The sequence below is a fragment of the Bradyrhizobium sp. 134 genome, assembly GCF_023074155.1.
GTDB lineage: Bacteria > Pseudomonadota > Alphaproteobacteria > Rhizobiales > Xanthobacteraceae > Bradyrhizobium.
This window is the reverse complement of record NZ_JADPKX010000016.1, coordinates 1-55,077: the sequence shown is the minus strand read 5'-3', so window position 1 is coordinate 55,077 and position 55,077 is coordinate 1. Positions and strand designations below refer to the sequence as shown.

General features: G+C 64.4%; 56 protein-coding genes. 17 read left to right on the top strand and 39 right to left on the bottom strand.

Annotated elements, in window-relative coordinates:
• Positions 1–149: 149 nt before the first annotated feature.
• From IVA75_RS05850 to IVA75_RS05835, 4 genes are all read right to left on the bottom strand, one after another.
• Entirely contained in the window at positions 150–629 is a 480-nt protein-coding gene (locus tag IVA75_RS05850) for a cyclic nucleotide-binding domain-containing protein (RefSeq protein WP_247285851.1), read from the bottom strand.
• A 178-nt stretch (positions 630–807) separates the two neighbouring features.
• The gene (locus IVA75_RS05845; RefSeq protein ID WP_247285685.1) at positions 808–1,428 is read right to left on the bottom strand and encodes a ferric reductase-like transmembrane domain-containing protein; all 621 of its coding nucleotides are present in this window, start codon (positions 1,426–1,428) and stop codon (positions 808–810) included.
• A gap of 11 nt (positions 1,429–1,439) precedes the next feature.
• Positions 1,440–1,943: a Twin-arginine translocation pathway signal gene (locus tag IVA75_RS05840; protein WP_247285683.1), complete on the bottom strand. Its 504-nt coding sequence runs from the start codon at positions 1,941–1,943 to the stop codon at positions 1,440–1,442.
• A gap of 136 nt (positions 1,944–2,079) precedes the next feature.
• The gene (locus IVA75_RS05835) at positions 2,080–2,502 is read right to left on the bottom strand and encodes an MgtC/SapB family protein (protein WP_247285681.1); all 423 of its coding nucleotides are present in this window, start codon (positions 2,500–2,502) and stop codon (positions 2,080–2,082) included.
• 235 nt (positions 2,503–2,737) lie between these two features.
• On the opposite strand from IVA75_RS05835, the gene IVA75_RS05830 reads away from it, so the two are divergent.
• Positions 2,738–3,733, top strand: coding sequence for an LLM class flavin-dependent oxidoreductase (locus IVA75_RS05830; protein ID WP_247285679.1), 996 nt, complete (start codon positions 2,738–2,740; stop codon positions 3,731–3,733).
• Positions 3,734–3,861: 128 nt separating this feature from the next.
• Here IVA75_RS05830 and IVA75_RS05825 read toward each other — a convergent pair whose 3' ends face one another.
• From IVA75_RS05825 to IVA75_RS05800, 6 genes are read right to left on the bottom strand one after another with little or no spacing between them, the layout of a single operon-like run.
• On the bottom strand, positions 3,862–4,737 hold the full coding sequence (locus tag IVA75_RS05825; RefSeq protein ID WP_247285677.1) for an amidohydrolase family protein: 876 nt from the start codon (positions 4,735–4,737) through the stop codon (positions 3,862–3,864).
• Between the two features lie 13 nt (positions 4,738–4,750).
• Positions 4,751–5,143 (bottom strand): RidA family protein, encoded by a 393-nt coding sequence (locus tag IVA75_RS05820; protein ID WP_247285675.1) that lies wholly within the window; start codon positions 5,141–5,143, stop codon positions 4,751–4,753.
• 23 nt (positions 5,144–5,166) lie between these two features.
• Positions 5,167–5,970, bottom strand: coding sequence for a 2-oxo-hept-4-ene-1,7-dioate hydratase (gene hpaH / locus IVA75_RS05815; RefSeq protein WP_247285674.1), 804 nt, complete (start codon positions 5,968–5,970; stop codon positions 5,167–5,169).
• A 3-nt stretch (positions 5,971–5,973) separates the two neighbouring features.
• A complete protein-coding gene (locus IVA75_RS05810) occupies positions 5,974–6,834 on the bottom strand; it encodes a fumarylacetoacetate hydrolase family protein (RefSeq protein WP_247285673.1) in 861 nt (286 codons plus the stop codon).
• 43 nt (positions 6,835–6,877) lie between these two features.
• Positions 6,878–7,495, bottom strand: coding sequence for a flavin reductase family protein (locus IVA75_RS05805; RefSeq protein ID WP_247285672.1), 618 nt, complete (start codon positions 7,493–7,495; stop codon positions 6,878–6,880).
• A gap of 3 nt (positions 7,496–7,498) precedes the next feature.
• Positions 7,499–8,464: a tripartite tricarboxylate transporter substrate binding protein gene (locus IVA75_RS05800; RefSeq protein WP_247285671.1), complete on the bottom strand. Its 966-nt coding sequence runs from the start codon at positions 8,462–8,464 to the stop codon at positions 7,499–7,501.
• 132 nt (positions 8,465–8,596) lie between these two features.
• Here IVA75_RS05800 and IVA75_RS05795 point away from each other — a divergent pair, with 132 nt between their 5' ends.
• The 4 genes from IVA75_RS05795 (at position 8,597) to IVA75_RS05780 (ending at position 12,132) form a co-directional block, all read left to right on the top strand.
• Entirely contained in the window at positions 8,597–9,397 is an 801-nt protein-coding gene (locus IVA75_RS05795; RefSeq protein ID WP_247285670.1) for an IclR family transcriptional regulator, read from the top strand.
• A gap of 81 nt (positions 9,398–9,478) precedes the next feature.
• Entirely contained in the window at positions 9,479–10,774 is a 1,296-nt protein-coding gene (locus tag IVA75_RS05790) for an O-acetylhomoserine aminocarboxypropyltransferase (protein ID WP_247285669.1), read from the top strand.
• A 4-nt stretch (positions 10,775–10,778) separates the two neighbouring features.
• Entirely contained in the window at positions 10,779–11,561 is a 783-nt protein-coding gene (locus IVA75_RS05785; protein WP_247285668.1) for an alpha/beta hydrolase, read from the top strand.
• A 67-nt stretch (positions 11,562–11,628) separates the two neighbouring features.
• Positions 11,629–12,132 (top strand): DUF6496 domain-containing protein, encoded by a 504-nt coding sequence (locus IVA75_RS05780; protein ID WP_247285667.1) that lies wholly within the window; start codon positions 11,629–11,631, stop codon positions 12,130–12,132.
• On the opposite strand, the gene IVA75_RS05775 is transcribed toward IVA75_RS05780, so the two are convergent.
• From IVA75_RS05775 to phnG, 10 genes are all read right to left on the bottom strand, one after another.
• Complete coding sequence (locus tag IVA75_RS05775) at positions 12,133–12,336, bottom strand: hypothetical protein (RefSeq protein ID WP_247285665.1); 204 nt, start codon at positions 12,334–12,336, stop codon at positions 12,133–12,135.
• Between the two features lie 354 nt (positions 12,337–12,690).
• Positions 12,691–13,302, bottom strand: coding sequence for a pyridoxamine 5'-phosphate oxidase family protein (locus tag IVA75_RS05770; protein WP_247285664.1), 612 nt, complete (start codon positions 13,300–13,302; stop codon positions 12,691–12,693).
• 22 nt (positions 13,303–13,324) lie between these two features.
• Positions 13,325–13,921, bottom strand: coding sequence for a phosphonate metabolism protein/1,5-bisphosphokinase (PRPP-forming) PhnN (phnN, locus tag IVA75_RS05765; RefSeq protein ID WP_247285663.1), 597 nt, complete (start codon positions 13,919–13,921; stop codon positions 13,325–13,327).
• A complete protein-coding gene (locus IVA75_RS05760; RefSeq protein WP_247285662.1) occupies positions 13,918–15,072 on the bottom strand; it encodes an alpha-D-ribose 1-methylphosphonate 5-triphosphate diphosphatase in 1,155 nt (384 codons plus the stop codon). Before IVA75_RS05760 ends, phnN begins: the two co-directional genes overlap by 4 nt.
• 11 nt (positions 15,073–15,083) lie before the next feature.
• On the bottom strand, positions 15,084–15,782 hold the full coding sequence (gene phnL / locus IVA75_RS05755; RefSeq protein WP_247285661.1) for a phosphonate C-P lyase system protein PhnL: 699 nt from the start codon (positions 15,780–15,782) through the stop codon (positions 15,084–15,086).
• A gap of 38 nt (positions 15,783–15,820) precedes the next feature.
• Positions 15,821–16,618, bottom strand: a complete 798-nt coding sequence (gene phnK / locus IVA75_RS05750) for a phosphonate C-P lyase system protein PhnK (protein ID WP_247285660.1) — start codon at positions 16,616–16,618, stop codon at positions 15,821–15,823.
• Positions 16,611–17,507: an alpha-D-ribose 1-methylphosphonate 5-phosphate C-P-lyase PhnJ gene (locus IVA75_RS05745; protein ID WP_247285659.1), complete on the bottom strand. Its 897-nt coding sequence runs from the start codon at positions 17,505–17,507 to the stop codon at positions 16,611–16,613. The genes phnK and IVA75_RS05745 overlap by 8 nt, the downstream gene beginning before the upstream one ends.
• Entirely contained in the window at positions 17,504–18,607 is a 1,104-nt protein-coding gene (locus IVA75_RS05740) for a carbon-phosphorus lyase complex subunit PhnI (protein WP_247285658.1), read from the bottom strand. Before IVA75_RS05740 ends, IVA75_RS05745 begins: the two co-directional genes overlap by 4 nt.
• Before the next feature lie 2 nt (positions 18,608–18,609).
• Entirely contained in the window at positions 18,610–19,218 is a 609-nt protein-coding gene (phnH, locus tag IVA75_RS05735) for a phosphonate C-P lyase system protein PhnH (protein WP_247285657.1), read from the bottom strand.
• A gap of 4 nt (positions 19,219–19,222) precedes the next feature.
• Positions 19,223–19,687, bottom strand: a complete 465-nt coding sequence (phnG, locus tag IVA75_RS05730) for a phosphonate C-P lyase system protein PhnG (protein ID WP_247285656.1) — start codon at positions 19,685–19,687, stop codon at positions 19,223–19,225.
• 118 nt (positions 19,688–19,805) lie between these two features.
• Here phnG and phnF point away from each other — a divergent pair, with 118 nt between their 5' ends.
• Complete coding sequence (gene phnF, locus IVA75_RS05725; RefSeq protein WP_247285655.1) at positions 19,806–20,534, top strand: phosphonate metabolism transcriptional regulator PhnF; 729 nt, start codon at positions 19,806–19,808, stop codon at positions 20,532–20,534.
• 98 nt (positions 20,535–20,632) lie between these two features.
• Here phnF and phnE (IVA75_RS05720) read toward each other — a convergent pair whose 3' ends face one another.
• The 4 genes from phnE (IVA75_RS05720) to phnC all read right to left on the bottom strand — a co-directional run bounded on the left by phnE (IVA75_RS05720) (position 20,633) and on the right by phnC (position 24,248).
• Positions 20,633–21,394 carry a phosphonate ABC transporter, permease protein PhnE gene (gene phnE, locus IVA75_RS05720; protein ID WP_247285850.1) on the bottom strand — a complete coding sequence of 254 codons (762 nt, stop codon included), beginning with the start codon at positions 21,392–21,394 and terminating at the stop codon, positions 20,633–20,635.
• 83 nt (positions 21,395–21,477) lie between these two features.
• The gene (gene phnE, locus IVA75_RS05715) at positions 21,478–22,362 is read right to left on the bottom strand and encodes a phosphonate ABC transporter, permease protein PhnE (protein WP_247285654.1); all 885 of its coding nucleotides are present in this window, start codon (positions 22,360–22,362) and stop codon (positions 21,478–21,480) included.
• A 77-nt stretch (positions 22,363–22,439) separates the two neighbouring features.
• The gene (gene phnD / locus IVA75_RS05710) at positions 22,440–23,375 is read right to left on the bottom strand and encodes a phosphonate ABC transporter substrate-binding protein (protein ID WP_027565753.1); all 936 of its coding nucleotides are present in this window, start codon (positions 23,373–23,375) and stop codon (positions 22,440–22,442) included.
• 63 nt (positions 23,376–23,438) lie between these two features.
• Complete coding sequence (gene phnC, locus IVA75_RS05705) at positions 23,439–24,248, bottom strand: phosphonate ABC transporter ATP-binding protein (RefSeq protein WP_247285653.1); 810 nt, start codon at positions 24,246–24,248, stop codon at positions 23,439–23,441.
• Positions 24,249–24,431: 183 nt separating this feature from the next.
• Here phnC and IVA75_RS05700 point away from each other — a divergent pair, with 183 nt between their 5' ends.
• Genes IVA75_RS05700 through IVA75_RS05690 form a run of 3 tightly spaced genes read left to right on the top strand, consistent with a single transcriptional unit; the run spans position 24,432 to position 27,010 of the window.
• Positions 24,432–25,103, top strand: a complete 672-nt coding sequence (locus IVA75_RS05700; protein WP_247285652.1) for a chloramphenicol acetyltransferase — start codon at positions 24,432–24,434, stop codon at positions 25,101–25,103.
• Positions 25,100–26,293: an alpha-D-ribose 1-methylphosphonate 5-triphosphate diphosphatase gene (locus IVA75_RS05695; protein WP_247285651.1), complete on the top strand. Its 1,194-nt coding sequence runs from the start codon at positions 25,100–25,102 to the stop codon at positions 26,291–26,293. The genes IVA75_RS05700 and IVA75_RS05695 overlap by 4 nt, the downstream gene beginning before the upstream one ends.
• Positions 26,294–26,311: 18 nt before the next feature.
• Positions 26,312–27,010 carry a DUF1045 domain-containing protein gene (locus IVA75_RS05690; RefSeq protein WP_247285650.1) on the top strand — a complete coding sequence of 233 codons (699 nt, stop codon included), beginning with the start codon at positions 26,312–26,314 and terminating at the stop codon, positions 27,008–27,010.
• Positions 27,011–27,118: 108 nt separating this feature from the next.
• Here the strand turns inward: IVA75_RS05690 and IVA75_RS05685 are convergent, their stop codons facing one another.
• From IVA75_RS05685 to IVA75_RS05670, 4 genes are all read right to left on the bottom strand, one after another.
• Positions 27,119–28,060, bottom strand: coding sequence for a dihydrodipicolinate synthase family protein (locus IVA75_RS05685; protein WP_027565758.1), 942 nt, complete (start codon positions 28,058–28,060; stop codon positions 27,119–27,121).
• 124 nt (positions 28,061–28,184) lie between these two features.
• Positions 28,185–30,266, bottom strand: coding sequence for a methyl-accepting chemotaxis protein (locus IVA75_RS05680; RefSeq protein WP_027565759.1), 2,082 nt, complete (start codon positions 30,264–30,266; stop codon positions 28,185–28,187).
• A gap of 130 nt (positions 30,267–30,396) precedes the next feature.
• The gene (locus tag IVA75_RS05675) at positions 30,397–31,167 is read right to left on the bottom strand and encodes an enoyl-CoA hydratase (protein ID WP_247285648.1); all 771 of its coding nucleotides are present in this window, start codon (positions 31,165–31,167) and stop codon (positions 30,397–30,399) included.
• On the bottom strand, positions 31,164–31,613 hold the full coding sequence (locus IVA75_RS05670; RefSeq protein WP_247285646.1) for a MarR family winged helix-turn-helix transcriptional regulator: 450 nt from the start codon (positions 31,611–31,613) through the stop codon (positions 31,164–31,166). The genes IVA75_RS05675 and IVA75_RS05670 overlap by 4 nt, the downstream gene beginning before the upstream one ends.
• A 349-nt stretch (positions 31,614–31,962) precedes the next feature.
• Between IVA75_RS05670 and IVA75_RS05665 the strand changes: the two genes are divergently transcribed.
• On the top strand, positions 31,963–32,808 hold the full coding sequence (locus IVA75_RS05665) for an ATP-binding protein (RefSeq protein ID WP_247285644.1): 846 nt from the start codon (positions 31,963–31,965) through the stop codon (positions 32,806–32,808).
• Here the strand turns inward: IVA75_RS05665 and IVA75_RS05660 are convergent.
• From IVA75_RS05660 to IVA75_RS05650, 3 genes are all read right to left on the bottom strand, one after another.
• A complete protein-coding gene (locus tag IVA75_RS05660; protein WP_247285642.1) occupies positions 32,792–34,453 on the bottom strand; it encodes a tannase/feruloyl esterase family alpha/beta hydrolase in 1,662 nt (553 codons plus the stop codon). The genes IVA75_RS05665 and IVA75_RS05660 overlap by 17 nt on opposite strands.
• Positions 34,454–34,535: 82 nt before the next feature.
• Positions 34,536–35,780 (bottom strand): phosphoglycerate dehydrogenase, encoded by a 1,245-nt coding sequence (gene serA / locus IVA75_RS05655; protein ID WP_247285640.1) that lies wholly within the window; start codon positions 35,778–35,780, stop codon positions 34,536–34,538.
• A gap of 98 nt (positions 35,781–35,878) precedes the next feature.
• Positions 35,879–37,111, bottom strand: coding sequence for a rhodanese-like domain-containing protein (locus IVA75_RS05650; RefSeq protein WP_247285638.1), 1,233 nt, complete (start codon positions 37,109–37,111; stop codon positions 35,879–35,881).
• Between the two features lie 188 nt (positions 37,112–37,299).
• Between IVA75_RS05650 and IVA75_RS05645 the strand changes: the two genes are divergently transcribed.
• Positions 37,300–37,968 (top strand): hypothetical protein, encoded by a 669-nt coding sequence (locus IVA75_RS05645; RefSeq protein WP_247285637.1) that lies wholly within the window; start codon positions 37,300–37,302, stop codon positions 37,966–37,968.
• A gap of 57 nt (positions 37,969–38,025) precedes the next feature.
• Here IVA75_RS05645 and IVA75_RS05640 read toward each other — a convergent pair whose 3' ends face one another.
• From IVA75_RS05640 to IVA75_RS05630, 3 genes are all read right to left on the bottom strand, one after another.
• A complete protein-coding gene (locus IVA75_RS05640; protein WP_247285636.1) occupies positions 38,026–39,219 on the bottom strand; it encodes a PepSY-associated TM helix domain-containing protein in 1,194 nt (397 codons plus the stop codon).
• A 62-nt stretch (positions 39,220–39,281) separates the two neighbouring features.
• A complete protein-coding gene (locus IVA75_RS05635) occupies positions 39,282–41,606 on the bottom strand; it encodes a TonB-dependent siderophore receptor (RefSeq protein WP_247285635.1) in 2,325 nt (774 codons plus the stop codon).
• 206 nt (positions 41,607–41,812) lie between these two features.
• Positions 41,813–42,697, bottom strand: coding sequence for a dihydrodipicolinate synthase family protein (locus tag IVA75_RS05630; protein ID WP_247285634.1), 885 nt, complete (start codon positions 42,695–42,697; stop codon positions 41,813–41,815).
• 118 nt (positions 42,698–42,815) lie between these two features.
• Here IVA75_RS05630 and IVA75_RS05625 point away from each other — a divergent pair, with 118 nt between their 5' ends.
• Both IVA75_RS05625 and IVA75_RS05620 read left to right on the top strand, forming a co-directional pair.
• Entirely contained in the window at positions 42,816–44,228 is a 1,413-nt protein-coding gene (locus IVA75_RS05625; RefSeq protein WP_247285633.1) for an FAD-binding oxidoreductase, read from the top strand.
• Between the two features lie 8 nt (positions 44,229–44,236).
• Complete coding sequence (locus IVA75_RS05620; RefSeq protein ID WP_247285632.1) at positions 44,237–44,902, top strand: GntR family transcriptional regulator; 666 nt, start codon at positions 44,237–44,239, stop codon at positions 44,900–44,902.
• A 6-nt stretch (positions 44,903–44,908) separates the two neighbouring features.
• Here IVA75_RS05620 and IVA75_RS05615 read toward each other — a convergent pair whose 3' ends face one another.
• Entirely contained in the window at positions 44,909–45,073 is a 165-nt protein-coding gene (locus IVA75_RS05615) for a hypothetical protein (protein ID WP_007597654.1), read from the bottom strand.
• Positions 45,074–45,337: 264 nt separating this feature from the next.
• On the opposite strand from IVA75_RS05615, the gene IVA75_RS05610 reads away from it, so the two are divergent.
• Positions 45,338–47,359, top strand: a complete 2,022-nt coding sequence (locus IVA75_RS05610; RefSeq protein WP_247285631.1) for a YgiQ family radical SAM protein — start codon at positions 45,338–45,340, stop codon at positions 47,357–47,359.
• 505 nt (positions 47,360–47,864) lie between these two features.
• Here the strand turns inward: IVA75_RS05610 and IVA75_RS05605 are convergent.
• Both IVA75_RS05605 and IVA75_RS05600 read right to left on the bottom strand, forming a co-directional pair.
• The gene (locus IVA75_RS05605) at positions 47,865–48,353 is read right to left on the bottom strand and encodes a hypothetical protein (protein ID WP_247285630.1); all 489 of its coding nucleotides are present in this window, start codon (positions 48,351–48,353) and stop codon (positions 47,865–47,867) included.
• A 127-nt stretch (positions 48,354–48,480) separates the two neighbouring features.
• Positions 48,481–49,737 (bottom strand): serine hydrolase, encoded by a 1,257-nt coding sequence (locus tag IVA75_RS05600; RefSeq protein WP_247285628.1) that lies wholly within the window; start codon positions 49,735–49,737, stop codon positions 48,481–48,483.
• A 467-nt stretch (positions 49,738–50,204) separates the two neighbouring features.
• Here IVA75_RS05600 and IVA75_RS05595 point away from each other — a divergent pair, with 467 nt between their 5' ends.
• Positions 50,205–51,791 (top strand): hypothetical protein, encoded by a 1,587-nt coding sequence (locus IVA75_RS05595; protein WP_247285626.1) that lies wholly within the window; start codon positions 50,205–50,207, stop codon positions 51,789–51,791.
• Between the two features lie 225 nt (positions 51,792–52,016).
• Here the strand turns inward: IVA75_RS05595 and IVA75_RS05590 are convergent, their stop codons facing one another.
• Positions 52,017–52,586 carry an Ada metal-binding domain-containing protein gene (locus IVA75_RS05590; RefSeq protein WP_247285625.1) on the bottom strand — a complete coding sequence of 190 codons (570 nt, stop codon included), beginning with the start codon at positions 52,584–52,586 and terminating at the stop codon, positions 52,017–52,019.
• Between the two features lie 131 nt (positions 52,587–52,717).
• Here IVA75_RS05590 and IVA75_RS05585 point away from each other — a divergent pair, with 131 nt between their 5' ends.
• Positions 52,718–53,137, top strand: a complete 420-nt coding sequence (locus IVA75_RS05585; RefSeq protein WP_247285623.1) for a nuclear transport factor 2 family protein — start codon at positions 52,718–52,720, stop codon at positions 53,135–53,137.
• 70 nt (positions 53,138–53,207) lie between these two features.
• Here IVA75_RS05585 and IVA75_RS05580 read toward each other — a convergent pair whose 3' ends face one another.
• Entirely contained in the window at positions 53,208–53,726 is a 519-nt protein-coding gene (locus IVA75_RS05580) for an AAA family ATPase (protein ID WP_247285621.1), read from the bottom strand.
• Positions 53,727–54,089: 363 nt separating this feature from the next.
• Here IVA75_RS05580 and IVA75_RS05575 point away from each other — a divergent pair, with 363 nt between their 5' ends.
• Positions 54,090–54,788 carry an outer membrane beta-barrel protein gene (locus IVA75_RS05575; protein WP_247285619.1) on the top strand — a complete coding sequence of 233 codons (699 nt, stop codon included), beginning with the start codon at positions 54,090–54,092 and terminating at the stop codon, positions 54,786–54,788.
• Positions 54,789–55,077: the final 289 nt, after the last annotated feature.

The window sequence follows — 55,077 nt, the reverse complement described above, 5'->3', positions numbered from 1 at the left end:
GCCTCGTCAAGTCCTGGCGCAGCTAAGGAATTGTTCGGTGGCCAAGCATGCTTGATCGCAAACTCGTAGGATGGGTAGAGCGAAGCGAAACCCATCGAAGTATCGTGCGGTGGCGAAACATGATGGGTTTCGCAAGTGCTCTACCCATCCTACGCACTGTCCTCACCCAATTTCTGTCCGGTGAAGCGATCGTCGGAACGGCGAAGCCGCCGGCAGAGTTCGCGATTGATGTTCTGCAGGACGATCACATAGGCGTGGATGTCCGCCTTGTAGCAGGCGTAGAGCTTCTGGGCGGTCAGCTCGTAGAGTACGGTCGGACTCTCCGCGATCACCGTGGCAGAACGATTCTGCATTTCGATCAGCGTCATTTCACCGAAGAAATCGCCGGGCTCCAGAACTGAAATCGGAATGATGCTCCCAGAATTCGCCCGCTTGCTGACCGCAAGGCGACCGGATTTGACGATGAACAGCGAGCGTCCAGGCTCGCCCTCCGTCACGACGGTTACTCCGGTATCAAATCGGCACTCGACCAGCATCGACATCAGGAGGTCGAGACTTTGATCCGGAATACCGCCAAAGAACGGTGTGGCGAGCAGGAATGCCTTCACGTCGGGGACACTGACGGCCATCTCGTGAGGATAATCTTCATGGCCATCTGCGGCAAGCAGAGCAGATCGGCGCTGACGACGCCGAACGTATTGGAACAAGGCGGTCAGCGAAATTTCGTAGGATGGGTAGAGCACTTGCGAAACCCATCATGCTTCCGCCTAGACCAAGTGCGATGGGTTTCGCTTCGCTCTACCCATCCTACGCACTCTCGCCGCGGAGCGTTCGCCTTCTCCAGAGGTCAACCAGCACCTTGACGGTCGCCGCAAGCACAGCTGCGCACAGCGCCGCCTTCGAGATCGTCTCCATCGTTCCCTCGATCAGCAGGCAATGGACCACACTGCCTGCGACGATGACGATCGCGAGCGGAAGATGGACGATGCGCCAGGTGCGCAGCCGCAATCCCAAGCGCCGCCGGAGCAGCGCCAGAAGCGCGACGGTGAAGATGGCCCACATGGCGGTCACGCCGTAGGGGGAGAACGGCGTCGGTGACGTATAGGTCAGGGCGTCGATCATGTCGGGCGGGCTGGTGATCCAGAGGCCTGCGACGTGAACCATGACGGCCAGAACCAGCGTGCCACCGATCCAGTGATGGGCGCGCCGGCCACGATAGGCCGACAGTCCCGGCAGGTCTCCGCCGATCAGCAGGGGCTGAACGAGCACGAGACCGAGCGCGACGATGCCAGCGAAGCCCGCGAGGATGTAGACCGGACCGCGCCATGCGAGTTGTTCGCTTCCCGCAGCGAGCGCGATCGGCACGCAAATGGCCAAGGCAAGGGCGAGCCAGATCAGGGGCGCCCGGGCCGATCTTCGCCCCTTCATCTCCAATGCGATCAGGCCGACTGCAGGACGAAGTGCGCCTCGAGGCTGGTTTCCTTTGCGCTCCGCATGATCGGCCGCAGAAAGACCGTCTTGAACTCACCGCTGTCATAGGCGAGGTGGCCATGCGGCTGGCCGAAGATGGGAATGATCTGCGGCATCTCGAGCCGGAACTTGCCGTCCTTGTCAGCCAGCGTGGCGCCATGGCTCTGCGGCTCGTGCTCCTGCCCTTCGGTGGTGTGTGCCCAGATCTGGATGCGCTGACCTGCGAGCGGCGCCCCGTCGCCGGCGCGGCGCACGGTGCCGCTCATCCAGAAGCCGCCCTTGCCGATCCGCTCCACGATCGCCGCGCCCTTGCGGTAGTTGTTCGCGCCGCCAGACATTGTCTCGGTCGGTGCAAGGCCGTCCGCGCGGGCAGGCAACAGCAGGCCGGGAACGCCGGTTGCCAAAAGGCCGGTTGCGACGATCGAGCTGCCCGCGGCGAGGAGGCTCCGGCGATTGAGTACGACCGTGGTCATGTCGGTTCCTCCTGGCGAGCGTCCAATGGCTCAGCGAGTGTACAACAACAGGGGCCCGACGCCCAGTTGGGCCGGGGGGCGCAACGGGCCGCAATGACGGTGTTGTGAACGGGGGTGCAGACCGCTCGCACCTGCATCAGTGATCGTCGTCTTCCTTGACCAACGTCAACAAGCGAAGGGTCAGGAACGTGAACACGGCGACAGTCACCGCGACATCAAAAGCGCCGAGCCCGACGGAAACGCCGATGGCGCCGGTCGCCCAGAGGCTCGCGGCCGTTGCAGTGCCCTGCACCGAATTCCCCTGCTTGAGAATCGCGCCACCGCCGATGAAGCCGATGCCGGTGATGAGGCCCTCGATCACCTTTGCCATCCCGTCAGGCGAATGCACGAGCAGGCTTTCGCTGGCCTGCACGAAGCCGCAGCTTGCCATTGCGACCAGCGGAAAGGTGCGCAAGCCCGCGCTTCGAGCCCGCTTCTCACGGTCCCAGCCAATGGGAACGGCGAGCGCGAAGGCCGCAGCCAGCGCGACGACATGAACGCCGATGTTGAATCTGTCCAAAGAAAGCCCCCGAAATGAAAATCGTAGCCATTGATCAAACCGGCCGGCAACGCCGCAATGCGGCCCGCGGTTTCCATGCAGGCGAATTTGCCGCATGCCTCAGCGCAGCGATGGCTTCGCCTCCACGCAATGGAGTCGCCGGCGCAGCACCATGATCGTTTCGGCTGGTATTCCCGGGGCCGGCTCCTACATGTCGAGTCCACGTTTCCATCGCATGCTCCATCCGGACCCGCCCATGATCCCCTTCTCCGTGCTCGACCTCGCCCCCATCCGACAGGGCGGCGACGCATCACAAGCGTTCCGTAACTCGCTCGATCTCGCGCAGCATTCGGAAGCCTGGGGCTACAAGCGCTTTTGGCTGGCCGAGCATCACAACATGACGGGCATCGCGAGTGCGGCGACGTCGGTGGTGATCGGGCATGTCGCGGGCGGCACCAAGACGATCCGGGTCGGATCCGGGGGGATCATGCTGCCGAACCATTCGCCGCTGGTCATCGCCGAGCAGTTCGGCACGCTGGCCTCGCTCTATCCCGGACGGATCGATCTCGGGCTCGGCCGGGCGCCCGGCACCGACCAGTTCACCGCGCGGGCGCTGCGGCGCGATCTCGCCACCAGCTCCGAGAATTTTCCGCAGGACGTGCTGGAGCTGCAGGCGTTGCTCGGCGACGTGCAGCCGAACCAGGCCATCCGGGCCGTGCCGGGCATGGGGACGAAGGTGCCGCTGTGGATCCTGGGATCCAGCACCTTTGGCGCGCAGCTCGCAGGCATGCTCGGCCTGCCGTTCGCGTTCGCCTCGCATTTCGCACCGCAAATGATGATGCCGGCGCTGCGGGAGTATCGCGCGCGCTTCGAACCCTCGGCGCAGCTCGACAAGCCCTACGCGATGGTTGGCGTCAACGTGTTTGCCGCCGACAGCGAGGCGGACGCGCAGAGGATGTTCTCATCGCTGCAGCAGCAGTTCATCAATCTGCGCCGCGGCACGCCCGGCCCGCTGCCGCCGCCGGTCGACGACATGGACGCGCTGTGGTCGCCGGCCGAAAAGGCGATGGTCGGCCAGTCGCTGTCGTGCTCGGCGGTCGGCTCGCCTGAAACGATCGAACAGAAGCTGAAGGCGCTGATCGCTGAGACAAGCGCTGACGAATTGATGACCACGGGGCAGATCTACGACCACGCCGCGAGGCTGCGCTCGTTCGAGATTGCAGCCGGGGTAAGGGATCGGCTGGCGGGGTGAGGCCAGAGTCTGGCGCGGTCGACTTGCGATGGCGCGTCCGTCAGAGCGCAGCGAAGCAATCCAGAGTGCTTCTGCGGAAGCAAGTCTGGATTGCTTCGTCGCTCCGCTCCTCGCAATGACGGGTCGCCCTAATCCGGAAAGCCGAACAGCCTTGCCGGATTGTGCACCAATATCTTTTCCAGCTCCGCCTGGTCGGGCGCGTAGCGATACATCAGCTCGAGCAGATCGGCGTCGTTGGGCGGCTGCTTCACCGAGACCGGATGCGGCCAGTCGCTGGCCCAGACGCAGCGGTCGACGGCCGCCTCGATATAGGCGCGCGCGATCGGAATGACGTCGTCGTAGGGCGGCCCAAGCTTCGAGGTCTTCTCGCCGAGCGACAGCATCACCCAGAAATTGCCCTTGGCGAGGAGCTCCAGCATCTTGCGCAGGTTCGGATCGTTTCTGCCGGCTTCCGGATCGGGCCGTGCCATGTGGTCGATCAGCACGGGCACGTCGAGATTCTCGTATTTGGCGACGCTCGACATGATGCCGTCCTTCTCGGGCTGGATCTTGACGTACCAGCCGAGCTCGCGGATGCGCGCAATGGCTCGGGCGAAATCGGCATCCGACAGCACGGCGCCGAGCTCCTGGCGGAAGCTGAAGCGCGCGCCGCGGACCCCAGCATCATGCAGCTTGGCGAGATACGAATCGTTCGCCTCGGCAAACACCAGCGCGTTGGCGCAGCCGCGATAGTTCGGGCCCATCGCGGCGAGACCGTCGAGCACGACGGCATGGTCGGCGCCATAGGTGGTGGTCTGCACGATGACGCCGCGCTCGATGCCGAGCGTCTTGTGCACGCGCAGCGCCGCTTCCCAGGTCGCGGTCGGCATCCGATAGGCCGCACCGGGTCGTTCCGGATATTTGTCGATGGGGCCGAGCACGTGAAACTGGCTGTCGACGGTTTTGGGCGGCGGCGCCTTGACCGGGCGGCGCGGGTTCGGGTCGAACGGCAGATAGGTCGGCATACGCGAAACTCCCTCAGTCGATCATTGCGGTGAAGTCACACTGCACCAGCGCGCCGCCATCCATGTTGTCCATCGGCAGCGCGTGGCGCGCCGGGCGTGAATGCTCGTCCGGAAACATCTTCAACCATTCGACATTCACGGGCCCGCGCTGCGTACGGTCTTTCAGCCACACCGTCATCTTGATGATGTCGTCGGTGGTGCCGCCGGCGGCCTCAACCGTCGCCTTCATATGCGCGAACATATTGGCGCATTGTGCCTCCAGGCTCTCGGGCATTGCGCCAGCCGCATCGCGGCCGAGGATGACGCCCGACATCACGAGATTGCCGATGCGGCAGGCGTTCGGAATCGGGTTGGCGTGCTTGAAGCCGCCGATATGGATGCTCTTGCGCCGCGTGTGACCGGTCATGATGCGCTCCCTCTTGCTTTGGTTCAGACGAACTGGCACGACACCGAGCCGAACGCGCCATAGTCGGCATGAAACGTGTCGCCGCGGCGGATGTCGACCGGCCGCGTGAACGATCCCGCCAGCACCACCTCGCCGGCGGCGAGATGCTCGTCATGCGGCGCGAGGCGATTGGCGAGCCAGGCGATGCCGTTGGCGGGATGGTTGAGCACGCCGGCGGCTAGCCCGGTTTCCTCGACCTCGCCGTTGCGGAACAGCAGCGCGCCGATCCAGCGCATGTCCGCGTCCATCGGACGGAACGGCCGGCCGCCAAGCACCAGCGCGGCGTTCGCCGCGTTGTCCGAGATCGTGTCCATGACTTTTCGCGCCTTGCCGGTCTGGGGATCGACGCGGTGCATACGCGTCTCCAGGATCTCCAGTGCGGGCGTGACGTAGTCGGTGGCGTTGAGCACATCGAAGATGGTGCAATCGGGCCCACGCAGCGGCGCCTTCAGCACGAAGGCGAGCTCGACCTCGATGCGCGGCGCGTGGAAGCGGTCGAACGGAATGGGCGTGGCATCGGCATAGAACATGTCGGCGAACAGCACGCCGTAGTCCGGCTCCGAAATGCCGACCGCGTTCTGCATCGCCTTCGAGGTCAGGCCGATCTTGTGGCCCTTGATGACCCGGCCGCGACCGAGCTGGAGTTTTGTCCAGGCGCGCTGAACGGCATAGGCATCCTCGATGCTGAAATCGGGATAGTCTTTGGTGAACATCGTGATCAGCGTCTTGGTGCGCTCGGCCTCGTCGAGGCGCGCGGCAAGGCGTTCGATCGTGGCAGTATCCAGCATGGCCTAACTCTCCGCGGCCACGGTATTGCGCAGCACGCCGATGCGACTGGATTCGACCTCGACAACATCACCGACTTTGAGCCAGCGCGGCGGGTCGAAGCGGGCGCCCGCCCCGGTCGGCGTGCCCGTCACGATCATGTCGCCGGGCTTCAGGGTGGCGAAGGTGGAGAGATAGGAGATCAAAAAATCGAACGGGAACATCAGCCGCTCGGTGGTGTCCTGCTGCCGCACCTCGCCGTTGACGCGGGTGACGATGTCATGGGGGCCGCGCGGGTCGAGCTCGTCCGATGTGACGATCCACGGACCGATGCTGCCGGAGCGATCAAAATTCTTGCCCTGCGTGACGTTAAACTTGCCGTGGCGCAGCCAGTCGCGGATCGTGCCCTCGTTGCACAGCGTCATGCCGAAGATGTGGGACCAGGCCTTTTCGCGCGGAATGTGGCGGCCACCTTGGCCGATCACGATGACGAGCTCGCCTTCGTAGTCGAGCTGATCGGAGACGTGAGGCTTTTCCAGCGGCTGGCCTGAGCCCGTCATCGAGGACATGCTGCGCACGAACAGGCTGGGATATTTGGGCAGGTCGGAGCTGTCTTTATACTCCGCATTGCGCTCGGCGTAGTTGACGCCGATGCACCAGAGCTTTTCCGGCGCCAGCAGCGGCGGCAGCAGCACGAGATTGTCGAGCGCGCAGTCCGGCTTTTGTCCGGCGACGGCCTCCTGCGCGTCAGCCAGCGCATTGGCCGCGATCAGCGCCCTCACATCGGAGAAGTCGCGGCCAATCCGCCGGGTCAGATCGACGACACCGCCTTCGATGGCGGCACCATAGCGCGGCTCTCCCTCCAGGAGATAGCTTATGAGTCGCATGGTCGTTCTCCAATGGTCTTGAGGTGCGGCCGGGGCAGCGCGTTCAGTCTTTCGATTTGGGAGTCTGGAACACGCCACGCAGCGTCACGATCTCGCCGAGCCGGGCGTAACGCGGGCCGCCGATGCGCGCGATCGGATCGAGCGCCGCGGTCTCGACCTTGCCGTCGTTCACGAGTCCGTCGCGGAGGTGGAACATCACGACTTCGCCCACGATGAGACGGCTGCGGGCGTCGCCGAATTCGAGGCACTGCTGGAAGCGGCATTCCATCGCAACGGGTGCAATGCGAAGACGCGGCACCTTGATGCGCTCGCTCGGGATCGTCTCAAGGCCAAGCTCCGCGACCTCGCTGATCTCAGGCGGATGCTCAACCGATGAGTCGTGCACGGCCTGCATCAGCGGGGTGTCGGCGATGTGGATGACGTATTCCTCGGTGTCGAGGATGTTATGCGCAGTGTCCTTGTAGTCCGCGCCCTTGCGGCCGACGCTGATGGCGAGCATCGGCGGCTTCTGCGAGACGAAGGTGAAGGCGCTGAACGGCGCGAGGTTGAGCACGCCCGCGCGCGACAGGCTCGTCACCCAGGCGATCGGACGCGGCACCACGATGCCGGTCATCAGCCGGTAGATGCGCTCGGCGCCGAGCTCGGTGGGGTCGATCCGCATCGATCAATCCGCCTTGATGTTGGCCTTGCGCACGATCGGAATCCATTTGGCGTCCTCACGCTCGAGATAGGCCTTGAATTCGTCGGGCGTCATCGCGACGGCTTCGCCGCCGAGCTTCTCGAACTTGTCGACTACGGCGGGATCCTTCAGGATCGCGGTCAGCGCCTCGTGCAGCTTGTCGATCACGGGCGCCGGCGTGCCTGCCGGCGCGAACAGGCCGGTGAAGGTCTGGCCGTCAAAATCCTTGTAACCAAGCTCGGCGAAGGTCGGCACGTCGGGCAGCGACTTCAGGCGGTGCGGGCTGGTGACGGCCAGCGCCCGGAACAGGCCGGCCTTGATGTGCTGCAGGCTGACCGTGAGCTGGTCGAACGCGAACTGCACCTGCCCGCCCAGGAGATCGTTGACTGCGGGCGCATTGCCACGATAGTGCGCGGTCACCCATTGCAGGTCGAGGCTGGACTGCATCAGCTCGCTGAGCAGATGGTTGGTGGTGCCGGGACCGGGCGAGGCCATCGTCAGCTTGCCGGGCTCGCGCTTGGCGAGATCGATGAATTCCTTGAAATTCGTCGCCTGCACCGACGGATGCACCTCGAGCACCAGCGGCGTCATCGAGATCGTCGTGATCGGCAGGAAGTCCTTCTTCCAATTGTAGGCGTCGCGCTTGTTGATTTCGGTCGCGAACAGCACCGGGCCGTTGGCGCCGACGAACAGCGTGTAGCCATCGGGCGCGGACTTCGCGAACGCCTCGCCCGCGATCATGCCGCCGGCACCCGCCTTGTTCTCGATGATGAAGGGCTGGCCGAGCTTTTCCTGAAGCTTGTCGGCGATGATGCGCGCGGCGCTGTCGACATTGCCGCCGGCCGGATAAGGCACGATCAGCTTGACGTTGCGCGCCGGCCATTGCTGGCCCGACGCCGGTCCCGTCAACATCGCCACTGCGGCAGCTATGGCAATCCAGATTAATCTCATGTTAACCTCCCGACGGCGCTTCCAATTTTAAGTCGAGTGCCCCGAACGTCGTACACGGCATCTCGATTCGGAGCGCAATCTCCAGATGCGCGCTTTACCTGTCGAGTGAATTGTGGCGTTCTTGTCCATATTATGGACAAGAACGCTTCTGCGAAATCCGCCCGCCGCATGACTGAACCGCGACAGGGCGCGCAGGCAATCCGGCGCGCGCTCGCGGTGCTGCGCATTCTGGCCGCGGGCCGCGAAGACGGCGTGCCGCTGGCCGAGGTGGTGCGGGCGACCGGCCTCACTCGCCCGACCGTGCATCGCATCGTCCACGTGCTGATCGAGGAGGGCATCGTCGAACGGCATGACACGACCGGCCGCTACGCGATCGGCAACCAGGTGCCGGAGCTCGCGCTCGCACGGACCCGGCCGTCGCGGCTGCTGATCGCCGCCAATCCGTCGCTGCAACGTGCGTCGACCGAGATCGGCGACACGCTGTTCCTGACGGTGCGGACCGGCAATGATACTCTGTGCGTCGATCGCAGGATCGGCGTTTATCCGATCCAGGTGCTGTCGATCGAGGTCGGCGCGCGCCGACCGCTCGGCGTCTCCAGCGCAGGCGTTGCCATCCTCGCCGCGATGCCGGCCCAGGACGCCCGGAAAATCGTCGCAGCCAACGAGAAGAGACTGGAGGCCTACCGGACCGACGCTGCGACGGTGCTGGGCCAGGTCACCGCCGCAAGACGGCTGGGATACGGCATGAGGGAAATTGGTCTCGTGCAGGGCACGAAATCGATCTCGACCTGGATCAAGACGCCCGACGGCCGCCCCGCTGCCGCGATGACCGTCTCCGCCGTTCGGACGAGGCTCGGCCCGCGCCGCGAACAGGAGGTCGCAGAGATCTTGCTGCGGGAAGCGCGCATCATCGAGCAGGCCATTCGGGGCTAGGCGCCGCTGTCAATGGGCTGACGCAGCGCGCCTTTTTGTGGCACAAGAGCCGCCTCCGCCGACCGAGCAACGAGGCCACGCATGCCCGCGCCAAAACCGCCCGCCTTCGAGACCCTGAGCCTGCATGCGGGCCAGCATCCGGATCCCACGACCGGCGCCCGCGCCGTGCCGATCTACCAGACCACGTCCTACGTATTCCAGGATTCCGATCACGCCGCCGCGCTGTTCAACCTCGAGCGCGCCGGCCACATCTATACGCGCATCTCCAATCCGACTACGGGCGTGCTCGAGGAACGGCTCGCGGCGCTGGAGGGCGGCGTCGGCGCGATCTGCACCGCGAGCGGCATGGCCGCGCTGCATCTCGCCATCGCGACGCTTCTGAACGCCGGCGACCATATCGTCGCGTCGAGCTCGCTCTATGGCGGCACCATCAACCTTCTGGCGCACACGCTGCCGCGCTTCGGCATCACCACCAGCTTCGTCAAGCCGCGCGATCTCGCCGCGTTCCGCGCGGCGATCAAGCCGAACACGAAGTTGGTGATCGGCGAGACCATCGGCAATCCCGGGCTCGAGGTGCTGGACATTCCGAAGGTCGCGCAGATCGCGCATGACGCGAAGATCCCGCTGCTGATCGACAACACCTTTGCCACGCCCTATCTCAGCCGTCCGATCGAGCTCGGCGCCGACATCGTCATGCATTCGGCAACCAAATGGATCGGCGGCCACGGCATCGCGATCGGCGGCGCCATCGTCGACGGCGGCCGTTTCGACTGGCGCGCGTCGGGGAAGTTCGGCGTGCTGACCGAGCCCTATGGCGGCTATCACGGCATCGTCTTCGACGAGCAGTTCGGCACCGCCGCCTTCATCATGCGCGCGCGAACCGAAGGCCTGCGCGATTTCGGCGCTTGTCTATCCCCGACAAACGCGTTCCAGCTGTTGCAGGGCGTGGAGACGCTCGGCGTGCGCATGGACCGCCACATCCAGAACACGCATCTCGTGCTGGAAGCGCTGAAAGCCAACAAGGCCGTGGATTGGGTGCTGCATCCCTCGCTCGAGGACCACACGGACTACCAGCTTGCAAAGCAATTGCTGCCGCGCGGCGCCGGCTCGATCGTCTCCTTCGGCATCAAGGGCGGGCGGCCCGCGGGGCGCAAGTTCATCGAATCGCTGCGCATGATCAGTCATCTCGCCAATGTCGGTGACGCCAAGACGCTGGTGATCCACCCGGCCTCGACCACGCACCAGCAAATGAACGCCGAGCAGCTCAAGGCCTCCGGCATCGGCGAGGAGCTGGTGCGGCTCTCGGTCGGCATCGAGACTGCAAGCGACATCATCGACGATCTCGCGCAGGCGCTGCGCATCTCGCAAAAGGTCTGACAACATGAGACTCTCCGTCAACGGCGCCGAGGTGCTGGTCGCAACCGGCGGCCGCGACTTCGACAAGGCCCTGCCCGCGGTCGTCTTCCTCCATGGCGCCGGCTTCGACCATTCGACCTGGGCGCTGCACACGCGCTGGTTCGCCCATCACGGCTTTGGCGTGCTGGCCCCTGATCTGCCCGGTCACGGCCGCTCGCCCGGACCTTCGCTCGGCAGCATCGCCGAGATGGCCGACTGGACGGCGGCCCTGCTCGATGCGGCCGGAGTTACGAAAGCGCATCTGATCGGCCATTCCATGGGATCGCTGATCTCGCTGGAGACGGCCGCACGTCACCCCGACAAGGTCTCCGCGCTCAGCCTAATCGGCACCGCCGCGACGATGACTGTCGGCCCGGATCTGCTCAAGGCGGCCGAAGCCAATTCGCAGGATGCAAACGACATGGTCTCGATCTGGGGCCTTGGCTTCAACGCCGAGCTCGGCGGCAGCCTCGCACCGGGCCTGTGGATGCATGGCGGCGCGCAGGCCGTGTTGAAGCATTGCGAGCCGGGCGTGCTGTTCAGGGATTTATCAGCCTGCAATGCTTACGCGAATGCGCTTCAAGCAGCCGCGAGCGTGACGGTGCCCACGACGCTCATCCTCGGCGAGCGGGACATGATGACTCCGGTGAAGGCCGGCAAGGCACTTGCCGCGGCGATCCCGCATGCGAAGACCGTCGTGGTGCCGGGGGCCGGCCACATGATCATGGCCGAACGTCCGGACGAACTGCTGGCTGCGCTCAGGAACTGACAGGATCAATCGTCCGTCTTGCGCGTTGCGGTCAGACATCCCTGTGAATTGCAGAGGGAACTGGACCATGCCAAGACAGGAAGCCATTCGCAAAGCCAGGCAAGACAAGCGCGCCGGGAAATCGGCAACCACGCAGGCCGGCGAATTCGTCAAGGACCAGATCGACAAGATCCGCAAGGGCAAGCATGGCGCGCGCTCGACGAAGCAGGCCATTGCCATCGGTCTGTCCGAAGCGCGCCGCGCCGGCGTCGATCTGCCGCCGCCGCGCAAAGGACGCGTCAAGAAGGCGACGCGACGCAGCGCCAAATATGCCTATGAGGTCGGTCAGGGCAAGCGCACCCCGAAACGCCGGCCGCGCGTGTCGCGGGCGGTCGCAGAAGTCTTGAAGAAGGAGCCGCGCTTGACCGCGTCGCGCGGCGCACTGTCGAAACAGGGCAAGCGTGCCGCGAGCCAGCGATCGGCCGCGTCGCGTTCAGCCGCCGCGCGCAAGGCGAGCCGCACCAAGGGCGCCAAGGTCCGCTCCACCGCCGCAAAGAAGGCGGCACGCACCAGGGCGCGCCGCCGGAGTTGATCAGTTCGCGCGCCGGCTCCGCTCGGAGAACACCGCGCGTGCGGCGCGCTCCGCCTCGCGCGCCGAGCGGAACTGGCGACCCTCGAGGCTGTCGAACAGACGCTCGGAGGAGAAGAAGCGGAAGCCGCGCGTATCCCTCGTAACGATGCCGGCGGCGCGGTCGTAGATTTCGATGATGTAGGCATTCGATTGAATTTTGGACATGACTGCTCGTCCACCGGGGTCTCGGCGTTTCCTGTCTCGGGATCTGCTGGGTGAGGTGCTGCTAGAAGACGGCGGTCAGCAACAACAACAGGCGCCGGTGGCCGCTGAGAAACAGCGCAGCGTCATCCACGCATGCATGTCATTGTTACTGCGCTGGTGATCGGTTCTCATATCGCGGCTTCGGCTCGAGGAGCAGTGTCGATGCCTGGAATATCGAGCGTTTAGCGCGATCGGTCAATGAAATGGCCATCCATAATTGCCACCGGCGCGCATCGGCACTTCTCCGGGCGCGAGCGCAGGCAAACGAATTCATCTCGCGATGAGTTCTTCCCTTGCGGGAGAAGGGAAAACGCATCACCACATCGTCGCGGCCGCCCGCTCGGGCCAGGCGCGATCATATTCCGCGCCGCCGACCTTGTTCTCGCTCATCTCGGCGAGGATCTGGCCGGGCGTCGGCAGCGTCTTGGGGTCGATGCGCTTGTCGGGATTCCAGAGATCGGAGCGGACGATGGCGCGGGCGCACTGGAAGTAGATCTCGTCGACCGTCATCACCATGACACTGCGCGGCGCCTTGCTTTCGACCTTGAACGAGGCCAGCAGCTCGGGATCGATCGAAAGATGCGCCCGGCCATTGGCCCGGACCGCATTGCCGGAGCCGGGGATCAGGAACATCAGGGACACCCTGGGATCGCGCACGATGTTGCGCAAGGAATCGACCCGGTTATTGCCGCGGCGGTCCGGCAGCATCAGCGTCTTCGGGTCATGAATGCGGACGAAGCCGGAGAGATCGCCGCGCGGCGAGCAGTCGATCCCCTCGGGTCCGATAGTGGCGAGCGCGGCGAACGGCGCCTTTTCGATGAAGACGCGATAGAGCGGGGTGACGTGGTCGGCGACTTTCACGGTCGAGGCGTCGTTGGTGACGCCGTAGATGGCCTCAAGCTGCTCGACCGTTTCAATCACCGACATTCCAGTCTCCTTGTTGCGCGGGCTATTCGTGCCAGCCCTGGTTCTTGATCACGCGCAGAAGCTGGTGGCCGTGATACTCTGCGCTGCCCGCGTTGAGGATGGTGACGTCGGCTTGCGCCGATGCGTCCTCGACGCTGCGCGTCAGCCGTTCCGTGATATTGCCGTCACTGTTCCGGGCGCGTGCGGCAAGCCGCTGCGCCAACACATCCGGCGGCGCCGTGATCGCGACCACCACGACGTTGGCGTAAGCTTTGCGTAACGCGCCGATCACCGTGCGCGACACATTGGCCACGACGGCGCGTCCGGAACGAATATCGTCGTTGAGGTTGCGCGGCAGCGCGTAGCAATGCCCATGCGCTTCCCAATGCACGGCGAAATCCCCACGCTCGAGCGCGCGGCGGAACTCGTCAGGGCTCACCGCGACATTGTCTTCGTCGGCCGAGGACTCGCGCGTCACGACGCGGCGCGGAAAGACGATGTCGTGGTCCTCGATGCACGCCGCCCGCGCCAGCCGCAGCAGCGTGTCCTTGCCGGCACCGCTGGGACCGACCACGAGCACGAGCCGCCCGGGCCCGATCGCGCCCGCCGTCTGTCCCGCCGAGGTGACGGTCTCGCTCATGCGACACGGCTTCCTTCGCGCCAGACGCTGCGGACGGCGGGGACGCTGCCCGCGACGTGCACACGGATCAGATCGGCACGCTTGCCGACGGCAATTTCACCGCGGTCGGACAGGCCGACGGCCTCCGCGGGCGCCTTCGTCACCGTGCGGATCGCCGCCGCAAGACTGATGGCGGGCACATGCTCGGGCAAATGCAGCGCGGCCATCAAAAGGCTCGAGGGAATGTAGTCCGACGACAGGATGTCGAGCAGGCCCTCGCGGGCGAGATCGACCGCGGCGATGTTGCCGGAATGCGAGCCGCCGCGCACGACGTTCGGCGCGCCCATCAGGATGTCGATGCCGGCCTCGTGCAGGCCGCGCGCGGCCTCCAGCGTGGTCGGGAATTCCGCGACCGAAACCCCATCGCGCACGGCGTCCACGACGTTCTCCTCGGTGGTATCGTCATGGCTCGCCAGCGGGATCTTGTACTTGTGTGCCAGCGCCACGATCTCGCGCATGTTGGTCGCGGCATAGGCCTTCTGATACTCGAAACGCTTCGCGAACAGCTGGTCGAGCTCGGCATCGGTCTTGCCGCCGCCCTTGCCGCGATAATAGTCGCGCAGCTTGCCTTCATCGCGGAACTGGCGCTGGCCGGGGGTGTGGTCCATCAGCGACATCAGCCGCACGTCGGGACGGTCGATCAGCTCCCTGGCCTCCTCGACCACGCTCGGCATCGGGATTTCGCAGCGCAGATGCAGGAAGTGATCGGCGCGCAGCAGGTCGGCATCGCGCGCGGTCGTGATCGCGGCGGCGAGCGTGCCGGCGCGTCCGTCGACTTCTTCGGCGCCGTCCTCGCGCCAGACCCGGAGCGAATCGAACACTGTGGTGATGCCCGACGTCGCGAGCTGGCCGTCATAGGAGACGACGGCGGCGACCGGATTCCAGAACACTTTCGGCCGCGGCACGTAATGCGCTTCGAGATGGTCGGTGTGGAGCTCGATCAAGCCGGGCATGATCAGATCGCCGCCGGCATCCTCTGCCCCCGTGGGCGCCCTGCCCTCGCCGATCTCGGCAATACGTCCATCGGCGAGAGCAACCCAGCCCTGCTCGATCACCCGTTCCGCCAGCACGATCCTGGCGTTGGCGATCACGATGTCCTTCTTGGCGTTCATGTCCATTTCCTTCAGGCCGCGGCGGCGAAGCTGGTGACGTCGACGATGCGGTCGGCAATCAGATGACGGATTTCGTCGTCATGGACAATGGCGACCATGGCGACGCCCTGGCGCTTCTTTTCGGCGACCAGCCCGACCACGACGGCGCGGTTGGCGGCGTCGAGCGAGGCGGTCGGCTCGTCGAGCAGCAGGATCGGCAGATCCGAGATGAAGCCGCGCGCGATGTTGACGCGCTGCTGCTCGCCGCCGGAGAAGGTCGCGGGAGGCAGCTGCCAGAGCCGCTCGGGGATGTTGAGACGATGCAACAGTTCGCCGGCACGGGCTCGTGCCTCCGCGCGCGCCAGACCGTTGACGATCAGCGGCTCGGCGACCACGTCGACGGTGGCGACGCGCGGCACCGCGCGCAGGAACTGGCTGACATAGCCGATGGTCGCGCGGCGGATGTTGAGGACCTGCCGCGGCTCGGCGGTGGCGAGATCGATCACCTCGCCACGATGGCGGATGCCGATGCGGCCGGAGTCGCAGCGATAGTTGCCGAATATCATCTTCAGGATCGACGATTTTCCGGCGCCTGATGGCCCCGACAGCACGACGCATTCGCCGGGATCGACGTGGAACGTCACGCCGCTGACCACGGGCAATTCGATGCCGCCTTGCAGGTGCATCGTGAAGGTCTTGTTGGCGTCGGCGATGTCGATCATGGCGGTCATTGGAAAACTCTTCTTGCAAGGCTCATGGCGTTGAAGCCTCATGGCGGCAGAATCGAGGAGACGAGCAGCTGGGTATAGGGCTCGCGGGGATCGTCGAGCACCTGGTCGGTGAGGCCGGTCTCGATCACGCGGCCGCCCTTCATCACCATCACACGGTGCGACAGCAGGCGCGCGACCGCGAGATCATGGGTGACGATGATGACCGCGAGGTGCAGCTCGGCGACGAGGCTGCGCACGAGATCGAGCAGGCGCGCCTGCACCGAAACATCAAGTCCGCCGGTCGGCTCGTCCATGAACACCAGCCGCGGCTCGGTGACGAGGTTGCGGGCGATCTGGAGACGCTGGCGCATGCCGCCGGAATAGGTCCGCGGCGCATCGTCGATGCGTGCGATGTCGATCTCGACGCGGGTCAGCCAGTCCGACGCGGTATCGCGAATGCGGCCGTAATGATTCCAGCCCACCGCCATCAACCGTTCACCGACATTGGCGCCGGCCGAGACCGCCATGCGCAGCCCCTGCGCGGGATCCTGATGAACGAAACCCCAATCGGTGCGGAACAGGAAGCGCCGCTCGGCCTCGCCCAGCGTGGCGAGATCGCGAATGACGCCGTCGCGCATCCGATAGGAGACGTGCCCACCGCTGGCCGCGAGCTGACCGGACAGGAGCTGCAGCAGCGTCGATTTGCCCGAGCCGGATTCGCCGACGATGGCCAGCACTTCGCCGGGATAGAGCGCAAAAGACACGTCGCGGCATGCCGCGATGCGGCCATAGGACTTGCTGAGGGATTTTGCGACCAGCAGCGGCTCGTCGTTCTCGAGCATGTCTTGATCAGCCATTCGATGCCTCCTGCGCCTTGTCCTTGTACGGCGCGGCGCTGAGGCTGCCGTGATGGCCGGCGGCCTGGCGGCCCTCGCAATAATCGGTGTCGGAGCAGACGAACATGCGACCGCCCTTGTCGTCGGTGACGATCTCGTCGAGATAGGAATTTTCCGCGGCGCACAGTGCGCAAGGCGCGTTGAAGCGATACGGCTCGAAGGGATGGTCCTCGAAGTCGAGCGACACGACTTGCGTATAGGGCGGGATCGCATAGATGCGTTTCTCGCGACCGGCGCCGAACAGTTGCAGCGCCGGGCAATTGTCCATCTTGGGATTGTCGAATTTCGGCGTCGGCGACGGGTCCATGACGTAGCGCGCATTGACCTTCACCGGATAGGCGTAAGCCGTCGCGATATGGCCGAAGCGGGCGATGTCCTCGTAGAGCTTGACATGCATCAGGCCGTATTCGGCGAGCGCGTGCATGCGCCGCGTCTCGGTCTCGCGCGGCTCGAGGAAACGCAGTGGCTCCGGGATCGGCACCTGATAGACCAACACCTGATTCGCGTGCAGCGATGTCTCGGGGATGCGGTGACGGGTCTGGATCACGGTCGCATCTTCCGTCGCCGTCGTCGTGGCGACACCGGCGGTCTTGGCGAAGAATTTGCGGATCGAGATCGCGTTGGTGGTGTCGTCGGAGCCCTGGTCGATCACTTTCAGCACGTCCTCGGGCCCGAGGATCGCCGCGGTGACCTGGACGCCGCCGGTGCCCCAGCCGTAGGGCATCGGCATTTCACGGCTGGCGAACGGCACCTGATAGCCGGGGATCGCGATCGCCTTCAGGATCGCGCGGCGGATCATCCGTTTGGTCTGTTCGTCGAGATAGGCGAAATTGTAGGCGGGCGCGTTCATTCCGCGGCCTCCTTCATGGCGTCGGGCGCATTGGCTTCAGTGAATTCCTTGCGCAGCTTGCGCAACAGGCCGAGCTCGGACTGGAAGTCGACATAATGCGGCAGCTTCAGATGCTCGACGAAGCCGGTCGCCTGGACGTTGTCCGAATGCGACATCACGAATTCTTCGTCTTGCGCAGGGGCGAGTGCCTCTTCGCCGAGCTCGCGCGCACGCAACGCGCGGTCGACCAGCGCCATCGACATGGTCTTGCGTTCGCTCTGGCCGAAGGCGAGGCCATAACCGCGGGTGAAGCACGGCGCTTCGGTCGCGGAGCCCTTGAACTGGTTGACCATCTGACACTCGGTGAGCTCGATCGAGCCGAGCGGCACGACGAAGCCGGCGTCTTCCGCCGAAAATTCAACATCGACCTCGCCGAAGCGAATCTCGCCGGCGAAGGGATGGTTGCGGCCGTAGCCGCGCTGGGTGGAATAGCCCATCGCCAGCAAGAACCCTTCGTCGCCACGCGCGAGATTTTGCAGGCGCAGGTCACGATCCGCCGGAAAGTTCAGCGGCTCGCGGGTGAGGTCGCCGACGCTGGCGCCCTCTTCCGCTTGCGGCGAGGATTCGATCAGGCCGTCGCGGCCGAGGATATCCGTCACCCGCGGGGTGGGCACTGTCGATGCTTCGGCCGTCGCTGGCGCTTCCGGCACAAAGCCTTCGGCGAGCGAGGGATCGAGCAGGCGATGGGTGTAGTCGAAGGTCGGCCCGAGAATCTGGCCGCCGGGAACGTCCTTGAAGGTCGAGGACACCCGCCGCTGCACCCGCATCGCGCCGGTCTCGACCGGCTCGCTGGCGCCGAAGCGCGGCAGCGTGGCGCGGAAGGCACGGACCAGGAAGATCGCCTCGATCAGATCGCCGCGCGCCTGCTTGATGGCGAGCGCCGCGAGCTCGCGGTCATAGAGCGAGCCTTCGCTCATGACGCGATCCACGGCGAGGCCGAGTTGCTCCGAGATCTGGTCGAGCGTGATTTCCGGCACGCTTTGATCGCCGCGCCGCGCACTGGCGAGCAGGCGATGGGCGTTCTCGATGGCGCGTTCGCCGCCTTTGACTGCGACATACATGCTTAGCTTCCCTTGCTCACGACACGCGTGGTGCGCGGGATCGCAACCACGGCATCGTCGGCGACCAGCACCACATCGATGCCGCGCGGAAACAGCGTTTCGTTGACGCGCAGGCGCTCGAACAGGTCGAACGGCTTGATCGACGCCTGGAGCGTGGCGACGCCGTCGATGCCGGGACCGCGCAGCTCGAAGCTCCGTCCTCCGTCCAGGCTCTCGACCTGAAGAATCAACGTGGTCGACCGATCCGGATATTCGCTGGTGCCGAGCGCGAAGCGCTCGAGCGAAGGCAGCGCCCCACCATCGCTGATCAGCGCGAAGCTGGCGATCGAGGGATCCTGCACCACCGGTGCGCCGGTGTGGAACTTCAGCCATTTTGTCACGTCGGTGCTTTCCGACATGCGCGCATCGAGCCAGAGCGGCGTGTCGTGGTCGAACAGCGTCAGCGCGATCGCGGCCGTGCCGCGCATCATCGTTTGAGGCGCTCCTGATGTCGGCACGATGCGCTGGACCGATCCCGGCCGCGCCATCGCGTCCATGACCGAGCGAAAGGTCGATTGCGCCGACAGCACCTTGTCGGCGAACCCCGGCGGCAGTTCAGCAATCGTGGTCATGATCTCACCCCTCACCGCGCACCATGGTGTAGAAATCAACCTTCGTCGCGGCGGTCTCGGCCGCCACCTGTTTGCGCTTGGCCATCAGCTGCTCACGCAACGGCGCGATAATGTCCCGCTCCACCGCGCCGCCGAAATCGCTGGACTGCACCAGCGCATCGCACAGCGCGATCAGCCGCGCCTTCTCGCCGTCGCGACCGAGCGTGTAACCGAAGCCGACCTCGCCGCTCGCAAGCCGCACCGCGGCGCGCGACACCGTGGCTTCGCCAAGGTTGAACGGCGCGCCGTCGCCGCCGACCCGGCCGCGCAGCATGACGAGGCCGTTTTCCGGCGCGCGCAGATCCTGATGCGCTGGCAAAGCGAGAGCGCGGAGGCGAGCGGCGATCTCGCCCGCCTCGGCGTGCGCCAGCACGGCCATTGCGGCCCTGCGCTGGGCTTGCTGATTGTTGTGCTGGGTCACCACATCCACCGACTTTTCTGCAGAACTTGCCGAGTCTAAGTTGTCTATGATACTAGACAACTTGATAGCGGAGCGCCATGACTGTTTGGTGACAAGGGCGTGATTTCTGGAGTAGCTTCCCGGCCACATGAGCATGCAGGACACAGCTTCCTCCGGCGTCGCATTGTGGCGCCTCGTTGCCGACGGCATCGAGCGCGGCATCGCCGACGGCCGCTTTGCGGCCGGCGACAAGCTGCCGGGCGAGGTGGAGATCGCCGAAACCTATCGCGTCAACCGCCACACCGTGCGGCGCGCGCTGGCCGCGCTTGCGGAGCGCGGCATCGTGCGGGCCGAACGCGGCAGCGGAACCTACGTCGAGGCGCAGAAGCTCGCCTATCCGCTGCGCTCGCGGACCCGTTTCTCCGAGATCGTCGGCGCGGACGGCCGCGAACCGCATGGCCGGTTGATCGAGGCGTCCGATGATGTCGCGACCCGCGAACTCGCGCGGGAACTCGGCCTCAAGACCGGTGCACCGCTGGTGCGGATCGAGGCGATGCGCCTCGCCGACCGCACACCGATCTGCGTCTCCACGACGTGGCTGTCGGCGCAGCTGTTTCCGGGTGCGGGCGACGTCTTTGCCGCGACCCGCTCGATGACGAAATTGCTCGAGCATTACGGCGTCCGCGACTATCGCCGCGGCGCGACCCGGATCACCGCCGGCATCGTTGACGCAACCGACGCCGCACGGCTCGATCTGGCGCTGGGACGGCCGATCCTGGTGGTCGACGCCACCGATCACGATCTCGACGGCAAGCCGCTGGTCACCAAGCATTCGCGCTTTGCGGCGGAGCGGGTGGAATTTTTGGTGGAGTCCTAGGGTGGGCAAAGGCGCACTTGCGCCGTGCCCACCATCCATCCAGTGCTGCGATTGAACTGGTGCGCACGCTGCGTTTTACCACCCTACGAAATCGGTGATCAGGCGACCGCCCTTCGCCCAATAATCGCGAAGCGCAGTTTTCCCGAGACGAAATCGATCGCGGCGACCGCGACCAGGATCATCAGGATCAGGAACGACACCTTCTGCCATTCCAGCACGCGGATCTGCTCGGCGAGCTGGAGGCCGATACCGCCGGCACCGACGATGCCGATGATGGTAGCCGAACGCGTGTTCGACTCGATGAAATAGAGCACTTGGCCGGCGATCACGGGCAAAACCTGCGGCAGCAGACCGAAGCGGATCTCGTGCAGCGCACTGCCGCCGGAGGCGCGGATGCCCTCGACCTGCTTCTGGTCCGCGCCCTCGATCGCCTCCGAGAACAGCTTTCCAAAGGCGCCGAAATCGGACACGGCAATGGCGAGCACGCCGGCAAACGGGCCGAGCCCGACCACGTTGATCCACACCAGCGCCCAGATCAGCGTGTCGATGCCGCGGATCGAATCCAGGAAGCGTCGAATCGGGAAGCGCAAAATACTCGACGGCACCACGTTACGCGCGGCAAGAAGACTGACCGGCAGCGCGAACACCGCAGCCAGCGTCGTGCCGAGCAGCGCGATCGACAGGGTCTCGCCCAGCGCCTTCAGATAGATCGGCAGCGACGAGCCGGGATCCGGCGGAATCATCATCAAGCTGATCCAGCCGAGCTGGCTGAGGCCGGCGACGAAGCGCGAGGGCGAGAAATCGAGATCGACGAGGCCATAAATCAGGATCGCGAGCGCCGCGACGATCATCCCCGGCATGGCGAGCCGCGCCGAGGCCGGCCGGTCGAACACATCGGGGTAGCGCGCGCGAAGCGCGGCGATGTCGATCTCCTGCGGCCCCGTCACGTCCGCGTCTCCCTGCCGAACAGGCGGCCGCGCAGCCAGCCGGTGCTGATGTCGATGATGAAGACAGTGACGATGATGGTGAGCAGGATGGCGCTGACGTCGGAGTAATAGAACTTGCGGATGGCGACGACCAGCTCCTGGCCGATGCCGCCGGCGCCGACGAATCCCATCACGGAGGCCTCGCGGACGTTGATCTCGAAACGCAGCAGCGCGTAGCTGGCATAGCCCGCCGTGACCTGCGGCAGGATGGCGAAGCGCATGCAGGAGAGCCAGCTCGCGCCGGTCGAGCGGACGCCTTCGACCGGCTTCATGTCGGCGTTCTCGACGATCTCGGAGAACAGCTTTCCGAGCGCGCCGGTGGAGTGAATCGCAATGGCCAGTACGCCCGCCATCGGTCCGAGCCCGAAGGCGATCACGAAGATCAGCGCAAACACGATGCCGGGCACCGTGCGGGCGAATTCAAGTAGGCGCCGCACCGCGAACCGCAGCCAGGGCGCGGGCGAGGTGTTTTCAGCCGCGAAGAAGTTCAGGCAGAAGGCAAAAGTCGCGCCGATCAACGTGCCGACATAGGAGATCAGCAGGGTCTCGCCCAGCATCCTCAGCCATTTGCGCCAGCCCCAGAGCCACTCGCCGACATCGGTCCAGACCCGCTGTCCGCTGTCGAGTGTGAGGATGCGGTCGAAATAGCTGATGAAGTTGCCGTAATGGGCGAACAGCGTCCGCAGATTCACTTCCGCGCCGATCGCCGCCAGAAGCAGCGCAGCGGCGAACACCACGGCTCCGAACAGGAGGCGCCCTCGCCTGCGCGCGACCGCCTGGCGATAGGCGGCGTTGAGCACGGCGAGCTGCTGCTCCGGGAGGATCGAAACCGCGACGGTCATCTTGGCCAGGAAAAATGGTCAATCAAAGAGAAAGAGCCGGGTCCATCGACCCGGCTCCAGTGGCATCGTCCCGAAACTCAGGACGCCTTCTTCTTACGCAGCGCATCGACGAACTTGATCAGCTCGATCGTGCCATCCCAATCCTTGGTGGTCGCGGGATGAAAACCCTTCTTCTGGCCGTCCTGGAGGCGGTCGAAGGCAGCCTTGTCCTTGGCCGGCGCGTCGAAGAACGCCTTCGCGATCGCGGCCTTGGCCTCTTCCGGCAGATCGGAATTGTAGGCATAGGGGCCGTTGATGATCGGCGCCGACTTGTGGATGATGCGGAAATCATCCTTCTTCATCGCCGAGCCATCGGCATTCTTCAGCATGCCCTTAGTCAGCATCTGCGCCAGCGTCGAATCGTCGTCGCTGGTCCACTGGTTGGCCGCGACGTCGACCGTGCCCTGCGCCAGTGCCAGGATCGCGTTCTCGTGGCTGCCGGTGAAGACGACCTTGCTGAAATAGGTGTCGGCGTCCGCGATGCCCATTTTGTCGAGCTCGAAACGCGGCACGTTGTTGCCGGAGGTTGAGTTCGGGTCGACCAGGCCGAGGTTCTTGCCCTTGAGCTGGTCGATGCTCTTGTAGGGGCTGCTAGCCTTGACGAAGAACACCGAGTAGTAACCGGTGGAGCCGTCGGAGTTGATGTCGTTGGCGAAGGCGTCGGTCTTGACGCCGGTCAGGCGGGCGCGGGCAAACGACGCCGAGCCATAGCTTGCGATATGAATGTTGCCGGCACGCTGACCTTCGATGACGGCCGCGTAGTCGTTGGCGATGCGCAGCGTGACTTTCACGCCCAATTCCTTGGAGAGATAGTTCATGAACGGCGCCCAGCGCTCGGTGACGCCCGAGGCGTTTTCCGCCGGAATGACCGCGAAGGTCAGTTCGGGATATCTAGCTTTCCAGTCCTCGGCGGAAGCCGAGGTCGTGAACGCGAGCGCGGCGGCGCCGGCAAGAATCAATCTGCGAGTGATCATGATAGCCTCTTCATTGGTTGAGGTCGGTTGACGCAAAACTGGTGGGTCCTGATGCGGCGCCGCTCAGGCGGCGGCCGCCGTTCCAAGCACCGGAATGCCCTGTCGCACCGGTGCGAGCGTGCCGCCCATGACATCGGCGGCTTCGAGATCGTAGAGCTCGCGCGCAACGTGCTCGGTCAACTCAGCCGGTGCGCCGTCAAACACCACGCGTCCCTGCGCCATGCCGATCAGGCGGTCGCAATAGCTGCGCGCCAGGTCGAGCGAATGCAGATTGCAGAGCACGGTGATGCCAAAATGCTTGTTGATGCGCAAAAGCGCATCCATGACGATCTTGGTGTTGCGCGGATCGAGCGAAGCGATCGGCTCGTCGGCGAGGATGATGTCGGGCTGCTGCACCAGCGCGCGGGCGATCGCGACGCGCTGCTGCTGGCCGCCGGAGAGTTGGTCGGCGCGCTGGGCTGCTAGCGGGGCGATGTCGAACTGCTCAAGCGCGGACATCGCCAGCGCCTTGTCCTGCTCGGGCCAGGTCTGCGACAGCGAGCGCCAGGCCGGCATCGTCGCAAGCCGTCCCATCAGGACGTTGGTGAGAACATCGAGCCGGCCGACCAGATTGAACTGCTGAAAGATCATCGCCGAGCGCGCCCGCCACTGCCGCAGCTCCTTGCCGCGCAGCGCCGTGACGTCGAGGCCGTCGAACAGGATGCGGCCCTGCGAAGGGGCCGCGAGACGGTTGATGGTCCGCAGCAGGGTCGACTTGCCGGCGCCGGACCGTCCGATCACGCCGACGAAGCCGCCGGGAGAGACTTGAAACGAGGCGTCGTCCACCGCGGCTTTCACGCCGAAGCGACACGTTAGACCTTCAACCACCAGCATGCAGGGCTCCAGAGTAGCTGGGACCCACCGCTAACGCCGGCGCTTGACACTTGTGTGACACGGACGTTGCGGTGCGGCGATCCTACACACATCATCCCCTGTTCATCCCCTGTCATCGCGTCGTCATGACATTGTCATCAAGCCGCTCGAAGAGAAACGCCCGCCCTCTCGTTCGGATGCAACATGGCCGCCAAAGCTCTTTCGGTCCAGCCGACCATCGATCCCTCGGCGAAGCTGCACGACGCCAGGCTTGGCGCCTATACCGAGGTCGGCGCGCGCACGATGCTACACGAGGTGACGATGGGCGATTACTCCTATGTCGTGAACGACGCCCAGATCACCTACACCACCATCGGAAAATTCTGCTCGATCGCGGCGGTGACGCGGATCAATCCGGGCAACCACCCGATGCACCGCGCCACGCAGGCGCACTTCACCTATCGTTCGAGCGCCTATTTCGAAGGCCAGAGCGACGACACGGAATTCTTCGGCTGGCGGCGCCAGCATCATGTCCATATCGGCCATGACGTCTGGATCGGCCATGGCGCGATCGTGCTGCCGGGTCGCAACATCGGCACCGGCGCGGTGATCGCGGCCGGCGCCATCGTCACCAAGGACGTGCCGGCCTACACCATCGTCGCCGGCAATCCGGCGCGCATCGTGCGCCGGCGGTTCTCGGAAGAGGTTGCCGGACGGCTCGCCAGCCTCGCCTGGTGGGATTGGGATCACGACAAATTGCGTGCAGCATTGCCCGACTTCCGCAAGCTCGGGATTGAAGATTTTCTCTCGACATACGAAGCACGAGCAAGTTCTCTCAACAGTCCTCTTGGCAGCAAACCAAGCGCGGTCGCGTGACAGACATTTTCCTTGAGGGCGGCCGGACCCTGATCGGCTCCGAGCTCGTCGAAACTTCGCTTGCCCTGTCCGGAACGGACATCGCAGAGATCGATGCCTCTCGCGGCCGGGCGCGGCTGGCTATCGACGCGCGCGACCTGCTGGTCCTGCCGGGCATCGTCGATCTGCATGGCGATGCCTTCGAGCGGCAGATGATGCCGCGCGCCGGGGTCGATTTTCCAATCGACGTGGCGCTCGCCGATAGCGACCGCCAGGCGATCGGCAACGGCATCACCACGGTGTTTCACGCCACGACCTGTTCGTGGGAGCCGGGCCTGCGCAGCGCCGACAATGCGCGCGGCCTGATGGAGGCGATCGAACGGCAGCGCCCGCAATTCGCGGCCGACACCCGCTTTCACCTGCGCCACGAGACCTATAATCTCGACGCCGAAACCGAGATCAGCCAGTGGCTCAGCGATGGCCGCGTCGACCTGTTCGCCTTCAACGACCACATGGACGGCACGGTTGGGGACATGGCCAAGCCCCGCAAGCGCAACCGCATGGTGGAGCGCACCGGCCTGTCGAGCGAGGAATTCGATCGGCTGGTCCGACACGTGCTTTCGCGCGCCAGCGAGGTCCCGGCTTCCATGTCGCGGCTTGCTGCGACTGCCCGCGCCGCCGGGGTGCGGATGCTCTCGCATGACGATGCGACACTGGCGATGCGCGAGGGCTTTCGCGCCATGGGCGTGGCGATCGCGGAGTTTCCGATCAACGAGGAGACGGCGCGGGCGGCGGCAAGCCACGGCGACGACATCGTCTACGGCGCACCGAACGTCGTGCGCGGCGGCAGCCACACGGGCTGGACCAAAGCATCCGACATGATCGCCAAGGGGCTCTGCTCCGTGCTGGCCTCGGACTATTACTATCCCGCGCAGCTGCTCGCTGCGTTCCGCCTCGCCGCCGATGGCGTGCTGCCGCTGACCGAAGCCTGGAACCTGGTCTCCGCCGCGCCGGCGCGCGCGACCGGCCTTGCCGATCGCGGCGTGCTCGCGGAAGGCCGACGCGCGGACATTCTGCTGGTCGACGACAGCGTGCCGCTGCGGCCGCGGCTGATCGCCGTGATATCGGGCGGCAAGCTCGTGCATCTCACCGACGCGACGCGGTTGCTTGGCATGGCGGCTACCCCGCGCGAAGCTGTCGTCGCGGCATAAACCCGCTATGCTCGGACGATGACAAGTTTCCCCCGCTACGCGATCTATTTTGCCGCAGGCAGCGACAGCGCCCTCTCCCGCTTCGGCGCGGAGCTGCTCGGTTACGATGTCTATACCGGCAACGAGCTGCCCTTTCCCGCCGAGGCAGCGCGTCTCGCGCCGGACTGGCGCGACATCACCGCCGATCCTCGCAAATACGGTTTTCACGGCACACTGAAAGCGCCGATGGCGCTGGCGCCGGGCAGGACGGAGGCGGAGCTTTTGGCGGCCTGCGTGGCCTTCGCTGGCGAGGCGCGGTCGATCCCGGTGATCCGCCCGATTGTCGATGCCATCAGCGGCTTCATCGCGGTCATTCCGGCCGAGCCGGTCGATGCGCTCCAAGAGTTCGCCGCCGATTGCGTCCGCGCGTTCGATGGCTTTCGCACCGCCCTGACGGCGGAAGATCGCGCGCGGCGCAAGCCCGAGAAGCTCAGCGAGCGGCAGCGCGACTATCTCGACCGCTGGGGCTACCCCTACGTGATGGAGGAATTCCGCTTCCACATGACGTTGACGGGGCGGCTGGACGCGGAGCGCCGCAGGCCAATTCTGGAGACGCTGCGCGCGCGGTTCGCGGCGCTCCGGCTTGATGCGCTGGCGATCGATCGCATTGCATTGTTCAAGCAGGATGATGCGGGAGCAAGGTTTCGCATTGTAGGCGAGTGGGCGTTGGCGAGATAGCTTCCTCAAGCTCCGTCATTGCGAGCGCAGCGAAGCAATCCAGACTGCGTCCGCGGAAATGGCCTGGCTTGCTTCGTCGCTTCGCTGCTCGCAACGACGATGAGTGAGTTACTTCCCCCACCGCAACGCCAGCGCATCGCGCTCCTTCGCGAGCTCCAGCAGCCCGGCCCGCGTCGCCGGGTGCAACGGCTGCAGCGGATGCCGCACCGTGTCCGACTTGATCACGCCGCCGGCCTGCATCATCGCCTTGCAGGCGATCAGGCCGCATTGGCGGTTTTCGTAGTTGATCAGCGGCAGCCAGCGTTCGTAGGCGGCTTTGGCCTCTTCACGCTTGCCGGCGAAATAGGGATCGACGATCTGGCGGATGCCGTCGGGATAGCCGCCGCCGGTCATCGCGCCGGTGGCGCCGGCATCGAGATCGGCGAGCAGCGTGATCGCTTCCTCGCCGTCCCAGGGACCCTCGATATCGCTGCCGCCGGCGTCGATCAGGCTGCGCAGCTTTGACGCAGCGCCTGGAACCTCGATCTTGAAATAGCGGATGTTGGAGAAATCACGCGCCAGCCGCGCGAGCAGCTCTACCGACAGCGGCGTGCCGGCGACAGGCGCATCCTGGATCATGATCGGAATTTTGATCGCGCCCGACAGCACCTTGAAGAATTCGACCACGCCTTTCTCGGGCACGCGGAAGGTTGCGCCGTGATAGGGCGGCATGACCATGACCATGGCGGCACCGGCCGCCTCGGCCTGCTGGCTCCGCGCGGCGCAGACGACCGAGCTGAAATGCGTGGTCGTGACGATCACGGGAACGCGGCCCGCGACATGCTCCAGCACCGCATGCATCACGGTCTCGCGCTCGGCATCGGTGAGCACGAACTGCTCGGAAAAATTGGCGAGAATGCACAGACCATTCGAGCCTGCGTCGATCATGAAATCGATGCAGCGGCGCTGTCCCTCGAGGTCGAGCTCGCCGCGCTCGTCGAAGATGGTGGGTGCAACCGGGAACACGCCGCGATAGGGGCGCTGGGCCTTGTGTTGGGGCGTGACCGGCATCGAACTCTCCATCCCTGATATCTCTTACACCTGCCGCAACGCTCGCGCAGCGTCACAGATGTACCCGCCGCGTGCATCGGCGGCAATGCCGATGGCACGACGGTGGGACGGAAGATCGTCGAAGTTATGCGGTCCTCACCGCGCCCAAAAAGCCCTCGACCGCCACGCGGAGACGATCGGCGTCGGCGGACATTTTCGACACGGACACCGACAGCACCGAACCGGCATTGCCTGTCTCCTGGTTGAGTCTGGCGACGCTGCCGATGGTGTCGGTGACTTCGCGGGTTCCCTGCGCGGCCTGCTGGAAGTTGCGGGAGATCTCGGTGGTGGCAGCGCGCTGCTGTTCGACCGCGGCCGCGATCGCCGTCATCTTCTCGTCGATGCCGCTGATCGCGCCGCCGATCGCGCGGATGGCGGTGACCGCCTGGCCGGTCGCGCCCTGGATCTCCGCGACCTGGCGGGAGATCTCTTCCGTCGCCGTCGCCGTCTGCGAGGCGAGGCTCTTGACCTCGCCGGCGACTACGGCGAAGCCGCGGCCGGCCTCGCCCGCGCGCGCAGCTTCGATGGTGGCGTTCAACGCCAGCAGATTGGTCTGTCCTGCGATGGCGTTGATCATCTTCACGACCTCGCCGATGCGGCCAGCGGTCTGATCGAGGATCTCGACCGTCGCATTGGTCTGCGCTGCCTGCGACACGGCTTCACGGGCCTCGCGTGCGCTGGCCTGCACCTGCGCGGAGATCTCGCCGACGGACGCGGAGAGTTCTTCGGTCGCGGCCGCGATGGTCTCGAGATTGTTGGTGGCCTGTTCGGCGGAGGACGAGACCGCCGCGGTCTGGCTGCTCGATTCTGACACCAGCGAGCGCACGTCGGTCGCGGTGGCATCGAGCTCCTTCGTCGACGCCGCAACGCTGTGAATGACGGCTTGCACGGTGTCGTCGAAACTGCGGCAAGCCGCATCGACGGTACCGGAGCGGGCGAGCTGCAGCGCCTGCTGCGATTCGCGTTCCCGGCCCAGGCGTTCCGCGGTCGCCGCGCTCTCGCGCAAGCTTTCGAGCGCGGCGGCCATGGTGCCGAACTCGTCGGGATACCTGGATTGCGGGACGGGTGTCGCGTAGTCGCGGGCGCTGATCTTGGCGATGGCATCCAGGATGGCACGCACCGGGCGCATGAGGCGGTTGCGGATCACGTACACGCCGGCCAGGGTCACGGCGAGCGCGAGCAGGAACGCGAGCGACTGCACGACGAGATTGGTGAGCGCCCTAGCCTGCACCGTCTCCGCCCGGACGATCGACTGGTCGAGCGCCTTGTTCGCCACCGCGACGATGGACGCGAAGGGTGACTGACACAGCGTATTCCATTCCGCGGCGGGCATCGCGGGCTTGCCGCTGCCGTCGAAATTCTTGGTGAGGTCGCCGATCTGCTTGAGGGCACCGTCGGTCTTGGCCTTCGCCTCCGTCGCTGCCGTCACCAGCTCCGCCGCCACGCCCGGCGCAGCCAGCAACTCGGCCATGCCCGCCCAGCCGGAGGTGATCGTGCCATCCCATTGCGCCACTGACCGCTTCTGAGCGTCGTCGAGCGGCTTGCTGCCGTTGACGTTGGAGCGCAGCGACGAACAATGGATTCCATAGCGATCGCGCACCTGCCAGGCGAAGCGCCGGACCTGGATCATGCGTGCAATGAAGGGGTCGTCCATCCAGGCACGGTTCGACACCGCGGTGGAGGCGAGGTTGGCCGTGTCGATCACCTTCGTGACGGCGTCATACCAGGAGTTGGTGCGCTCGATCTTGCGCTCGGCACGCGGACGCTTGGCCTCGTCGTAGAACAGCTGGAATTGCGGCGCCGCGGCGCTCCAGCCCTGCTTCAATGTGCCGGCGAGTTCATCGCGGCGGGCGAAGTCGACGGTGGCAAGCGCGGCGCCGATCGCGTCATAGCCGCCCTGCTCGGCCTTCTCCGCCGCCTCTAGTTTTGCTCGCGGATCATCCTCGCCGAGAATCGCGCTCTGGGCATCGCCGCGATTGTTGCGCAGCGCCAGCACGCCATGGAAGATCGCCTTGTCGGCCGCGGCAAGCCGCGCGGTCTCGAGGCTGTCGCTATAGCGGCCGAACGCCCCGACCATCTGGATCGCCGTGGAGGCCAGCGCACCCGCGGCCAGCAGGGCCATCAAGGTCAGGAGGAGCGAACTTACCGATTTCTTAAACATTGCCATGGTGTCGAGGCCTATTCTTTCGAGCGCCACCTTGCCCGCGACATGCCAATGTTCCGTTAAGGTTTTAATCGAATGGGCTTGAAGTTCCGGCCCGACGAGCCCCCGACGAGCCTCAGTACAGCCCCGGATATCACGCAACCTTGGTGAAATCCGGCGGGCGGCGCTCCGCAAATGCCGTGAAGGCCTCGCGCGCCTCGGCGGTGCGCAGGCGCAGTCCGAACTGCTCGCCTTCGGCATTCATCTGCGCGACCAGCGCCTCGCCATTGCGCATCAGCTTCTTGGTGGCGGTGAGCGCTCCGGCCGGCTGACGGGCAAGACGCTGCGCCAGCGCGAGCGCTTCGGCATCGAGCTTGTCGAGCGGCACCACGCGGTTGGCGAGCCCCCATTCCAGAGCGGATTTGGCCGGCACGGTCTCGCCCAGCGCGAACATCTCGTAGGCCCGCGCGTAGCCGATGCGCGCCGGCATCAGCAGGCTGGAGGCGGCTTCCGGCACCAGCGCAAGGCTGACGAAGGGCGTCGACAGTTGCGCGTTGTCGGCAAGCACGACGAGGTCGCAATGCAGCAGCATCGTGGTGCCGACGCCGACGGCGCGGCCCTGCACCGCCGCAACCAAGGGCCGGGTGCAGCGCGCCAGCGACTGGATGAAGCGCACGACGTTGCGGCTTCCTTCCGACTTGCCCGCTGCGACCGCGGCGAATTCGCCGACGTCGTTGCCGGCAGTGAACATGTCGCCTTCGCCGCGGATCAGGATCACGCGGGCCGACGCATCCGACCCGGCGGATTCGATGGCGTCGGCAAGTTTGCCGTACATCGCATCCGTCAGCGCGTTCTTCTTGTCGGGGCGCGCCAGCGTGAGCGTGAGAATTCCGCCGTTGTTCTCGATCCGGACTTGGTCAGTCATTCGTTCGCTCCTCTTGGAAATTTATCCTGAATGCTCGTCAGCCAGCGCGCGACGATGTCGATCTCCGCGCCGGTAAATCCTTCCGTCAATGCCGCATTGACCTTTGCTGCGCTGGCCTTCGCCTGCGCCAGCGCCGTTCGCCCCTTCGGCGTCAGCCAGACGCGCCAGGCGCGACCATCCTCGTGATCCGCGCGCCGCTCGACCAGTTTAGCCGCCGCCGTACGGTCGACCAGCCCCGAGATGCCGGCCGGCCCCATGTCGAGCGCCGCGCCGGCCTCGCCCATCAGGACGCCATCCTGCTTGCCGAGGATGAACAGGAGTCCTGCCTGCGCCGGCGTGACCTCGCTCGAAGGCTGCCCCGCCATCCAGCGCTGCACGCGGCGTTGGGCCACGCTCAACAGGTAGATCAGCCGATGATGCCCCGAGCCGGCCGCTTTATTTCGCATGCGAAATATATAATCGAGGCGGCCCGGGATGTCAAAGGACGGCAGCTGGATCGATGTGCCGCGGCATCGTCGAGCAACAGGGCCGCACCGGGGCACCAGAACCTCACCCACCAATCGCAATTAGTCGCCGCCGCCCATTGACGATCGCTTCTCTTTGTGTTCCCTTTCGTTCTCCGCTACGCGGTTTTGCTCTGCGCACACCGCGAATACAGTCGCGAGCCCGGAATTCGGATCGATATCCTGGTGCCTTCAGGTTCCGCAGGCGCGGCTCTCGTCCAGCGATGCTTCAATGAATTGGAAGAAGCCGTACAGGCTGCGCGGACCTATCGCGGCAAGATCCTGTCGCTCGATGCCGACTCCGACTATCGCGGTCGCTCGCGCGGCATCACGGTGCATCGCTTGCCGCAGGTCGCGCGACGAGGTGATCCTGCCGGAGCAGACCCTGCGGCTGCTCGATCGCAACGTTCTGACCTTCGTCAACACCCGAGACCAATTGCGCCGGCTGGGTCAATCGACACGCAAAGGCATCTTGCTGTACGGGCCGCCGGGCACTGGCAAGACCCACACGATCCGCTATCTCGCAACGCATTTGCCCGGGCATACGACGCTGATCATCATGGCCGAGCAGATCGGTCTGCTCGGCGCCTATATGAGCCTGGCACGGCTGCTCCAGCCGTCGATGGTGGTGATCGAGGATGTCGATCTCATCGCCCGCGACCGCGATGACATGGGACCGTGTGAGGAATCCATGCTGAATAAGCTGCTCAACGAGATGGACGGGCTGAAGGAAGACGCCGACATCCTGTTCGTTCTGACCACCAACCGGCCGGAGGACCTCGAGGGAGCTCTCGCGGGTCGCCCCGGCCGCATCGATCAAGCTATCAAAGTGCCGCTGCCCGACGAGACCGGCCGCGGCAAGCTGGTCCGGCTCTACGGCAGGGGACTGCCGCTCGAGGAGGCGGTGATCGCGGAGGCTGCCCGACGCAGCGAGGGCACGAGTTGCGCCTTCATCAAGGAGCTGATGCGGCGGCTGGCGCAAGGAAGCATCGCACGGGACCGCGGCAACACCGTGATCTCCGCTGATATCGACGAAGCCCTTGACGACATGCTGTTCTCCGCAGCTGCTCGGCGGCGCGCAGGCAATGGCCGCCGGGTGACGCTCCGAAGTGGCGCGCCGGCTACGGCGCGCAGGTGAAGCTCGACGCCTCCGTCACCGGACCGCTCTTGTAGTGCGGCCAGGCCGGCCAGCGGCACAGCGGCAGCGCGCGAAGCGTCGCGAACGACGGCGCTTCGACCTTCTGCTCGGCGACTTCCAAATCGCCGGGCGCCTTGCCCTTTTCGACCCAGTCGACCAGCACGCTCAGCATGTCGACATTGGCCGGCGCGCCGGAGCCGACATGATCGACCCCGGGCGCGGTGTAGAGCCGCGCGAACTCGGACGTCTCGGCCTTGCCGAGCTTGCGTTCGACGCTCTCGAAATAGCGGATGCCGGCATAGGGGCTCTGCGCGTAGTCCGCCATATGTTCGAGCATGATCAGCCGGCCGCCGCGAGCGCGGAAGCGGCTGAGATCGGGGTCGGTTGAATCCATCAGGCTGGAGACCTCGAGCAGCCGCGCCTTGTGCTGTTCGGGCTTATAGGTCGTCACGTCGAGCTTGGGATCGCGCGCGAACACATATTGGATGCCGCCGGCGCCGTAGATCCAGGCGATGCCGTTATTGGGCGCAGGCGGCTGCGCGGGAGACGCCGTGCCGAGCCACCATGCGACCCAGCCGCCGGTCGGCCCAACCGCCGGCGTGTCCTCGCCCGACACGCCCCAGCCCGGATAATCATCGAGACCATTGGCGAGGGGAAACGGGAATTTGTAGGTCGCATGCAGGGTGTCGATCGCCTTGATCTGCGCGTCGGTGAGGCACTGATCGCCCGTCTTGCCGCTCGCGCAACGCAGCGTCTCCGCCTTGAACGCCGCCTTGCAGGACACGGGATCTTGCACCAGCGCGTCGTCGGAGCCGTCGGCCTTGTCGCAAGCCGCGCGCACGGCGTCGCCGACGAGCTTCACCTGCGCCGGATTGATCCAGCCATCGCCCATGGTCACGAGACCCGAGCGGGTGCCGGCATGCTGCAGGCCGACCCAGTTGATGACGGGCACGCGGGCAAAGATGCCGTCGAAATCATCGGGATAGCGCTGTGCCATGGTGAGGCCTTCGCGGCCGCCTTCGGACGACCCCATGAAGTACATTTTCTCAGGCCTCTTGCCGTAGGCGCGCTGCATCAGCGCGACGGCGGCATCGCGTACCTTCTTGTAGGCGCGATGGGCGAAATTCTCGAAGGCTTCGTCGTTGAGCGCGAACAGCTGCGGCGGTTCGCCCGGCTTGGACTCATGACCGGAATCGGTGCCGTAGGTGACGAACCCGCGCGCGAGCGGCGACGGCTTGTCGAAGGGATAGGCCGGCGGCAGCGTCAGGCCCGTGATCAGCACGCCGTTGAATCCGCCCCCGCCATATTGCAGCGAGCGGCCGGTCCATTCGACGGGAAGATTGACCTGAAATCTGATCGGCGGCGCCTTGGGATCGGTGGGATCGATATGGCCGAGCACCTTGCAGAAGCCGGGATTGGCGGGCGTGACGCGCCCCGACGGCGTCGGGCCGCGTTCGGCGACGGCCAGTTGCGACGGCGCCAGCAACGTCGCCGAATCGATCTTCACGGCGTCAGTGCCGCCGACCATGCCCTTGCAGACGGCGTCCGCATCCTCGGCCAGCGTCACCGCTGCAGCGGAGTTCGCGCCCAGTGCAGTCACTGCGCCCACGAGCAATACACACAGCTTCGCACGCCCTTGCGCCATCGTTTCCCCCTGCACTTTCTGTTCTCGTTCGTTCCGCCAGCAGGCCGTATTCAAGGCGCCTTCCGACCGGCCGTCAATGACGCTAGTGCTCAAACACCAGCCGCGCGCCGACGGTGCCCTCGAGGCTGCGGATCTGCTGCAGCAGCGCGCCTGAATCTTGGCCGCCGAGGTCGGCGTCGAGCACGACGTAACCGAGGTCGCCGGAGGTCTCCAGATATTGCGCGGCGATATTGATGTCGCGCTGCAGGAACACTTCGTTGAGCCGGCGCAGCATGCCGGGCACGTTGCGATGGACGTGGCTGAAGCGCGCGCCGGAGGGGCGCAGATGCAGCTGCACCTCCGGAAAATTCACCGCCCCCGTGGTCGAGCCGGTGATGAAGAAGTCGACCAGCTTGCGCGCGACCTCGCCGCCGATGCGCTCCTGCGCCTCCTCAGTCGAACCGCCGATATGCGGGGTGAGGATGACATTGCCGAGGCCCTGCACCGGGCTCTTGAAGCGATCGGAGTTCGAGGACGGCTCGACCGGAAACACGTCGATGGCGGCGCCCGCGAGGTGACCGTCGCGCAGAGCTCCCGCCAGCGCATCGAGATCGACGACGGTGCCGCGGCTGTTGTTGATCAGGAGGGAGCCGGGCTTCATCGCCCGCAGCTCCTTCTCGCCGATCATCCCTGATGTCTCCGGCGTTTCCGGCACATGCAGGCTGACGACGTCGCTCTGCGCCAGCAGCTCTTCCAGCTTCTCGACCGGCTCGGTGTTACCGTGGCGGAGCTTGTCGGTGCGGTCGAAATAGATCACGCGCATGCCGATCGCCTCGGCCAGCGTCGAGAGCTGCGAGCCGATATTGCCGTAGCCGATGATGCCGAGGGTGCGGCCGCGCACCTCGCGGCTGCCGGTCGCCGACTTGTCCCAGCCGCCCTCATGGGCTGACACCGAGCGCGGGAAGATGCGCCGCAGCAGCATCACGATCTCACCGATCACGAGCTCGGCGACGCTGCGCGTGTTGGAGAACGGCGCGTTGAACACCGGAATGCCGCGCTTGCGCGCCGCCAGCAGATCGACCTGGTTGGTGCCGACGCTGAAGCAGCCGACGGCGAGAAGCTGGTCGGCCGCTTCCAGCACCTGATCGGTGATCTGGGTGCGCGAGCGGATGCCGAGCAATGACACGCCTTTGAGCGCCCGCCGCAAATCCTCGCCGTCCAGTGCCTTGGTCAGGCGCTCGACATTGGTGAAACCCGCCGTTCTGAACAGGTCCACGGCGCTGTCGTTGACGCCTTCAAGCAGCAGCGCCTGCGCGCTCCGCTCAGGGCTTTGGCCTGGGACTGACATGAAATCTCCGTGGGTCACAGCTTCGCCGCAGCTCATAGACCGCGGGGGATGCGCAGCACAATAGGGTTCGGATACGGGGAGAAGATGGCGGGCGCTCGTCAGATCACGTAAAACCCGTGCGTGCCGTCCAGACGCAATTGTTCGACCAGGCCATACTCCCAGTCGAGATAGGCCTGCATCGCACGCTCGTCGACACCGGTGCCTTCATAGGGGCGGCGGTAACGGTGGGCGGGGTCGGGCTTGGGCAGGACGTGCGGCGGACCGATTTCGAGCGTTCCGTCATAGCCACCTTCCCGCACATAGACCTCCCAGCCCATCTGCGCGAGCCAAGACGCCGTCATGTCGGCGCGGACGCCCTTGTCATCGGTCAGCGCGATGCGCGCGCCGCGCACCGGTGCGGCCATATCGGTTTCCTGGACCAGCTGTCCGCCGGGATAGTGACGAAACCCCGGGAGATGGCCGGCGGCATATTCCTCGGCGTCACGCACATCGAAGCGATAGAGCGTGCGATCGGTCTGCGCGACAAGCGCAGCCATCTCGCTCGCGTCGACATGGCGGACACCGGCGCGATAGGCGACGTCGCGCGCATTGGCCGGGCCGCCCTCGAACGGCCCGATCGCGCCACGCCGGTCGGCACCGTGGTCGAGCGTATGCCGCGCCAGCGTCCAGCCGATGGTGCCGTTGCGCAGCGCCCGGACCTTGTTCGGCACGCCGGCATTGATCAGCGATTGGGTGCCGATGATCGAGCGGGTGCGGCCGGCGCAATTCACGATGATGGTGGTGTCGACATCGGGTGCCGCCTGCCCTGCCCGCAGCACCAGCTCCGCGCCGGGCACGCTGACCGAGCCCGGGATGTTCATGGTGGCATACTCGTCGAAGCGGCGAACGTCGAGGATCGCGATGTTGGCCTTGTCCGCGATGAGTTTTGCCACCTCGTCGGCACTGAACGACGGGGTGTGCCGGCGCGATTCGACCAGCTCGCCAAACGCTTTTGAGTAGGAGTTGACGTCCTCGAAGATTTGATAGCCGGCGTCGCGCCAGGCCTTCAGCCCACCATCGAGCGCGCGGACATTGGTATAGCCGAGCGCGGCCAACCGCTCGGCGCCGGCAGTGACGAGGCCCTCGCCGTCATCAGAGAGCACGATCGCCACGTCCTTGCGCGGCAGCCGCACCTCGGCTTCGATCCCGATCCGGTCCGCGGCCATGTTGGCAGCAAACAGCGGATGTCCCGTCGCGTAACCAGCCTCGTGCCTGAGATCGAGCAGAGCGATCTCCGCGCGGAGCAGCAGTGCCCGGCGGATATCGGCGGAAGTGACGGTCGAAGGCTTCATGAGACAGGCAACCTTGGGAGACTTGAACGGGACTGGTTCTTGAATGATTGCCGGCCGGTTGGCCAGCCCGATCCGGGGGGTATGGCTCCGACCGGCGGGCGCGCCCACCGTGGTCCCCGGCTGAAAATCGTTTCGTATGCCGCGCTTGAGGGCTAAAGTTCCGAATCGTCTGGGGGGGGGGGCGCAATATGAAAGTGCCAAAATTCCTGGTGGTGTTTCTGGCGCTTCCGGGCGTCGCCATGGCCGCGCTCACCAATGCCGAACGCAAATCGCAATTCGAGCGGGCAATGGCCTCGATCATGGCCGCAGCGACGCCGGCCGTACACCCAACGCTTCGCGACACGCTGATCAAGGACTATCTCGCCTGCAAACCCAACAAGGGACAGGCCGTGGAGCTCGTCAATGCGAGCTACCTTCGGACCTGCGAACAGGACGACGCTTCGGCGACGGGAGACCGTGCACTGGAATCCTGTCAGCTTCGCTACGGCAAGCCATGCGCCCTGCTGGCGGTCAACGAGGAAATCGTCGCTGAAGGCGAGCTCGCGTCGAGAGACATGCCGCGGCTGCATTATGCAGGCAAGTACGACTTGTCGCAGATTCCAATCATCCGGCGGATCACGCGACAGCGCCCTGACGTGCAGAACTACGACAAGGCCATGGAGCCCAAGGCGATCGCGATCCATCCCTGGGGTAAGCTGTTCATCTCGGCAGGGGACCCCAGCCTTAAAGACGCCCAGACCTCCGCGCTTGCGAAATGTAACAGCGATCCCGCGCGGAACGGCCGGGATGGCGGCTGCTTCGTCTACGCCATCAACAACGACATCGTCCTCGACGAACGGCGCATGCAGGCGAAGTGATACGACGACGGCGGCTCACCCGGGCAACATCAAGCCCTGTCGAAGCAGTCCGCCCGTTCACTCGCCCGGCACGAGCTGCCCGAGCGGTGACTGGGCCGGCCGCCGCAGCTTGCGGCGCGACAGATAAAGCAAAATGCCGGTGACCACGAACAGCGGCATCAGCGCGGCCGCGATCATGAACGCAAGTTTGCCGGGCCAACCCAGAATCGCACCGCGGTGGATGTCGAGCACATTCGCAATGATCTTCTCACCGAACGTCTTGTCGGCGTAGCGTTCCGCAGAAACGAATTGGCCCGTGACGGCATCGACGCGGAATCCGTCACGGGTGGTGTCGAGGGTCGAGTCTTTCCCCCAGGAGCGGATCCGGATCGTCGTCCCCGAACCGGCCGGCAGCGTCAACAGAGCCTTGGAGAAGCGGCTGCCCTCTTCGTGCAGGAAGCCGCCCCACGCGCGATCAAAGCCGATCGGCTGTGCCGTCTCGCTGGCGCCGGCGCCACGCGACGCCTTTGCAGGCATCTTCGGCTGCATCTTCGCCGAGGCGGTCTGCGGGCGCGACAGCAACCAGACGGCACCGTCCTTGTACCAGTCGAACGAGTACCACAGCCCGGTCAGCGTCATCACCAGATAGACCGGCAGGACCCAAGTGCCGATCACCGCGTGCAGCGAGCGATGGAGGCCGCGTCCGCTGAGGCCGAGATTGGGCTTCAGCCACATCTTCGCGCTGCCTGCACGCCGCGGCCAGCGCAGCACGAGGCCCGAGATGAGCATCACGATCAAGCCGAGCGCGGCCACGCCCGTGATCTGACGCCCCCAGCCCTTGGCGTCGCCGGGAATCAACAGCCAGCGATGCAGCTTGCGCACGGTCGCGAAAAACTCTTCGCCGCGAGGTGCGCCCAACACGCGCGCGTCATAGGGATCGACATAGAGCGAGGACGGCCGCGCGCCTCGTTCGTCGCGGGCGAAGCGCACATGCACCGCGGCGGAGGGATCACTTGCTAGCGTCACGGCGGAGACCTTGCCGACATCCTGCGCCGCAGTCAGGCGCGCAACCAGTTCGTCTGGCATCAGCGCCGGTGACTGGCGCGGCGCGACCTGCATGATGCCGGCGTTGAGATGATCGACGATCTCATCCTCAAAACTCATGATCGCGCCGCTCAACGCGATCACAGCAAGCAGCAGCGCGAGCACGAGACCGGCGATGGAATGGACCTGGTGGAGGGCGGCCTTGATCGCGCGCCAGCACTCACGCATCGGCGCCGGTCCTTCTGGTCTGCACGACCGGGAATCGGCTTCCTCGCGCCACACTGTCATCGCTAGAACTTCACCGTCGCCGACAGAGATACCCGGCGTGCGTCGCCGATCGCGACGTTTAAGGCGTTCCCGGTGGTGGACGTATAATAGACCTTGTCGAACAGGTTCTTGACGTTGAACTGATAGGTCACCGGCAAATTGTCGACCTTGGTGTCGTAGGTCGCGAAGACGTCCGCGACGGTGTAGGCCGGCATGAAGAACGTGTTGGCGGCGTCGCCCGGCCGGTCACCGACGTAGTGCGCGCCACCGCCAAGCCGCAGACGTCCGGGCAACGCATCGCCGAAATCGTAGACGAGATAGAGCGAAGCCGTGTTCATGGCGGCGTTCAGGAGCTTGGCGTTACCGACAGCGGGATCATTGATCAGCCGGGCATCGGTATACCCATAACTTCCGATCAGGCTCCATTGATCGGCTAGTTTGCCGGTCACGTCCAATTCGACGCCGCGCGACCTGGCCGCGCCGGAGGCACGCGCCGCCGACTTGCCTCCGCCGATGTCATCCAGCACCAGCACATTCTTCTTCTGGATGTCGTAGACGGCCAGGGTGCCCGACAGCCGCTTGTTGAAATCGAACTTCAGACCGGTCTCCCATTGCGTTCCTTCTTCAGGCGCGATGGTGGAGTCGACGACAAAGCCGGTGGCGAACGCCGCGATGACCGATGTCGGCTTCAGCGACTTCGTATAGCTCACGTAATAGGAGAGCTGATCGTTCAGCTTGAAAATGACGCCGCCTAGCGGCAGCACCTTGTCACCCGCCAAATTGGTGTTTGTGATGAAGTTCGGCCGGCCTTTTCCGGCGAGCTGCTCGTATTCCATCCAGCGCACGCCCCCGACCACCGACAGCCAGTTGGTCAGATGGAATGTGTCCTGGGCGAAGAAACCGCGGGTGCCGAGCTTGTCCGTCTGCTCGCTGTCCACTGGCGAAACGGTCGTGCCCGGCACGACCAGCCCGTAGACCGGGTTGTAGAAATTGAAGCTCGCCGTCGCCTGCCGAATCAAATCGTGGCGGTCGATTGTGCGATAGAGCGCCTCGCCTCCGAACAAGATCTCGTTTCGGAAACCGCCGACCCAGACGTCACCCTGCAGATAGGAGGTGCCGTAGCTGGCGTTGCTCAGCGAGCTACGCGTGCCGTCGTTGCTGCGGGTCTCGACGCCAGTCGTCACGTTGACGCCGGTGATGCGAAGTTGGTTGGCACTGAACGTCTCGGTGTTGTAGCTGTAGGCCGCCGTGACCTTCCAATTGTCGTCGAGCTTCTGCTCGACCGAGGCCTGCACCAGGTCGGAGATGCCCCACATGTTGTTGAAGGGCTCGTCGAGCCGGCGCGTCTTCGGGATCGCCAGCGGAGCGCCCTTGACGAAGGCAGTGCCGCGGTCGAATGGGTAGATGAATTCGCGGTGCTCATAGGTGAGCTGGACCGTCGTGGTGTCGCCGTACCAGGCCAGCGACGGGTTCACCAGCATTTCCCTGTGGCGGCCGAAATTGCGCCAATAGTCCTCGCTGACGCCGTAACCGACGAACCGATAGGCAAGGCCTTGGTCGCCGATCGGACCGGTGATGTCGAGCGTGCCGTCGGCGCCGTTGCGATTGTTTGCGAATGTCGAGCCGAGCAGCGTGACCGAACCGTGCTGGTAGAGCTCCGGACGCTTGCTGATGGTGTTGACGATGCCCCCGGGGTCCATGATGCCGTAGAGCAGCGAAGCCGGCCCCTTCAGCACCTCAACGCTTTCGACCGCGGCGTTCAGGCTGCGCCCCTGCACCAGCGGCATGCCGTTGCGCATGATCGAGCCGTCGCGGTTGTCGCCGAAGCCACGGCGGATCACGGCATCCTGGGTGCCGGCGAGCGTGTTGGTCTGGGTGATCCCGCTGATGTTGACCAACGCGTCGTCGATATTGCGCGGGAGCTGGTCCTTCAGCACCTGCGCGGGCACGACATTGACGGCCTGCGACGTATCGAGCGGCGAAGCGCCGCTGCGCAGCGTCGTCGCACTCGGCATCGCGCGGTAGCCGAGCTTTGCGGCTTGTTGCGCGGCGGCATCAGCCGCGGCGCGTTCCGATGGCGTCGGCGCTGCGGGTGTCGCGGCGGCGTTGCGTTGGCGCGCGGCGGTCTGAGCGCGGCGTGGGGACTGCTCCGATGCGCATGCCGTTTTCGGCCGCGGCGCCGGCGCTTCCACCGTCACCGGCGGCAGCGCCGATTGGGCCTGCGCGCTCGTCGCGCTGGAGAGAAATTCGGCGAGCAGCACGGCCGCTCCGATGAGAAGAGCCGCGCGGCTGTCGCCGGCAGGCGTTCGACGGCCGCTGACGCGCTGGCCGTCCAGATAGACACGCACTTTCGATTCACTTCCAGGTCAGACGCAGAAGCTGGCGCGTCTAACAGCCGCTGTGCGTGAAGAGAACCGCAAGCCGACTTGAATCGCTCTAGTGTTGAATGGTTCTAGGCTCTAGTCGCGCTATTCGGCAATCCTCGATTGATTGCGCAGCGGTCGCGACACGCAGCGCGCGAATTCGCGGCAACTTGTCACGGTTTTGCGCGTTCTCACGCGATAGCGGGAGCCGTCAGCTCGTCGAGCTTCCGCTTGAGCGCGGTGCCGTCGGACAACGCCCGGAGCGGCGGCCGCACGCGCAGCCAGCTCGCATCGCCCGTCTCTGCCGCGAGGATGGCTTTCAGCGTCGTGAGGAAGGATGGCGATTTCACCACGATGTCCACGGCAGCCTGCATGCGTGCTTCGACATCCTTGCCGTCGATCATTGCCTTGACCAGCTCCGGCGCGATGTTGGCCATGCCGCAGATGGTGCCGGCACCGCCGGCGGCGATCGCGCGGGCGATGTCAACCTCGTTGCCGACGGTGATGGCGAGCTCGGGAGCGGCGGCACGGAACGCCTGGAACTGCTTGAAGTCGCCGCTGGAGTCTTTCAGGCCCGCAACGACCTTGCCGTAGCGCTTGCGCAAATTCGCGGCGACGCCGGTCGGGATCGCCACACCCGAGATCTGCGGGATATGATAGAGGTAGGCACGCAGGCGATCGTCGGCGAGGCGGTCGAGGATCGCGGCAAACGCATTCTCGACGCCTTCAGGGGTGACGCTGCGATCGAAGTAAGGCGGCAGATACAGCACGTGACGCAGGCCGAGACCGAGCACGGCGCGCGTCAGAGCGATGCTGTCGCTGATCGCGGGGAAGCCCCCGCCGATTCCAATGCGGTCCGGCGCGACGCCGGCCTTGAGCACGGCTTCGATGGTCGCGACCCGTTCGGCGACATTGAACGAGGTGCCCTCGCCGGTGGTGCCGAACAGCACGACACCGTCGACGCCCTTGGCGAAGAGTTGCTTGGCGTGGGCGGCGAGCTTTGCGGAGTCCACGCTGCCGTCCGTTGCCAGCGGCGTCGCCGACGCCACCCAGAACCCGCGAATTGCCTCGGTCATCACACTAGCCTTGTTTTTGCTTTACTTTCCATCTTGTACCTTACATACAACAAACGCGCAAACCCTTTCCGTCGTCATGGCGGACATAACACGCAGCCAGATTCCGAGGAGGTCTCGCATGAACATGGTGACCCCCATCCAGCGGCCCGACCAACTGTTCGGCGCCCTGCGCGACAGGCTCGGCGCGGCTGCTGTGCTTGTCGGCACCGACGTGCCCGCGCGCAATTGCAACGACTGGAGCGCGAGCCTGCCGCAAACGCCGCTAGCGGTGATCCGCCCGGTCGACGCCCAAGGCGTGGCCGACGCGATTCTGACCTGCCGGCAGGCGCATCTGCCGTTCGTGCCGCAGGGCGGATTGACCGGGCTGTGCCGCGGCGCATCGCCTGAAGCAGGCTGGGTCGCGATCTCGCTGGAGCGCATGAGCGGCATCGAGGAGATCGATCATGCCTCGATGACGATGACGGTGAAAGCAGGCACGCCGCTTCAGACGATCCAGAAGGCGGCCGACGAGGCCGGGTTCTTCTTTCCGCTCGACCTCGGCTCGCGCGGCTCCTGCGCGATCGGCGGCAATCTCTCGACCAATGCCGGCGGCAACCGCGTGATCCGCTACGGCATGACGCGCGAGCTGGTGCTCGGGCTCGAAGTCGTGCTGCCCGACGGCACCATCATCACCAGCCTCAACAAGCTGATGAAGAACAATGCCGGCTATGACCTGAAGCATCTGTTCATCGGCTCGGAAGGCACGCTCGGCATCATCACCCGCGTGGTGCTGCGGCTATTTCCAAAACCGCGCTCGACCATGGCCGCGCTCTGCGCGCTCGAGGACTATGCCGCGGTGATCGCGCTGCTCGGCGCCGCGCGAAGCGGGCTCGGCCCGCTGCTGTCGGCATTCGAGGTGATGTGGCCGGACTATTGGGACGTGATCACGAATCGCGCCGGCGTCAAGCCGCCGGTCGCGGCAGGCCACGGCCTCTACGTGCTGGTCGAAGCGCAGGGCACCGACGAGAGCCTCGACGCGCCGCGCTTCCAAAGCTGGCTCGAAGAGCTGATGGAGCGCGGGTTGCTCGCCGACGCCGCCGTGGCGCAATCGCTGACGCAGACGCAAAGCTTCTGGCGCGTGCGCGACATCTGTGCCGAGTTCGGCCAGGTGCTGGGGCCGCACATCTCCTACGACATCGGCCTCGCCGTGGCGCGGATGGACGAGTTCGCGACGCGCTGCAAGGCGGCGCTCGCAAAGGGCATCGAGGGATGCGAGAGCGTCTATTACGGCCATATCGGCGACGGCAATCTGCATCTCGTGTCCTGGGTGACCGGCCTTGCCGTCGAGCAGCAGCCGAAGGAAGCGATGGACGCGATCATCTACGGTCTCGTGCGTGAGATGGGCGGCAGCGTCTCCGCCGAGCACGGCATCGGCACGCTGAAGAAGAAGTGGCTGGGTCATGCCCGCAGTGAGGTCGAGATCGCGCTGATGCGGACGCTGAAGGCCGCGCTCGATCCCGATCATCTGCTCAACCCAGGCAAGGTGATCTGAGAGAGCCGATGCGATCGCTGAAGCTCGATGCACCGAAATCGCTGTCGCAACGGGTCGTGCAGCGGCTGCGCCAGGCCATCATCGACGGCGAGTTCGCGCTGGGTGCAACCATCTCGGAGGAGATGGTGGCAAATTCCTTCGGCGTCAGCCGCACCCCGGTGCGCGAGGCGATGGGTCAGTTGCAGGCGCAGGGCCTCGTGGTGATCCGCCCGCAGGTCGGCAGTTTTGTCTTTACGCCAAGCGCCGAAGACATCACCGCGCTCTGCACGTTCCGAATCGCGCTGGAGCCCAAGGCAGCCGAGCTCGCCTTCCACCATGATCGCGCCGGTGCGATCGCGACGATGAGCGAGGCGATCGCGGCGATGGAGCCGGCGATCGCAGCCAGGGACAATATCGCCTACGGGCGCGCCGATGCCGCTTTTCACGAGGCGCTGTTCGCCCATTGCGGCAACCGCTATCTCGCCGAATCCTATCAGCTCGCATCCAGCCGCGTCGCAGCACTGCGCACCAATTTGACTTCGCCGATCGACGTGCGCACACGCACGTCCTTCGACGAGCATCGCAAGCTGCTCGATCTGTTCGCCCGCGGCGAGTTCGCCGCCTTCGCGACGCTGATGACCACGCACGTCACCAATTCGGGCGTGGTCTACGCAAAAGCGCTGCAGGTGGATTGAGCGCTGCTACCGCGCGCCTTTCGTGCCGGGCCTGTCCAGAAAATCCAGCGCGGTGTTGATCTGCTCGAGCTGGTGTTCGATTTTGTCGCGGTCCTCGACCGTGGGCGCCTTCTCGAGCTGCTCAACCAGCTTCTGCTTTCGAAGCAGCAAGTTCTCTATGACTGTACTCACGGCTCCCCCATCCGCCAGAGGCGAACATCGAGGCGATACTAAACCCCGGGCGCGAGCGCGCGCCAGCCGGGCCGGCGCAAACCCTGCATCAGAATGTTCGCGAGGGCAGTTGGTTCCTGCGCATGACCCGAGAAGGTGCACACCTGATGGCGGCGCTCGCGAACGGTTAACGCGGTCGCACGCCCGGGCTGCCGGCCACGGAACCGCATCTTTCACGCGCCTGTCGGTTGTATTCGCCGTCTCGGAGTCCTATGCGTAGGCGCCATGGACATCCAGATCATCGCCGCCGAAAAGCCCCTGATGGCGCAGGCACGCCCGCACAAGCCGGCGCCATTCCTCCCGATGAGCCGCGCCGAGATGGATGCGCTCGGCTGGGACGCCTGCGACATCGTGCTGGTGACGGGCGATGCCTATGTCGACCATCCCAGCTTCGGCATGGCCATCATCGGCCGCCTGCTGGAGGCACAGGGTTTTCGCGTCGGCATCATCTCGCAGCCGGACTGGCATTCGGCCGAGCCGTTCAAAGCGTTGGGCAAGCCAAAGGTGTTCTTCGGTGTCACCGGCGGCAACATGGATTCGATGGTGAACCGCTACACCGCGGACCGCCGCCTGCGCCATGACGATGCCTATACCGCGGGCGGCGAAGGCGGCAAGCGGCCGGACCGCTGCACCGTCGTCTACGCGCAGCGTTGCCGCGAGGCGTTCAAGGGCGTCCCGGTCGTGCTCGGCGGCATCGAGGCCTCGCTGCGCCGGATCGCGCATTACGATTACTGGTCCGACAAGGTGCGCCGTTCGGTGCTGGCCGACGCCAAGGCGGACCTGCTGCTCTACGGCAATGCCGAGCGCGCCGTCGTCGAAGTGGCGAACCGTCTTGCCGCCGGCGAAGCGCCGCGCGAGCTCGACGACATCAGGGGCGTCGCGCTGTTCCGCCGGGTCCCTGAGGACTACGTCGAGCTGCACGCCGACGATATCGACTCCGCCGACGAGGGCGCTTCGCGGACGAAAGGCCTGACCGTGATCCGGCTGCCGGCTTTGGAGCAGGTCGAGCAGGACAAGGAGGCCTATGCCCGCGCGTCACGCGTGCTGCACCGGGAGAGCAATCCCGGCAATGCGCGGCCGCTGGTGCAGCGCCACGGCGATCGCGATCTCTGGCTCAACCCGCCGCCGATCCCGCTGACCAGCGAGGAGATGGACGCAGTCTACGATCTTCCCTACGCGCGCGCCCCGCATCCGTCCTATGGCGAAGCCAAAATCCCCGCCTGGGACATGATCAAATTCTCGGTGACGATCATGCGCGGCTGTTTCGGCGGCTGCACCTTCTGCTCGATCACCGAGCACGAGGGCCGCATCATTCAGAACCGCTCCGAGGGCTCGATCCTGCGCGAGATCGAGAAGATCCGCGACAAGACGCCCGGCTTCACCGGCGTGATCTCCGACATCGGCGGTCCCACCGCCAACATGTACCGGATGGCATGCAAGGACCCGAAGGTCGAGGCGGCGTGCCGGCGGCCGTCCTGCGTCTTCCCCGAGATCTGCCCGAACCTCAACACCTCGCATGACGATCTGATCCGGCTCTATCGCAAGGTGCGCGAGACCAAGGGCATCAAGAAGGTGATGGTGGCTTCCGGCGTGCGCTACGACCTCGCGGTCGAAAGCCCCGAATACATCAAGGAGCTCGTCACCCATCACGTCGGCGGCTATCTGAAGATCGCGCCGGAGCATACCGAGCGCGGGCCGCTCGACAAGATGATGAAGCCCGGCATCGGCGCCTACAACCAGTTCAAGCGCATGTTCGATGCCGCGGCCGAACAGGCCGGCAAGAAATATTATCTGATCCCGTATTTCATCGCGGCGCATCCGGGCACGACCGACGAGGACATGATGAACCTCGCGCTGTGGCTGAAGAAGAACCGCTACCGCGCGGATCAAGTGCAGACCTTCCTGCCCTCGCCGATGGCGACCGCAACGGCGATGTACCACACCGGCGTCAACCCGCTGCGCGGCGTGCGGCGCGGCGGCAGCGACAAGGTCGAGGCCATCAAGGGCCTGCGGCAGCGCCGCCTGCACAAGGCCTTCCTGCGCTACCACGATCCCGACAACTGGCCGGTGCTGCGTGAAGCCCTGAAAGAGATGGGCCGCGCCGACCTGATCGGCTCGCGCCCCGACCAGCTGGTCCCCGCGCACCAGCCGCCCGGCACCGGCAAGGCCGCCGGCACGCGGCGACCGGTTCGTCCAGACGGCAAGACCCAGCGGTTCACGACCAAGAATCTGCGGGTGATGAAGTAGCGGGCGAGCCGGGCCAGGTCCGGTTCATCCTCGCACTGTCGTGCTCTCAAAACAAAAACCTCGAAAACAACCCCATGCACAGTAGCCGGCATGTGCGGGATCAATGACTTAGGTGCTTTGCGAATCCGTTGAATCCGGCGGGCGAGATAACAAAAAAACGAAAATTAGGTTTTGGCGAAATATTGACTCGTCGGGCAAAACAGGCGCACGATGCCATTGTCGCGGCACGCGTGACAGGGCGAGCCCCAACCGCTACTCCGTATCGATATCCTCGAGCTTCACACCACCTCGCGCGCAGGCTCGAAACAATCGTCCTCAGACTTGAATCCATTCAACACAGCAGACTCGGTGCGCGCCCGGATGCGCTGGGGAGCGTAGTCGTAAACGCGCTAGCTCGCGGGGTAGCCGGTGTCCGCTCTGTCCGCGAAACCGGACATGGCCAGTCCGGCTTTGTGAGTCAGCTTCGGGCCAGCAGCCGAAGTGCTGGCTCTGCGTTGCTGCTGACCTAGTTTACTTTCTCATCGGACCTAGAAGGTCCCCAAGCATATGCCTCTTCGGGGCTGCTAAACGCTCGTATGATGGGTTCGGAGAAGCCAAGCACCTCGTAGCAGTAGTCGCCTCCGACAAAGGAGAAGTGCCGCGGCTTCCGACCGACCGGATCGGTCGCAGCGTAGGCTTTCAGCAATGCCGAGTTCTCAGCTTCTTTAATGTAGACTCCGCCGTCGGAGCGGCCAGTTGTTTTGTCCCCGTGATCGGCGACCGAATAGATCATTTCTTCGATGCCCGAATAGATCTCGCAGGACATTTCGATGCCGTAAGCGCGAAGGCCGGGGTTCGGTGCCACCACGATGAGATAGAGAACGCCGCGCCAAAGGCCTTGATCGAAAACAAAAGGTGGGCGTTCGATGCCATCGATTATCGAAGGGTAGGGCCGCCATTTGATAGTGGAATCAGGAAACAATTGGAGTCCTTTTCGATTTGAAAGTTGCGTCATTGCCGACAACAAGGCGCTGGGTCAAGATTGTCGCAATGGCCAGAAGCAGACCTCGCAGCTCATTGGGCTCTCTATTCCGACGTCGAGGGCGGAGTGGACCTCTCTTCCCCTGGGAGAAAAGGTGGCGTCACCCGAACTGCGCGACCACGGCCGACCACAGACGCCAGATTTCGGGGGATTTTTCATCGACGGCGGTCTGCACCATGACCAGCTTCGAGGGCGGATCAACGAGGATGCGCTGCCCGAGGTGCCCCAAGAGCGCGAATTGCCGTCTGCTGCCGGGAAACAGGTAGACCTGATAGCCGTACCCGAACCCTCCCTCGGCTTTTGCCAGATACGTCTCGGACGCAAGCACCGTGGTCGCATCAATCATCCACTGTGCCGGTATTATCTGTTTGCCTTCCCACGCTCCGTTGTGGGCCAGCAGACGGGCGAGCCGCGCGTAATCGCGCAGTACCGCATTGAAGAACCCGTGCGCTACCTCACGGCCATCCGCATCAATCAGCCATTTGGCATCCGCTTCCGTGCCGATCGGCTGCCAAACTTTTTCCTGGAGATAGCCGCACATTGATTGACCGGTCGCGTAATGCAGCACGAGACCAAGCACGTCCGTCTCGATACTGGCGTAATGGAATCGCGTCCCCGGCGGCGCGATCCGGTGGTTGAATTGCGCGATGCTGGCAACGGTGCCTTTTTGAGAAAACCAGTGTTTGCGCACCATGTCGCCCCACAGGCGATCGAGGTCGTCTCCGCTGCCTTTCGCTTCATCGTTCTCTTCACCGAACTTCACGCCGGACGACATGTGCAGCAGCGCGCGGATCGGCGTTGCACCGTATTCCGTGCCCTTCAAACCGGGAACATAGGTCTCCGCAGCGTCGTCGATCGACTTGATCGCGCCTTCCGCGGTCGCGATCCCTACCAGCATGCCAGTGATAGATTTTGCCATCGACTGCGATATCAGCCGGTCTCGATCGGTGCGGCCGTACTGATAGCACTCAACCAGAATCCGGTCGTCCTTAGCGATCAACAGGCCCGTCACCGGATTGCGCGACAGATAATCCGCAAGCGAAGCGCGGTTTCCCTTGTACTGGTAGCTGACATCCGCCGGCGTTCGCTTGAATGGCCAGGATGTGGCCGCGCGATCGACGTGGCGTGTCGGGAATATCTCATCGTAATGACTGAATGCGCCGACGCGGTATTTTGGCGAGGCCGGATTGCCGGGCTGGAAGATCCTCCACCGGTCCTTGATCGGGTAGTTCTCGGCCGCGCCGTAAAGTTCGGCGTCCGGGCCATCGGCGAAAAAGGACGGACCACCACCGATTTCGGCAGCCCAACTCCATTTCGCCGGCGCCGCAACGCAGGTTGCCGCAAGTCCGGTCAGCATAGAGCGTCGCGAGAGTGCATTCCCGGCGCTGGTATCGGACTTTAAAGGCCTTCTCATTGCTCATTGTTCCAAGCTACCGCTGCGCCGCTTGCAAGAGTGATAAAATCGCGCCTTCGCAAACCTGGCCCATCCGACCTTGAAATCGCTGGAGAGGGGCCAACTGCTCCTCACCGCGAATGCTACGGCGCGTAACATTGAGCCAAGCAGCGTGCTGTGTCAATGGCCTACAGCTTTTGAGCGAGGTCCGCTTTGGGCCCAACAGCGGAAATGGCGTTGTCAATCACCCCCACATGTTCGCTCCGCCCTTGTCCAATTGTGCTTCAATGAGCTGGCTCGCCGCACGTCGTTGCGCAGTGCGGCGGCCACCCGGCGGAATCCTGAGAATTTGAACTCTGCTGCAGAAAACATTATCCATATATGCGGCGGAGGATTGTGCGCTTTAACCCCCGCCGAAGGTGCTCGTAACAATGAAACGCAGCATACGATCAGTGTCATCGCTATCGTCTTTTGCCGCTGCCGTCCTGGGCCTCATCTCAGCAATGGCACCACAGATCGGCAGCGCGGCCGAGCCTCCGCCCGGTTTTAACGCCGTCGTGCAGATCGGTCCCGAGGGCACCTCCGCGATCATGATTGCCCCTGACCGAAAATGGTTTCTCACGGGAACCCAGCGCGAGGTCACTGTCCGCGACATGAACACCGGAAACATATTCCGCAATCTGGTAGCCAGCGAGGGCACCCGGTTTACGCGCATGGCCATTTCGGGTGACGGGCGTGTCGTTTTTACACGGGTTGCGCGGGACACCGATGAGGTGGAGACCGCCGCGTGGTCCCCAGAAACTGGCCTGCGGATCGAGAATGCGGGGATGCTTGTCCCATCTCTTGAGGCGAACAACTGGACCTGGATCGAGCACAAATGGCCCTCTTCTTGGTCGCGCGATCCGGACGGGCCAATCGATCTGGCAACCGAGAAACAATATCTCGTCGATCAGAAATTGGCTTCTCTGATCGATCTAGAGAAAGTCGCAAGCGTCGAATCAACCGATCGGCAAGACTTCATTCAAGTGACGACCGCAGACGAGAGGCAGGATGGTTTTGACCCATTTGACTATAACGCCGAACCAGGCTGGTCCTACCATGTGTATTTCATCGACGTGATTAGGAAGGAGATCGTCGCCGACGTTTCCGGAAAGACGCTACGCACCTTCTGCGGTCGGCCGCATGGTGCTTTCGCATTCGACGGACAACATCTCTTGCTTGCGCCAACTGAACTTGATGCCAGCAGTTCGAACGTAAATGCGTTGCTAGTTGATGTCAGCGCAGCGCCGCCGGCGCTCAACTGGAGCTGGCCCTGTCAGGACACCCAGGTTTCGGGCATTGGGTTTTCTCGCGGGCTGATCATCGTTCGAGCAACGCCAGATCAGGTTACGATATGGGACCCGGCGACAGCACGCCGCGTTATCCATCTCGAGGATATATACGACAGCGACGTCCTCGCCTGGTCCAATGACCTCACGACATTCGCAGTCGGATTTCATGAACAGCGGACTATGAAGGAGGGGCACAGATACGGGGTCGCGGTCGTCCGATCGGCCAAGAAGCTGTTCTTCCGGACGGATGCGGAGGTTCTTGAGATTCGCCTCGGCGAAGACGGAAGCAAGCTCTTTGCACGAACGAACGCTGGTTGGTCGGCCTGGGACGCAGCGAGCAGCACCATGCTGTCCTCTTTTGTCCTTCCTCCCGCTCCCGATGAAACCATCCTAGGACGTCAATCGAACGAATCTCCAAGCGGCAAGGGCGAGGTCGTTCAGTCAGCTTACGGATTCGACCCATGTGCGGATTTGCGCTCGACTTCGAACATGTCGATCAAGCTATGCGACGTAGCCTCGGGGCGATCGCTGTGGCTGGCAACCGCCAGCGATGGCGCAGCAGGTCGAGAGTTTCTGATCGTGCAATTTGCGGATGGCCGAGTGCTTGTGTCGGAAGGGGCGGAAGACCTAGTCAAGTTTGTTAACGCGTTCGATGTGCGTCCATTCACGGATCAACGAGGTCGCTAGTCTCTCGCAGAAGCGTGGTCTGATGTAGATCCGGAGCAATACGAAACCGAACGATAAGGTGTAAAGGCGTCGTCCGATCTTCCCAGCGACGTCCGCTCAGGGTCAAAGGCTGCCTCGGCCGCTCGCATGATGCCGGTCGGCTCACCTCCCGAAGGCCGACTTCACAGCCCTCGGAGCGAAGGCCCGCCACGGGCCAACAGCGGACCAACGTTGGGATGCCCGATCTCAGGCGAATACTCTGCGGCGGTGGCGAATGCTGGAGGGCGCGCGCCCATAGAGTTCGCGAAAGACGGCGTTGAATCGGCGAACGCTGCCGAAGCCAGCTCGGTAGGCGATCTGGGCCAATGGTTCAGTCGTCTCGTCAAGTAGGCGCTTCGCTCGCTGTACACGCCTGGTCTTTGCGACCTGTTGGGGGCTGGCGCCGACGTACCGCTCGAACAGACGCGCAAGGTGGCGCGAGCTTACCCCGAGCCGATGGGCCAGTGCGGCAACCGAACCGCCATCCAACGCGCCACCATCGATCAATTTCAGGGCCCGCGCGACTGTCGAACGCGTGCCATTCCAGGCAGCACAGAAGGGAGCGGTCTCCGGACGGCAACGCAGGCAAGGCCGGTATCCCGCAGCCTCGGCGGCCGCCGCAGTTTGATAGTAGGCCACGTTACAGGTCAACGGCTGCTTCACAGGGCAAACTGGGCGGCAGTAGATCCCCGTGGTCTTCACTGCCGTGTAGAAACGGCCGTCATAGCGCGGATCGCGCTGCAAGCGCGCGGTGTTGCATACCTCAAAACTGAGCATGAGTCATCTTACCGCAGGGGGTGGCCAGAATAACAGTCCTGAGATGATCAGGTCCGATTCCGGCCAGCGATATCGGTGCGCCCTTCTTATAGAGAAGGTCCAGATTCGCTGAGCACTCGGAGAAGCAAAAAATGGACAGCACGAATCCTAAAGAGGTCGTGATCAATGCCTGGAAGACTTTTAAAACCCGGGATGCGAGGCTAATCGCCGAGCTGTTTACTCCCGATGCCGAATGGATCGCACCGGCCGGAAATGCCACGGCGGTCGCTCTCAAGCACACCGACCACATGATTGGACCGGACCAAATCGCACACTTTATTGCCTCGGAAATGCATCATCTGTTCTCGAACGTCGACATCTCGTTTCGGGGCATTCATGCCGATGGTGATACTGTGATCGTCGAGGAGCGGATGCGAGCCACTCTTCCTGGAGGCAAGCCCTACGAGAATGACTATTGCTTCGCTTTTGTCCTTTCGGGCGAGCGGATCAAACTGGTTCGCGAATACATGGACACCCGAAAGGGCTGGCAGATGATTTTCGAGCCACTTTAAAGGCCGCTCCGGGTCACAAGCGGACCTGCACCGGCTGCTCGCGGCAGGTCAGCTGTGGGCCAAGAGGAGACTAACCAGTCTGGGCGCGAACATACGTCTCCGCTTCTTCGAGCAGGTGATCGAGCGAGCTAACGGCCGTATCGAGCACCAGGTGTTCTCGATCCCACGGTTCATAGTCTCGGCTCACTACCTCAGCCCACGTTGGCTGCTTGAGGCCGCTGATGTCTGAGGTGCGTGTTTCCACTCGTTGTCGATGCAAGATCAGGTCGCTGCAAACCACTTCAATCTCAACGACGCATGCCGACTTCTGAGCGGCGACCTGTCGCCATCCGACGCGGCTTGCCAGGACTGGATTAGCGCAGTCTACGACAACGACACGACCAAGCTCGAGATTTTCAGCCGCGAGTGCGGTGGCTACCACATAGCCCATGGCGCCGACCGTATGACCTGCGGTCCGTAGCGTCTGCTCAACGGCATCGATACGAAGGTACGTGGCCGCGAGACGTCTGGTCAGCTCCCGAGAAAGCGTTGTCTTGCCCGTGCCGGGAAGGCCGCCAAAGACTATCAGCACAGGTGGACGGCTTGTCATGCGACATCATCGGCCGGCATCCGGAACTCCGCAATGATCACCGGCGGTCCTCCACCGGCTGCGTGCGGCAGGTCAGCTAGCGGACAAGATGCGACATCCCCGGTCGATGAGCTTCCAGTATGAACGGCAAAAAGTTCTGAATCATGCCAGAGCTTTGGAATGCACAATGATAAATCCTTCGCGATGGCGGAACCGCGGAACTCGTAGCTCAGACGCCCGGTTCCGGGTCAACACGGTTCCTTAATTAACAAATGACCAGAGCGTTCCACACGTAGATCGGCGACGTGTGTCTGGCGCGCTACAGCAAATTCGGTGAGTTGAGTTAGCGTTTGGCACACATTCTTTAAACCTGAGAGACTCGAAATGAAAAAGTTCCTTCTCGCTACTGTCGCTTTCGCCGCCCTAGCGGGTACAGCATCGGCAGCTGATATGGCCGCGCGTCCTTACACCAAAGCCCCACCGATGGCGGCCTCGCCGATTTACAACTGGACCGGCTTTTACATCGGCGGTCACGTCGGCGGCGCATTCGGCGGCAGCAACAACATTCTGGCCCCCGGCTTCACCGGCACCAGCAGCAACGATGGTGTGTTCATGGGCGGCGCGCAGGTCGGTTACGACCATCAGTTCTCGCCGAACTGGGTGCTGGGCATTGAAGCGAACTACAGCTTCCTCGACACCAACAACAATCCCTTCGTCAACCGTGGGCTCGGTTCGGTCACCGGTCGCCTCGGCTACACCTGGGGTCCGGCGCTGCTGTACGTCAAAGGCGGTTACGCCTGGGCTGACTCCCGCCTTACGAACGGTTTCGGCGGCGGCACCTTCACCAACAACGGCGGTGGTCGCGACGGCTACACCGTGGGCGGTGGTCTCGAATACATGTTCGCCCAGAACTGGTCGGGCAAGGTCGAATACCAGTACTACGATTTCGGCACGCGGAACGCTCTCTTCACCAGCGCCGGCGGTGTTGTTACCGCCGTCGGCTTCCGCAATGACGAGCACACCATCAAGGCCGGCCTGAACTACCGGTTCAATTGGGGCGCCGCGTCGGCTTCTCGTTACTGACGGCTTACGTAATATACTTAAAGGGCCAGCCATACGGGCTGGCCCTTTCTCCTAAGACGGAATGGCTGGCGCGAGTTGGCGGCTTGCGTTTTTGCGAAGCTCTCCAGAAACTACTTGATGTCAGCTACGGGGCAACAGCGGTCCGCGGCCGGCTGCGCGCGGCAAGTCAGCGGTGGGCCCATGTGTGGACGGCTCCGGGTTGGCAAGGAGAATCTTCACTTGCGGCGTTGGTCGGAGCAGCCATGTGTTCGGCCTTCTTGTGCGGTACTCATGACCGCTGGCCATAATG

Bases quoted from the DNA above. Each gene is read 5' to 3' on its own strand.
- IVA75_RS05850 (WP_247285851.1), bottom strand. From the start codon at position 629: ATGGCCGTCAGTGTCCCCGACGTGAAGGCATTCCTGCTCGCCACACCG.
- IVA75_RS05845 (WP_247285685.1), bottom strand. From the start codon at position 1,428: ATGAAGGGGCGAAGATCGGCCCGGGCGCCCCTGATCTGGCTCGCCCTT.
- IVA75_RS05840 (WP_247285683.1), bottom strand. From the start codon at position 1,943: ATGACCACGGTCGTACTCAATCGCCGGAGCCTCCTCGCCGCGGGCAGC.
- IVA75_RS05830 (WP_247285679.1), top strand. From the start codon at position 2,738: ATGATCCCCTTCTCCGTGCTCGACCTCGCCCCCATCCGACAGGGCGGC.
- IVA75_RS05825 (WP_247285677.1), bottom strand. From the start codon at position 4,737: ATGCCGACCTATCTGCCGTTCGACCCGAACCCGCGCCGCCCGGTCAAG.
- IVA75_RS05820 (WP_247285675.1), bottom strand. From the start codon at position 5,143: ATGACCGGTCACACGCGGCGCAAGAGCATCCATATCGGCGGCTTCAAG.
- hpaH (WP_247285674.1), bottom strand. From the start codon at position 5,970: ATGCTGGATACTGCCACGATCGAACGCCTTGCCGCGCGCCTCGACGAG.
- IVA75_RS05810 (WP_247285673.1), bottom strand. From the start codon at position 6,834: ATGCGACTCATAAGCTATCTCCTGGAGGGAGAGCCGCGCTATGGTGCC.
- IVA75_RS05805 (WP_247285672.1), bottom strand. From the start codon at position 7,495: ATGCGGATCGACCCCACCGAGCTCGGCGCCGAGCGCATCTACCGGCTG.
- IVA75_RS05800 (WP_247285671.1), bottom strand. From the start codon at position 8,464: ATGAGATTAATCTGGATTGCCATAGCTGCCGCAGTGGCGATGTTGACG.
- IVA75_RS05795 (WP_247285670.1), top strand. From the start codon at position 8,597: ATGGACAAGAACGCTTCTGCGAAATCCGCCCGCCGCATGACTGAACCG.
- IVA75_RS05790 (WP_247285669.1), top strand. From the start codon at position 9,479: ATGCCCGCGCCAAAACCGCCCGCCTTCGAGACCCTGAGCCTGCATGCG.
- IVA75_RS05785 (WP_247285668.1), top strand. From the start codon at position 10,779: ATGAGACTCTCCGTCAACGGCGCCGAGGTGCTGGTCGCAACCGGCGGC.
- IVA75_RS05780 (WP_247285667.1), top strand. From the start codon at position 11,629: ATGCCAAGACAGGAAGCCATTCGCAAAGCCAGGCAAGACAAGCGCGCC.
- IVA75_RS05775 (WP_247285665.1), bottom strand. From the start codon at position 12,336: ATGTCCAAAATTCAATCGAATGCCTACATCATCGAAATCTACGACCGC.
- IVA75_RS05770 (WP_247285664.1), bottom strand. From the start codon at position 13,302: ATGTCGGTGATTGAAACGGTCGAGCAGCTTGAGGCCATCTACGGCGTC.
- phnN (WP_247285663.1), bottom strand. From the start codon at position 13,921: ATGAGCGAGACCGTCACCTCGGCGGGACAGACGGCGGGCGCGATCGGG.
- IVA75_RS05760 (WP_247285662.1), bottom strand. From the start codon at position 15,072: ATGAACGCCAAGAAGGACATCGTGATCGCCAACGCCAGGATCGTGCTG.
- phnL (WP_247285661.1), bottom strand. From the start codon at position 15,782: ATGACCGCCATGATCGACATCGCCGACGCCAACAAGACCTTCACGATG.
- phnK (WP_247285660.1), bottom strand. From the start codon at position 16,618: ATGGCTGATCAAGACATGCTCGAGAACGACGAGCCGCTGCTGGTCGCA.
- IVA75_RS05745 (WP_247285659.1), bottom strand. From the start codon at position 17,507: ATGAACGCGCCCGCCTACAATTTCGCCTATCTCGACGAACAGACCAAA.
- IVA75_RS05740 (WP_247285658.1), bottom strand. From the start codon at position 18,607: ATGTATGTCGCAGTCAAAGGCGGCGAACGCGCCATCGAGAACGCCCAT.
- phnH (WP_247285657.1), bottom strand. From the start codon at position 19,218: ATGACCACGATTGCTGAACTGCCGCCGGGGTTCGCCGACAAGGTGCTG.
- phnF (WP_247285655.1), top strand. From the start codon at position 19,806: ATGAGCATGCAGGACACAGCTTCCTCCGGCGTCGCATTGTGGCGCCTC.
- phnE (WP_247285850.1), bottom strand. From the start codon at position 21,394: ATGCCGGGGATGATCGTCGCGGCGCTCGCGATCCTGATTTATGGCCTC.
- phnE (WP_247285654.1), bottom strand. From the start codon at position 22,362: ATGACCGTCGCGGTTTCGATCCTCCCGGAGCAGCAGCTCGCCGTGCTC.
- phnD (WP_027565753.1), bottom strand. From the start codon at position 23,375: ATGATCACTCGCAGATTGATTCTTGCCGGCGCCGCCGCGCTCGCGTTC.
- phnC (WP_247285653.1), bottom strand. From the start codon at position 24,248: ATGCTGGTGGTTGAAGGTCTAACGTGTCGCTTCGGCGTGAAAGCCGCG.
- IVA75_RS05700 (WP_247285652.1), top strand. From the start codon at position 24,432: ATGGCCGCCAAAGCTCTTTCGGTCCAGCCGACCATCGATCCCTCGGCG.
- IVA75_RS05690 (WP_247285650.1), top strand. From the start codon at position 26,312: ATGACAAGTTTCCCCCGCTACGCGATCTATTTTGCCGCAGGCAGCGAC.
- IVA75_RS05685 (WP_027565758.1), bottom strand. From the start codon at position 28,060: ATGCCGGTCACGCCCCAACACAAGGCCCAGCGCCCCTATCGCGGCGTG.
- IVA75_RS05680 (WP_027565759.1), bottom strand. From the start codon at position 30,266: ATGGCAATGTTTAAGAAATCGGTAAGTTCGCTCCTCCTGACCTTGATG.
- IVA75_RS05675 (WP_247285648.1), bottom strand. From the start codon at position 31,167: ATGACTGACCAAGTCCGGATCGAGAACAACGGCGGAATTCTCACGCTC.
- IVA75_RS05670 (WP_247285646.1), bottom strand. From the start codon at position 31,613: ATGCGAAATAAAGCGGCCGGCTCGGGGCATCATCGGCTGATCTACCTG.
- IVA75_RS05665 (WP_247285644.1), top strand. From the start codon at position 31,963: ATGCCGACTCCGACTATCGCGGTCGCTCGCGCGGCATCACGGTGCATC.
- IVA75_RS05660 (WP_247285642.1), bottom strand. From the start codon at position 34,453: ATGGCGCAAGGGCGTGCGAAGCTGTGTGTATTGCTCGTGGGCGCAGTG.
- serA (WP_247285640.1), bottom strand. From the start codon at position 35,780: ATGTCAGTCCCAGGCCAAAGCCCTGAGCGGAGCGCGCAGGCGCTGCTG.
- IVA75_RS05650 (WP_247285638.1), bottom strand. From the start codon at position 37,111: ATGAAGCCTTCGACCGTCACTTCCGCCGATATCCGCCGGGCACTGCTG.
- IVA75_RS05645 (WP_247285637.1), top strand. From the start codon at position 37,300: ATGAAAGTGCCAAAATTCCTGGTGGTGTTTCTGGCGCTTCCGGGCGTC.
- IVA75_RS05640 (WP_247285636.1), bottom strand. From the start codon at position 39,219: ATGCGTGAGTGCTGGCGCGCGATCAAGGCCGCCCTCCACCAGGTCCAT.
- IVA75_RS05630 (WP_247285634.1), bottom strand. From the start codon at position 42,697: ATGACCGAGGCAATTCGCGGGTTCTGGGTGGCGTCGGCGACGCCGCTG.
- IVA75_RS05625 (WP_247285633.1), top strand. From the start codon at position 42,816: ATGAACATGGTGACCCCCATCCAGCGGCCCGACCAACTGTTCGGCGCC.
- IVA75_RS05620 (WP_247285632.1), top strand. From the start codon at position 44,237: ATGCGATCGCTGAAGCTCGATGCACCGAAATCGCTGTCGCAACGGGTC.
- IVA75_RS05610 (WP_247285631.1), top strand. From the start codon at position 45,338: ATGGACATCCAGATCATCGCCGCCGAAAAGCCCCTGATGGCGCAGGCA.
- IVA75_RS05605 (WP_247285630.1), bottom strand. From the start codon at position 48,353: ATGACGCAACTTTCAAATCGAAAAGGACTCCAATTGTTTCCTGATTCC.
- IVA75_RS05600 (WP_247285628.1), bottom strand. From the start codon at position 49,737: ATGCTGACCGGACTTGCGGCAACCTGCGTTGCGGCGCCGGCGAAATGG.
- IVA75_RS05595 (WP_247285626.1), top strand. From the start codon at position 50,205: ATGAAACGCAGCATACGATCAGTGTCATCGCTATCGTCTTTTGCCGCT.
- IVA75_RS05590 (WP_247285625.1), bottom strand. From the start codon at position 52,586: ATGCTCAGTTTTGAGGTATGCAACACCGCGCGCTTGCAGCGCGATCCG.
- IVA75_RS05585 (WP_247285623.1), top strand. From the start codon at position 52,718: ATGGACAGCACGAATCCTAAAGAGGTCGTGATCAATGCCTGGAAGACT.
- IVA75_RS05580 (WP_247285621.1), bottom strand. From the start codon at position 53,726: ATGACAAGCCGTCCACCTGTGCTGATAGTCTTTGGCGGCCTTCCCGGC.
- IVA75_RS05575 (WP_247285619.1), top strand. From the start codon at position 54,090: ATGAAAAAGTTCCTTCTCGCTACTGTCGCTTTCGCCGCCCTAGCGGGT.